Here is a 57,671-nt window from a genome sequence, read left to right on the forward strand (position 1 = left end):
CGGGCCAAACGCAAGTCCGCCAGCTATTGAAATAACAGACACCGGAAATAAAACAAGTGGCCTGACGATGGATATCCCGATAAACATCAGAGGTGCAAAGACTCCGAACGACAATACCCATACCCTGATCTCTTTCGGCGATACATTCAAATATATTTTATTTCCCCAAAAGATTAAACCTGCACCTGCCAGCACTGCCAGCCATTTGACAGCCGTTTTTCGTTTCATACCCTCAGTTCCTTCCCCTTTGAACCACAGCAATTACGGATGGCGGCGGTTTTCTCCGTCAAGGCGGATCGGAGCAGCCAAATATAATATCCGCTCCATTAATCTTGCTGCTTTTACTTCTTCCTTTTCCCCCCTTTGCGAATACGTAAAATGATGCTTCAGCTCGTCAGGTGAGAAATTAGAAGAAAAGAAAGTAGGCAGCTGCTGGGACATTCTGTGCTGAAGCACCGTTCCGATGACTTCATCCCTTACCCAGCTTGTCATTGATTCTGCTCCGATGTCATCAAGCATCAATACGGGTGTGGTCTTTACCATATTGAGCTTCTCTTCCAATGTCTGGTCTTGCAGCGAATTCTTAAGCTCTCTCACAAATTCAGGCACATAGACAATCATGGAGGAATACTCTTTTTCTGCCAGCTCATTGGCAATCGCAGCGAGCATAAACGTTTTTCCTACCCCGAATTTCCCGTATAAATATAATCCTTTCCCTTTTCCCGTCTCATTATAGCTTTTCAGGAAGTCTGTAACATGCTGAAACATCGCGAGCCTGCTTGGGTCACTGATATCAACTTGCTGGAACGTCGCTCCGAGAAGATCCTGCTGGATATACATGCTTTTCATAAGAGACTTTTGTTTCTTCTGCTGGTCAAGCTTCCGTTTGACTGGACATTCATAATACTCGATATCAATAGACCGCCCATTGACAACAAGCTTTGGATGGTATCCCTCCAACAAATTGTTGCAGTTTTCATCTTCCGAACAATAGGAGCAATTCTTGCTTTGTTCGATATATTCATAAAGCTTATTTAAGCTCTTTTCGATCATTTTTTGGTCAATCACTTCTTCGTTTTCCTTCAAAAATGCTTGAACATCTTGATCTTTCATGACTTTTTCCTTCATTTGTTCAAGACGTTTTTGGAAATCCGGCCTGCCGGTTACGCCCTGCAGGGAACGGCCGATTGGTTCCATCTATTCCTTCACCCCGCATCTCTGTCTTTAATAGGCAGAGTATTTTTTCAGTTTTTGCATTTCTTCCATCATCTTTTTCTTCTGTTCTTCCAAATCCTGCGGATGCAGCTTCTGCTGTCCGGATTCTGAGTCAGACGCTGTTTCCTTTTCTGTCATCCAATCAGGAAGCTTTTCTTCACGAATCACTTTTTGGTTTCGTTTCGAAGACTTTGTTTTTCCCTCAGCCCATTCAAGGTACTGGCGGTTTTCTTCTATTGCGAGCTTCATCGCTTCCCTGACCGTTTTCACCTTTTTGCGTGCCCAATGCGAAGCGATTTTTTGGATATAGTTTTTCGACAGCTTCATGTCGGTTTTCAGCATGACATAATAAATTAACACATTTGTGACGCCTGGCTCGAGCTTCTGTTCGAACATAATTTCTTCTATGATCTTCAGATCAGCTTTTGACGGCTCTGTTCCGTCAGCAATGTCCTGCAGAAGCTTCTTCGGGGAAATCGCCTCAAGCAATGCAATCAGCTTCCCATCCAGAGAATCCTCTTCTGCCGGTTTTTCGCCTTCACGCAGATGCACCGGCTGTGTTTTTTCCACCAAATCGGGCAGCTGTCCGTTTCTTTCAATTTGATACCAGTCGCTCGCCGCTTTTCTTAATGCCTCCGTCGTAATGACGTCACGCTCATCAATTGCGCTCATCACAACATTTTGCATTTGCAAAGGGTCAATTCCGTACAGATAAGAAAGCTTTTTGATTGTGTCCCGCACCTGCTGGGTCATCGCTTTTCTCGGTATCATCGTCTCAGAAAGTCCCGCTAAAAACAAATCAAAATCAAACACATCCTCCGTTATGGTGTAGGACGGAGACTGTCCGACAGAAGTATACTCGGACCCCTCGGCAAGCCTTACCGTTTCCTCCATATCGGATGTGAGCTTCCATTCACTCGGCTGCAGCGATTCAAACGCATGATTAAACGGACGCGTAATGTCCTTCGCATCTTCTGAAATGGCCGGGTGCGTAAAAAATTGTTTTAATTGCTGATATTTCGTTTTTCCGACCCTATTATACAGAAAAACATTCAGCATTCCGTCTTCAAAAAATTCATTTGGTCTGAGCGGCGGAAGGAGTTCATATATAAAGAGGCGCTCCTGCCGCTCGGATTCTTTCATATATACTTTCAGCAATCCGATGCCCTCGAGCTTCCCCTGTTCCTGATGGATCGTTTTTAAGTTGGACTGTGTCATCCCCATCAGCTGTCTATGTGTGGACTCTCCGCCCCACAGACGGTTTTGTTCAAGCTCTCCCCACAATGTCATATAAAGAGAGAATGCAACAGGGCCGATTAAGGGCTGGTACAGTTGTGTAATAATTTGTCTGTCAATATCCTGCAGCATCGATCTGCTTTTAACCACATACGGGTCTACAGGCAGTACATCTTTCCAATAGTCAGCCATACATTCTCAAACCTTCCGAATTTGTTTCTACCTTTCATTTTACACCGTTTCTTATATCTATCAAATGCCAATTTTGCACATGAGAAAAGAGCTAGAAGAATCCTCTTAGCTCTTTTAACGCTCTTTCTTTATTAAGTCTTTTAATTCATCGATAAAGACGTTTATATCTTTAAACTGCCGATAGACGGACGCGAACCGCACATATGCGACTTCGTCAATCTTAGCCAGCCGGTCCATGACCATTTCTCCGACGAGCTCACTCTTCACCTCGGAGCAGCCTTGATTGCGAAGCTCTTTTTCAATATCAAAGCACATGTCTTCAAGCGTTTTGAGTGAAACAGGCCTTTTTTCACATGCTTTTATGAGGCCGCGCAGCATTTTTTCTCTGCTGAATTCCTCACGCACACCTTCTTTTTTCACGACGATGAGCGGGGTTTCCTCCACTTTCTCAAAGGTCGTAAACCGGTAGTGGCAGGATTCGCACTCGCGTCTTCGGCGAATCGACTTTCCGTCATCCACAGGCCGTGAATCAAGGACTCGTGTTCCGTTATGCTGGCATGAAGGACATTTCAATAAAATCAGCTCCCAACTATATCGTTCCCTGCAATGTATTTTCGGCAGCCTCCGCCTTTTAAAAATAGATGTGACAGCATCTGTCGGGAGAGCCGGTGTTAAATTTGTTTCTTTAGCATTAGGTGGTTTGTGAAAATCTCCTTCTTATTTTACAAAAAAAATGAAAAAAGAAAAAGCTGACACTCTCGTTTCTTTATAAAAATAAAAGGAGCATAAGCTAAAAAGCGCATAATGGCTTTCTAGCTTCAGCTCCCTTTGTGTTCGCAATTTACTTTATAGTACTTTCGCTTGCGCCTGTTTAATTTGCACAGGCCCCATTCCTCTTGGTATTTCAATGTTTTCTCTTGTATCAGCATGTAATGCCTCTGCAATGTAATCAGCAGCGACATTAGGGTCTAAGTCTCCACAAGTATAAACATCAATGCTCGCATATCCGTGCTCAGGAAAACTGTGAATCGTTAAGTGTGATTCAGAAATAATCACAACTCCGCTTACGCCTTGCGGTGCAAATTTGTGAAATGCAACCTCGCGCACCTCAGCACCTGATTTTAGAGCAGCATTTACAAACGTTTTTTCAATAAAATCCATGTCATTCAGCTTATCAAAATCGCATCCCCATAGCTCGGAGATAACGTGACGCCCCATTGTTTCCATAGTCATGGACCCCCCTTAACAAGAATTAAAAAGTGAAATTCCAACAACTGGGTCGGCCATTTACCACGGGGGAAAGTTAGTCCGGAGAGGTCCTAACCCTTTAAGTAATTCCGAAACAGTCTCAAGCAAGAAGTTCACGAAAAATAGTATACTGTGTTTAAGTCTAATTTGCAAGGTGCGTTTTTTCAGAAATATGCTGTTAAGGGTTTTTTCTTTAAAATGTGTCCATGACCTTATTTTATACAGCAGAAGGATGTTTCATTCGTGCCGCTACATGGCGGATCAGATCAACAACTCTGCAGGAGTAGCCCCATTCGTTGTCATACCACGCCAGCACCTTTACTTTTCTGTCTTCCATTACCATTGTTGTAAGCCCGTCAATGACCGCTGAATGCGGATTCGTATTATAATCAGTCGAAACGAGCGGTTCATCTGAGTAATCAAGTACACCGTACATCGACGTTTTGGCAGCGCGTTTAAATGCCTCGTTTACTTCTTCAGCCGTAACATCCGTTTTCAGATCAACAACGAGATCAACCAATGAGACGTTCGGAACAGGGACACGCAAGGCGAGGCCGTGAAGTTTTCCTTTCAGATGCGGCAGCACAAGTGAAAGCGCCTTCGCCGCTCCTGTTGTCGTCGGAATGATGGATTCACCGCAAGCCCGCGCCCGGCGCAAATCTTTGTGCGGGTTATCAATATTTTTTTGGTCATTCGTATACGCATGAACTGTAGTCATCAGACCGCTCTCAATGCCAAACTCTTCATCCAGCACTTTTACAACAGGCGCAAGGCAATTTGTCGTGCATGACGCATTTGAAATAATGACATGGCGCTCAGCGTCGAATTGGTCCTCATTTACGCCCATCACAATGGTAACGTCTTCATTTTTTCCCGGAGCGGTCAAAATCACTTTTTTTGCCCCTGCTTCTATATGGCCCATCGCTTTATCTTTAGCATTAAACTTCCCTGTTGCTTCGACGACTATGTCAATATCATATTCCCGCCAAGGCAGCTGTTTTGGATCACGGCTGTTTAACAAAAGCACTTTCTTTCCATTTACGATCAGGCTGTCTTCACCAGCCACAACCTCTTTGTCGTATCTGCCGTGAATTGTGTCATACTTTATTAAATGAGCCAGCGTTTCTGCGGAATAGCTGGCGTTAATGGCCACTACTTGAATTTGATCGTCTAACATCGCTTTTCTAAAAACCATTCTTCCGATTCTTCCAAACCCGTTGATCGCTACTTTTACCTTCATGTTGGACACCCCTTATCAATTATGCCATCCTAATTTGTTACTATCTAAAATTAGTATAACACATTAAAACAAATTCGCCAGTACATATTGATAAAAATCAACGTTTATAACGCTAATTTATGATACATCTTATGTTTTCTTGCACAGAATATCAGGCGTAAGAACCAAAAAGCAGCCAGCGCTCCGCACTGACTGCCCTCATGCTTTATGATTCCTGTTTTAACTTATCATTGAGCACACTTTCTTCTAGCACAGAAAATGTATCCCCGTACACTCTGTTAATATGATTCGCTCCCCAAGCACACAGCATATCTAAAATCCCTTCTAAGCTGCGGCCGTATTCGCTGAGCTCGTATTCCACTTTGGGAGGAACTTGATTATATACGATTCGGTTAATGACACCGTCTGCTTCAAGCTCGCGCAGCTGCTGAGTCAGCATTTTTTGCGTGATATTGGGCATTAGGCGTTTTAATTCACTTGTGCGTTTTTTTCCGTGCGTCAGATGGCATAAAATGACGCATTTCCATTTCCCTCCAATCACTTCAAGAGTCGCTTCAACAGAAATGTTATATTTTTTCTTCTCCATACAATCCATTCTCCTCACAGGCACCAAAAAGTGACTATAGCACTTCAAAGTACGTACTTTTATTTCTTAACGATATGTTTCATAATCACATTTGCCGGCTGATTTGAATCTGCTCTTTTTTATTTATATAGCTTACTCGGCAGAATTTCAATCATACAACACATCTTACAAAGGAGGAACATCATGACTTCAGCCAAAAGCAGTATTCCTGCACTACTGGCTTTGGCCGTAAGTGCATTCGCAATAGGGACAACTGAATTTATCAGTGTCGGCCTTTTGCCGCTCATTGCTGATGACCTGCATATTCCAGTCACGACAGCAGGATTAACCGTTTCCCTTTATGCGCTCGGCGTTACATTTGGGGCACCTATATTAACTTCATTGACCTCAAGCATGTCACGTAAGACACTATTGCTTTGGATCATGTTTATTTTTATTGCCGGTAATACGATGGCAGCAACCGCTTCAAGCATCGGGATTTTACTAGCAGCACGTGTGATATCGGCATTTTCGCACGGTGTGTTTATGTCGATCGGTTCGACAATCGCAGCGGATATTGTCCCGGAGGATAAAAGGGCTAGCGCGATTTCAATTATGTTTACCGGCCTCACTGTGGCAACTGTAACCGGAGTTCCTTTTGGGACATTTATCGGCCAGCAGTTCGGCTGGCGTTTCGCCTTTATGGTCATAATCGCCGTCGGAATCATTGCTTTCATTACAAATGGCATTCTTGTACCGTCCAAATTACGTAAAGGGACGAAAACAACGATGCGGGATCAATTGAAGCTTGTGACAAACAGCCGGTTATTGCTTTTATTTGTCATTACAGCGCTTGGATACGGAGGAACATTCGTTGTGTTCACGTATCTGTCTCCCCTGCTTCAGGAAGTAACAGGCTTCAAAGCCGGGACTGTTGCAGTGATTCTGCTCGGATACGGAATAGCTATTGCTATCGGCAATATGATTGGCGGAAAGCTGTCAAACCGAAATCCGATTGCCGCTTTATTCTATATGTTTATCGTACAGGCAATTGTTCTATTCGTACTGACATTTACAGCCCCGTATCAAGCAGCTGGGCTCATTACCATTCTCTGTATGGGATTGCTGGCCTTTATGAATGTGCCCGGCCTTCAGGTGTATGTCGTCATGCTGGCTGAGCGTTTTGTCCCGAGTGCAGTTGACGTCGCATCCGCGATGAATATCGCTGCTTTTAATGCAGGGATCGCGCTTGGATCATACCTTGGCGGTGTGATCACCGATTCAATCGGATTGATTCATACCGCTTGGATAGGCGGATTAATGGTGGTCGGTGCAGTCATTTTAACAGGCTGGAGCCGCTTAATGGAAAAACGAGATCGGCAGGAAGCCTGACAATTTTAAAGGAGGAAATGAACATGACAACACATTTACAAGCAAAAGCAACACTTCATAATGGGGTAGAAATGCCTTGGTTCGGCCTCGGCGTGTTCCAAGTGGAAGAAGGATCTGAACTGGTAAACGCAGTTAAAACTGCCATTGTTCACGGGTACCGCAGTATTGATACTGCAGCAATCTATGGAAATGAAGCTGGAGTCGGAGAAGGGATTCGGGAAGGCATTGAAGAAGCAGGCATTTCAAGAGAGGATCTGTTTATCACATCGAAAGTATGGAATGCGGATTTAGGCTACGAAGAAACACTCGCCGCGTTTGAAACAAGTCTGTCCAAACTCGGTCTGGATTATTTGGATCTATACCTCATCCACTGGCCTGTAGAAGGAAAGTATAAAGAAGCTTGGAGAGCGCTTGAAACGCTGTATAAAGAAGGCCGTATCAAAGCGATTGGCGTAAGCAACTTCCAAATTCACCATCTTGAAGATCTGATGACGGCAGCTGAAATTAAGCCTATGATTAACCAAGTGGAATTTCACCCGCGCCTCACACAAAAAGAGTTGATAAGATACTGCCAAAATCAGGGCATCCAGATGGAGGCTTGGTCACCTTTAATGCAGGGACAGCTTCTGGATCATCCTGTATTGGCTGACATCGCTCAAACATATAACAAATCTGTCGCACAAATTATCTTGCGCTGGGATCTGCAGCATGGCATTATTACGATTCCTAAATCAACGAAGGAACACCGTATTAAAGAAAATGCAAGCGTATTTGACTTTGAATTAACGCAGGATGACATGAACCGAATCGATGCACTGAATGAAAACTTGCGCGTCGGTCCTGATCCGGACAACTTTGATTTTTAATGGCAAAAAAACACCGTTCAATATGAACGGTGTTTTTTGATTATGCCCAGCTGTTCATGATTTCATCAAGCTGCCTTTTGGTCTCTTCAAGCGTGCCGCTGTTATCAATGACTTGATTTGCTCTTGCTGTTTTTTCCTCTAAGGGCATTTGAGAGCGGATACGGCTGACTGCTTCTTCTTCCGTCAGCTGATTGCGCTTCATCAGACGTTCCAGTTGAAGCTCTTTTGTCACACTGACCACAATAATTTTATCAACCAATGATTCCAATTTGCTTTCGAACAATAGCGGGATATCCAATACAACAAATGCCTGCCGATTTGCAACGGCTTCATCACGGCGATTGAGCATTTCCTGCCTGACTGCGGGATGAACAATTGCATTTAAAGCGAGACGCTTTTGTTCACTTGTAAATACCAGCGCTCCAAGCTTTTTTCGGTCTATATCGCCATTTGAGAGCAGTATGTCTTCACCGAATTCGTCAATGATTTGCCGGTAGGCCGGCATCCCTTTTTCTACCGCTTGTTTTGCAATGATATCTGCATCTATAACTGTTATTCCTTTTTCAATCAGCATATTGGCTACCGTGCTTTTGCCGCTAGCTATTCCTCCCGTTAAACCAATGACTAAGGTCAAGAGATCCACTCCTTTTTACAATTTCCAGAGCCCAATCGTGATCAGCAGAAGCCCCGGCAAAAACGCCATTTTATCGATCCATTTCCACTTAGACAGAAAATGGCCGGCATTGATTCCAATTGATACAAACAGCGAGCTCATGATTGCCACGGCGATGCTCATCACAATCGGCGAAAAACCGAGAATGGCTGCGCCTATACCTGCTCCAAAGGCATCAATCGATAAGGCAAATCCCAATAAGACCGCCTCAATTCCATTGATCACACCCGATTTGTCGATATCCGCACTCATGGGTTTTCTCAAAATATGAATCACAATCCCTAATGACCGAACCTCTAAATTAAGCAGTGTTTTTTCATGCAATAGGTATTCTTTATCTTTTGCCGGTTTGAAGAATTGGTACAGAACCCACGCACCGATTCCAACCAATATCAAACCGCCAAGCTTCTCCGTCACATATACAGGAAAAAACTTCGTGAGAAAGCTTCCGATCAGCATGGATATAAACATGACAGCACCGGAACAGCAGGCGATAACCAAAATCGCTTTAAACGGTATTTTCATTTTTCTCAATCCGTACGTAAATCCGACTGAAAAACTGTCCAAGCTGACAGCCAACGCCAGGAGCAGTATAGAAACCATTTGCATATCCGTTTCTTCCTTTCTGTTGGTGCTCTTGTATCAGATGTGAAATGCCCGGGATTCATCACAATCATATATATGGGAAAGTGAAAAATCCGTGTTTCGAAAAAGGCATCCTCCATTACAGAGTTACTGATATATGCACCGACAGCTTGGACGATGAAGCATTATGCTACTTTTTTTTCTGGCACTTTGCGCAAAAATGCGTGCCTCTTCCTCCAACGACAATTTTCGAAATCATCGTTCCGCAATTTTTGCATGGCTCGTCTTTTTTTCCGTACACAAAATGCTGCAGCTGGAACATTCCGATTTCCCCTTGGGAGTTGATATATGAACGGACTGTGCTTCCGCCCGCATCAATCGCCTCCTGCAGAGTGTTTTTGATTTCAGCGTGAAGGGTTTTGATTGTTTTATCTGATAATTGATTTGCTTTTGTCTCGGGATGGACACCCGCTCTGAAAAGAGCCTCATCCACATAAATGTTCCCTAATCCAACTACCGTTTTTTGATCCAGTAGGGCAGTTTTGACAGCGCGGTTTGTTTTCGCAAGCCGTTCTTTTAAATACGCACTTGTAAATTCTTCTGCATCCGGCTCCGGACCTAACTGAGAAAGCGGAAGCTCGCCCGCTTCTTCTCCCGGTTTAAATAAGTGCATGGTTCCAAATTTCCGCACATCCCTGTACCGGAGCTGGGTTCCATCCGTCATCGTGAATATGACATGCACGTGTTTATCGTCAGGCTCCTCGGCTTGATGAAGACCGTATTTTCCTTCCATTCGAAGGTGAGAAACTATAACATAATGATCTAAATGAAACAGTAAAAACTTTCCCCGTCTTCCGATGGACTGTATCGTTTCTCCTGCTAGTTTTCGCGCAAATTCCTCCGGTTCGGCAGGCCGTTTGATGATATTCGGCCATCTGATCTCTACCGATTTGATTGTTTTTCCCTTTACAAGCCCGGTCAGAGTGCGCCGGACCGTCTCAACCTCTGGTAATTCCGGCACATCCATCACTTCCTATCTCTGTTTATTTCGCATCGTACCAAGATGGGCCTGATGCAAAGTCCACCTTTAACGGCACATCTAATGCAAGCGCATGCTCCATCACTTCAGGAACAAGCTTTTCAAGAATTTCAATTTCTTCCTTTGGCGCCTCAAAAATCAATTCATCGTGTACTTGAAGCAGAAGCCTTGCTTTCAACTGTTTTTCTTTCAGCTTGGCAGCCATGTCAATCATGGCTTTTTTGATAATATCAGCGGCGCTTCCTTGAATCGGCGTATTCATGGCCGTCCGCTCCGCAAAACTTCGGATATTAAAGTTCCGGCTCGTCAGCTCAGGGATGTAGCGGCGGCGATGCATAAGCGTTGTTACGTATCCTTTTTGCTTCGCTTCCTGTACTGAATCTTCCATGTACGCTTTTACGCCTTGGAAGCTTTCCAGATAGCGGTCGATAAATGCTCCCGCTTCCTTCCGGGTAATGCCGAGGTTCTGTGACAGACCGTAATCGCTGATCCCGTAAACAATGCCAAAGTTGACCGCTTTCGCCTGGCGTCTCATCGCAGATGTCACTTCATCCTTAGCGACATGGAACACATCCATTGCCGTTTTCGTGTGAATATCCATATCATTTGTAAAAGCTTCGATCAGATTTTCATCCTTTGAAATATGGGCAAGCACCCGCAGCTCGATTTGTGAATAATCGGCTGCAAAAATGAGCCAGTCTTTTTCAGACGGCACAAAAGCTTGGCGAATTTTCCGCCCTTCTTCAAGCCTGATCGGAATGTTTTGCAGATTCGGATCAGTCGAGCTGAGACGGCCAGTTTGCGTTAAGGCCTGGTTAAATCGCGTGTGCACTTTATGCGAATCCGGTCTCGTCACCTTTAAAAGCCCTTCGATATAAGTTGATTGAAGCTTGCCAATTTGTCTGTACTGTAAAATATAGTCGACAATATCATGCTTGTCAGCCAGCTTTTCAAGCACATCGGCAGACGTAGAATAGCCTGTTTTCGTTTTCTTTACGACAGGAAGGCCGATCTTTTCAAATAAGATGACGCCTAGCTGCTTCGGAGAATTGATGTTAAACGGCTCTCCCGCAATCTCATGGATTTTTTCTTCATATTCCTTCAGCTTCGCACCCAGTTCTTCACCCATCCGTTTTAAACGGTCAACATCGACCTTGACGCCAGTTGATTCCATTTCGCCGAGAATAAGCGCAAGAGGCATTTCCAGCTCTTCAAACAGTTCAAGCTGGTCGTTGTTTTCCAGCTCCTGAACGAGCTTTTCCCGAAGGCTTTGAATCGCTAACGCTTTTCGGCCAAGGTGCTCAGACAGTACGTCTTCTGACGGCACTGCTCGTTTTGCTCCTTTTCCATAAACTGATTCATCACTTGAAACGATATGCAGGCCGTAATCCTTAGCCACACTCGCAACGTCGTCATATGAATTGCCCGGGTTGATGATATAAGCCGCAAGGAGCGTATCAAACTCGGCTCCTTTCAGCTCAATGCCCTGCCAGCGCAAAGCGACAACAGCCCGCTTGCTGTCGAAGACCCATTTCTTCTGATCGTCATTTTCCACCCATTCTTTAAACACCTCAGACTCAACGGCAGTGTCTTTCGGAATGAAATAAGCTCCCGTTTCATTTACGATCGAAAATCCGAGGATCGGCTCTTCATGATAATTATCGCCAATCTGTTCAACGACAAATGCGGATGGAGAAACCAATATATCGCTTGTCACGTCTGTGACTGTTTTGACATTAATGTCTTCCAACGATTGATCCTGTTCTGCTTCTGCACTGTCTTCTCCAAGCCGTTCAAGAAGCGTGTTGAAGCCAAGATCTTTAAAGATGGCAATGACCTGTTCACGATTAAAGCCTTGATATTCTAGGGCGGAAACAGATACCTCAATCGGAGCATCCGTCATAATTGTCGCAAGCTCCTTGCTCATTAATGCCTGATCCTTAAACTCCTCAAGCTTTTCCTTCAATTTCTTTCCGCTCACCTCGTCAATGGACTCCAGCAGCTTTTCAACGGAATCAAATTGTTTTAAAAGCTTAATCGCAGTCTTTTCTCCGACGCCGGGCACACCCGGAATATTATCTGAGGAATCGCCCATCAGACCCTTCATGTCAATGATTTGTTCAGGCGTAAGCCCATATTTCTCTTTGACATGCTCCGGTGTGTAAAATTCAACATCGGTAATTCCCTTTCTCGTAATGGCAACTGTCGTTTTGTCCGTTGCCAGCTGTGTTAAATCCTTATCTCCTGAGAAAACCTTAACTTCAAATCCGTCTTTTTCAGCCGATTTGGCCAGTGTGCCGATAATATCATCCGCTTCATATTGTTCCAGTTCATAGCGGCTGATCTGGTAGGCATCCAGCAGTTCGCGAATAAACGGCATTTGTTCGGAAAGCTCAGGCGGGGTTTTCTGTCTGCCGCCTTTATATTCTTTAAATGTGCCGTGACGAAATGTTGTTTTCCCGGCATCAAACGCAACCAGCATGTGCGTCGGTTTTTCATCCTCAAGCATTTTCATCAAAATCATCGCAAAGCCGTATACAGCATTCGTATGAACACCTTTATCATTGCTTAACAGCGGCAATGCAAAAAACGCCCGGTAAGCCAGACTGTTTCCGTCTACAAGCACTAATTTTTTTCGTTCCGTCATTCAATTTCCTCCTAAGAAGCCTCAGGCTTCCATTCATCTCTTACATAGTCATTAGCTCCTCTTATTTTAACAAAGTTCAATTTGAAAGGAAAATACGTGAACTATAAGAGAAGACACAAAAAAGGACGGGAACACAAATAGGTTCCCGCCGTCAAAATTGGCTCCTTGGATGAAGGGGTTCTACTACATCCTACCAGCATAGGTTTAACAGTGCATGAAGATATTGTTAAACCTTTGTAAACATTAGGCGGACTTTTCAGCGGCCCGTTTCAGCGTCACGGTAAAGACAGTTCCCCGTCCAGGCTCGCTTGTGACATCAATTTTCCCTTCATGAGCCTCTATTAAATGCTTGACAATCGCAAGGCCCAGCCCTGTTCCGCCCGAATTCCTGCTTCTGTCTTTATCTACGCGGTAAAAGCGTTCAAAGATGCGCGGAATTTCTTCTTTCTGAATTCCGATTCCAGAATCGGCAACCTCAATTTGAATGTCTTTTTCTCTGGGTTTTACATTGATAGCCACGGAGCCCCTCTCAGGCGTGTAGGTTAACGCATTGTTTACGAGATTAAGAAATACCTGTTTCAGCCTGTACGGGTCACCAGATACATATTGAGGGTCTTTCGGGACATTCAGGTGCAAGGAGATGCCTTTCTCATCCGCCTTATGCTTCAGAAGCGTTTCAATCTCACCAAGCATTTTGGCCGGCTCAAACGTTTCGATACTGAGCGTGAAATTTTGCTGCTCGATTTTTGAGAGATCGAGCAAATCCTGAACCAAAGACTGAAGCCTTTCGCTTTCCTTAAGAATAATAGAGAGAAATTCAGAAAGCGCCTCTTTGTCTTCCATCGCCCCATCCAATAACGTCTCCGTAAACCCTTTTATGGACGTAATCGGCGTTTTCAGCTCATGAGAAACATTGGCCACAAAATCCTTCCTCATCTGCTCTAATTTCTTTGTTTCCGTCATGTCATGGAAAACAAGCACAATTCCTTTCCATTCATCGTCCGGCCCCATAATCGGAACGCCGTCCACTTCAAAATAACGCCGTTCTATTTTGATCGGCAGTCTTAACAGCTTGCATTTCTTTGTCTCCGTCATAAAAATGTCTTCGACAAGCTGGATCACTTCTTCATGTTCAAATGCATCGTGATAAAGACGGCGCAGCATATGATTCGGATTGATATGAAACTGCTTGGCGTAAGACCTGTTTACGAGATTAATAAAGCCTCTTCCGTCGATCATAATCAGCCCGGAGCCAATGTTTTCAATGACTGTCAGCAGCCGATCCCGCTGCATTTCCTGCGTTCGCGTCATTTCCATCAGATCAATGGCAAGGCTGTTCATCGCATGTCCTAGCTTATCAGAACGCCTAATATAGCCGCCGTACGTCCGTGCATCGTAGTTGCCCTTAGAAAGTTCTGTGGCTACATTTGTCGCTGACTCAATTGACCTTTTATAACGTGAGGTCATGCTGGAATAAAAATAAACAATGACGATAAATGCGGTACAAAGACTGGCCGTCAGCATCCCCCACAATTCGCCTTTTAAGCCGTCGCTTTTTTCAGAGGCGGAAAGCAGCACATATCCTGTTTTTTCACCTTCGCTTCTAAGTGAAAGTCCGTAATAAAGCTTGTTATCTGTTGTTGACAGAATCCCCTCATGTCCAGAAACAAGCGCCTGCACCTTTTGGGAATTAGCCGCTCTCCCGTTTGACCTATACAGCACCTTGCCGTCTGTATCGATAACGGATGCGTTCACATCAAGTGCGCCGCCTGCATCTTTAATGATTTTCTCATTTGCTTGATCATTCAGATTGCCGGCATCAAGAAGCGAAGCCAAGTATTTTGCTTCTTTTTCAATGTGTTCCTCTGCTTTCCTTTGATCAGATGTTTCAAAAAGCTGCTGTAAAAACAGCCCGAGGACACAAAACACCAGAATCATACAGACAACGAATACAGAAAAAAGGCGCACACGGTATTTATTCATTCATTTTTGGCTCCTCCAGTTTATACCCCAATCCCCTAATCGTTTTAATGTAGATCGGTTTTTTGGTATTGTTTTCAATTTTGTCGCGAAGATGGCTGATGTGCACATCAACAATTCTCGTATCTCCGGCAAAATCATAATTCCAGACTGCGCTCAGCAGCAGGTCTCTTGTCAGAACTCTGCCTTTATGTCTGCCTAAATAGAGCAGCAGTTCGAATTCTTTCGGTGTCAATTCAAGCTGACTTTCTTTAAAGTACGCTTCATAATGATCAGGCAGGATTTTCAGATCGCCGATTACGATCTGGCCTTCCATTTCATCGTTCTTCATCTCACTAGAGGGCGCAGCCATTTCCGAACGCCTTAAAATCGCTTTGACTCTCGCATTTACTTCCCTTGGACTGAACGGCTTGGTCATATAATCATCAGCACCGAGCTCAAGCCCTAATACTTTGTCGAATTCCTCATCCTTCGCTGTCAGCATTAAAATGGGAAACATCAGTTTTTGCTGTCTCAGCTGCTTGCATACTTCGATTCCGTCCAATTTTGGAAGCATCACATCAAGCACAATCAAATCAGGCTTCTCTGTTTCCGCTTTTTTGAGTGCTTCTTCCCCATCCGCGGCGGTAATAACATCATAGCCTGACCGTTCCAAATTGTACTGTAAAAGAGTAACAATAGATTCTTCATCATCCACAACTAAAATTTTCTTGTTCATGCTGTGCCTCCAGTATTATAATTCCCCGACATCCTATTTCTCTATTTTATGTCATCTTAACATGTTTCATGATTTTATTTTAGCGAAAGCAGGACATTCCGACAATTCGCCTTTTACATCATTTTTAAAAGAAATAAAGATGTGTATGATAGCGCTTTCATTTATAGTAAAAAGAGAAAGGCTGTATTAAGCAAGCCTTTCTCTCTTTTTATTAGGATAATACTTTCATGACATTTTTGACAGATTCAACTGATTTATTCAGCTGCGCTCTTTCATAGTCTGTCAGTTCAAGTTCAATGATTTGCTCAAGACCGTTGCCGCCTACAATTGTAGGAACACCAAGGTAGATGCCTTCATAGCCGTATTCCCCTTCAAGATAAGCAATTGTAGGAAGGACGCGGCGCTGATCTTTCAAGATCGCTTCGACCATTTCTGTCAGAGAAGCCGCAGGCGCATAATACGCGCTTCCGTTTCCAAGAAGATTCACGATTTCGCCTCCGCCTTTTCTAGTGCGCTCCACAATTGCGTCAATCCGTTCTTTCGGAATAAGAGTTTCAAGCGGGATACCGCCAGCATAAGAATAACGCACAAGCGGCACCATATCGTCACCGTGTCCGCCGAGTACGAAACCAGTCACATCTTTCACTGACAGGTTTAATTCCTCTGCCACAAATGTTCTGAATCTTGCCGTATCAAGCACACCGGACTGGCCGATTACACGCTCTTTAGGGAAGCCTGATTCTTTGTACACCGCGTATGTCATTGCATCAACAGGATTTGTCAGCACAACAATAATAGAGTCAGGAGAATATTTCACGATTTCCCGCGTAACGCTTCTCATAATCTTTTCGTTTGTAGAGACCAGATCATCTCTGCTCATACCAGGTTTTCTTGCGATACCGGCTGTAATGACAACAATGTCAGAGCCAGCTGTATCCTCGTAATTGGATGTTCCCGTAATTTTTGCGTCAAAGCCTTGAACCGGGCTTGCTTCAAGCATATCAAGCGCTTTTCCCTTTGTCGGGTTCTCCAATTGCGGAATGTCAACAAGAACAACGTCTGCCAGCTCTTTTTGAGCGATTAAAAATGCAGTTGTAGCTCCGGTAAAACCTGCTCCGATAACAGAAACTTTTTTACGAGTATTTCCCATGTCTCTCTTCTCCTTTATGGCTAGTTTTAGGCTTTTTCCTTGCTTAGTCCATGTTTTTGATCAGTTCTTCTCCGAACTCTGAACATTTCACTTCAGTCGCGCCGTCCATTAATCTAGCAAAATCGTAAGTTACGACTTTAGAAGCGATTGTTTTTTCCATAGATTTGATAACCAAATCAGCCGCTTCGTTCCATCCTAAATGCTCAAGAAGCAGAACGCCTGAAAGAATAACCGAAGATGGGTTTACTTTATCAAGGCCTGCATATTTAGGAGCCGTTCCGTGCGTCGCCTCGAAAATCGCATGTCCTGTTTCGTAGTTGATGTTCGCTCCAGGAGCAATGCCGATTCCGCCGACTTGCGCAGCAAGAGCATCAGAAATGTAATCTCCGTTCAAGTTCATTGTCGCAACGACATCAAACTCGTTTGGACGCGTTAAGATCTGCTGAAGGAAAATGTCAGCAATGCTGTCTTTGATAATGATTTTTCCTGCTGCTTCCGCTTCGCTTTGCGCTTTGTTGGCAGCGTCTTTTCCTTCTTCTTCAGCAATGCGGTCATATTGAGCCCATGTGAAGACTTTATCTCCGTATTCTTTTTCAGCAAGTTCATAGCCCCAGTTTTTGAATGCGCCTTCTGTGAACTTCATGATGTTTCCTTTGTGAACAAGTGTTACAGATTTGCGGCCATGCTCGATCGCATAATCAATGGCAGCTCTGACCAAGCGGCTTGTTCCTTCTTCTGAAACAGGCTTAATGCCGATACCTGATGTCTCAGGGAAACGGATTTTGTTGACGTTTAACTCATTTTGAAGGAAGCTGATAAGCTTTTGCACTTCTTCAGAGCCTTTTGCATACTCGATGCCTGCGTAAATATCTTCTGTATTTTCACGGAAGATGACCATATCAGTATCTTCAGGGCGTTTTACCGGTGACGGCACTCCAGTAAAGTATCTTACAGGTCTTAAGCAGACGAATAGGTCAAGCTCTTGTCTGAGCGCTACGTTCAAAGAACGGATACCGCCGCCGACAGGTGTCGTTAACGGGCCTTTAATCGCGATGAAATATTCGCGGATCACATCTAATGTTTCAGCAGGGAGCCACTCACCTGTTTTATTATAAGCCTTTTCTCCGGCGTAAACTTCTTTCCATGTAATTTTCTTTTCGCCTTTGTATGCTTTTTCTACTGCTGCTTCCAAAACCTTCGAAGCCGCGTTCCAAATATCAGGACCGGTTCCGTCTCCTTCGATAAATGGGATAATCGGGTTGTTTGGTACGTTTAATACTCCGTTAGAGACTGTAATTTTTTCACCTTGTGCCACAATAAAAACCTCCCAGTATGTAATTCATATTTAGAAAACATTTTATTTTTCTTATATAGAAAATAAAATGATTTTTCCTAACATTCAATTTAAAGTGTAACCCAATTTTGATGTTCTGAACAAGAGGCTAACCTCATTGACGCAAGCCAGCCTCCAATGGTTCTTTAGGCTCTTTCTTCAATCGGAACGAATTTTTGTTTGTCAGGGCCTGTGTAATCTGCCCGCGGGCGGATCAGACGGTTGTTGTCATACTGCTCAAGAATATGAGCCAGCCAGCCGGACATTCTGCTTACAGCAAAAATCGGTGTAAACAAATCATGGTCAATACCGAGGCTGTGATATACAGAAGCCGAATAGAAATCAACGTTAGGCGGAAGCTTTTTCTCTGATGTGACGATGTCTTCTATACGAATCGACATCTCATACCATTTGCTTTCGCCTGTCAAGTTGGTCAGGCGCTTGCTCATTTCTTTCAGATGCTTCGCGCGCGGATCACCATGCTTATACACACGGTGGCCGAATCCCATGATTTTTTCTTTCTTTTCAAGTTTAGCGCGGATGTACGGCTCAGCGTTTTCCACTTCACCGATTTCTGTCAGCATTTTCATAACGCCTTCATTCGCTCCGCCGTGAAGAGGCCCTTTCAGCGCGCCGATTGCTGCAGTAATGCCTGAATAGATGTCAGAAAGTGTTGCGACGCAGACCCTCGCTGTGAACGTTGACGCGTTCAGCTCATGATCAGCATGTAAAATCAATGCTTTGTTGAAGGCTTCAACTTCAATTGGTGAAGGCTCTTCACCGTTTAATGTGTAAAGAAAATTCTCCGCAATACCGTAATCTTCTCTCGGTTCAACAGGCTCAAGACCCCTGCGAATTCTGGAAAACGCTGCAACCAGGCCAGGCACCTTTGCCTGAAGGCGGATCGCCTTTCTGTAGTTGGCTTCCGGGTTCATGGTATCAGCCTCGCTGTCTAGCAGGCCTAGTAATGAAATTGCTGTCCGAAGAGCAGCCATGGGATGAACATTTTCGAGGGAATAAGATTTGAAGTGCTCAATAATTTCTTGCGGAACCGCAGCTTCCTTTGCAAGCTGCTGCTTTAACTCTTCAAGCTCTTTTTTGTTTGGCAGCCTTAGATGCCAAAGCAAGTAGATGATTTCTTCAAAACTTGCATTCTCTGTCAAATCATCGATATCATACCCCACATATGTAAGGGTATCATCAATAATAGAACTAACAGATGATGTTGTTGCTACAACCCCTTCAAGACCGCGTGTCGCTGTCATATATAACATCTCCTTTTCAATAAATTTCCCCTTTAAGAGTGTTGTAAAAACATGAGGCTTACTTAAAAAGCACGATGCAAGTATTTCTCTCCCCCAAAAAGAAAATGCTTACATTTTACTGGCTGCTGGAACTAAAACCCTTTGCTTATGAAAGAACATAACAAATTCTTATAAGCTTATTTAAGTTTAAGCCTATTCTCATTATAAACAATAATCAGACATTTGTTAAATGTTTACCTATAATTTTTTTTTTCATTCTGTGATTTTCCCGAAAAAACGCCTTTATTTGCGGGTTTTTGCATAAAAAAAAGCGGCTTTAGGGCCGCTTTTTTTTATGAAGTGAACAGTTTTACGATCTGCATGGCTAAATAAGCAATCCCCGCTCCGATCAGCGGTCCCACCGCAACTCCTCCAAAAAGCGCGACTGCAAGAATGGTCCCGATCACGAGAGCAGTTGTAATATGTGGATCATTTTCAAGCAGGGTCAGGCCGTTTTTTGCAATCAGCGCCACTGCGATCCCCGCTCCAAGGGCGATCCATGCGTAGGAAGACCGCATTGCTTCTCCAAGCTGCTTAAATCCGATTTCTCCCGTGGCAATCGGGACAAGAACGGCGATGGTAATAATGGTCACACCCCAGTTAATGCCTTTTGACTGGATGGTCGGAAATAATTTCTGATCAAGCCCAACGATTTTGATGATCAAAAGGACGGATACAGCAAAGAGCAATGATTGGTTTTTTGCGATAAGTGCGATAGCCAAGAGTAAAATTAAAAATAAATTCGCTTGTGTAAACACATGCCATCCCTCCTTTAAGATGAATGTATTCATATTCAGCAACAGCGTGAATACATATAAAAAATAGGACATGCTGACGAGAGGAGGACCGTTTTCGTGAATCAATCTTATATCACTATTTTTTTCAGAACCCTCTTTGTCATATCAATGACCGCAGGGTCGATAGCTGCGGCCTATTATTCGTTTCCGTTAACTTATCCGTTCCTGATCGCCCTTATTCTTTCATCAGTGATTCATCCTGTTGTCGATTATTTGGACAAAGTGACAGGATTCCCCCGAACGATAAATGTTCTGGGCGTTCTTGCTTTTTTTCTGCTCGCAGCCTTCGGCGCCCTTACCATTCTGGTAGCCGAAATCGTAACGGGAACAGCCTATCTAGCAAAAACGCTGCCTCCGCATATCAGCACGTTTATTTCATATTGCGAAAAATTGTTTACAACACATATTCAGCCGCTCTATAACGAGTTAACTCTTTTGTTTCAAGAATTGGAAACGAACCAGCAGGCTTCCATCGTCACTCATATCCAGACACTCGGTGATTCTGCCGCTAAAAATGCCGGGCTCCTGCTGTCCCACATTCTAGAGATGATCCCGAGATTTTTCGCTCTTCTTCCCAATACGGCGGCGGTTCTGATTTTTTCTCTTCTGGCAACCTTTTTTATGACAAAGGATTGGCATAAGCTGAAAGCCATGCTTGTTTTAATTCTGCCGGATCGTGTGACAGCTAACAGCAAAGCGATCAGCAGCGAATTAAAAAAAGCAATGACTGGTTTTATCAAAGCACAAGCCGTCCTCGTTTTCATCACGATGGTGATTGTATTTATCGGCCTTTCTCTCTTAAAGGTTGAACACGCCGCAACAATCGCCTTTTTAATCGGGCTTGTAGATCTTCTCCCTTACTTAGGTGCCGGCTCCGTATTTGTGCCCTGGATTTTGTATTTATCAATTACGGGCCAGCTGCCCCAAGCGATCGGAATTGGTATCCTGTACCTCGTCGTTCTTATTCAGCGGCAGCTGACAGAGCCCAAGATCCTAAGTAAATCTATCGGGATCGATCCGCTGGCAACGCTCATCGCCCTGTTTGCCGGCTTTAAATTATTCGGGTTTTTAGGACTGATTGCGGGACCGGCTGTACTCGTCATCATCCAAGCTTTCATCACAACAGGCGCATTAAAAGAAATATGGTCCTATATCACCGTTCAGCAAAAATAAAACGGCAGCCGTTTTTTCATGGCTGCCGTTTTTTATTTGATGATGATCCGCTTATTCTTCGACATTCCTCTCAGCCATTTGAACAGAATCGGCTTACACCAGCCGCGGGTAAACGGGATAAGAAGACAGGCGCCGGCCAAATCTGATAAAAAGCCCGGAAGCATCAGCAATAGACCGCCAATGAAAATGCACAGACCGTCAGCAATCGCTTCCCCCGGCATTTTGCCATATTGAAGATCACGCTGAACCTTATAATACACTTCGGTTCCTTGTTTTTTTGCAGCTGCTGCGCCGATAATGCCAGTCAGAATCATGAATAGAACTGTCGGCAAAATGCCAATCAGCTTGCCTAAAAATAGGAATATGCCGATTTCTATTGCCGGAAACACAATAAAAAGCAAAAACAAAAATCTCATATCCAAGCCCCCCACACGTGTAACACGTTCTGTTCAACAAAAGGCATGATAAAGAGAAAAGGAAGGGATTCCCCTTCCATTTTCACCTGTAATTAAAGAACGCTCGCACGGCCTTGATAGACTGCGCCTCTGGAAGCGTCAACTGTAATATCCTGGCCATCTGTCAAAATAGATGTCGCATTTTCCAGACCCACGATAACCGGGATGCCAAGGCTTAATCCGACTACCGCAGCATGGCTAGTCAAGCCGCCTTCTTCTGTAATGAGAGCAGACGCTTTTTCAAGGGATGCAATCATATCACGGTCAGTGCTTTTGGTAACAAGTACCGCACCGTCAGTCATTTTTTGCTCAGCTTCTTTTGCATTTTGTGCAACGACAACCGGACCGTAAGCTGATTTGCGTCCAATGCCTTGGCCTTTAGCGATGATATCGCCGACAGTATGAACCTTCATTAAGTTCGTAGTGCCGGACTCACCGACAGTGCCTGCTGTAATAACAATAAGATCGCCGTGTTTTACAATTCCGCTGTTCAATGATTTTTGGACAGCATCCTCAAGCATCTCATCTGTTGAGCTCGCATTTTGGCCGCTTTCCGCGAATACGCCAGATACGAGGGCAAGCTTTCTGGAAATAGAGTCATTTACAGTAACCGCAACAATCGGAGCCTGCGGACGGTATTTTGCAATCATACGTGCTGTATGGCCGCTTTCTGTCGGCGTTACGATTGCAGCAGCATTCAGGTTAATCGCCGTATGCGCGACAGATTGTCCAATTGCGTCTGTAATTGTCATGCCTACTTGGTCTCTGCGTTTTGAGAGAATTTCTTTATAATTTAAAGCTTCTTCAGAACGGGACGCGATGTTATGCATCGTTTGAACTGCTTCAACCGGATAGCTTCCGGCAGCAGTTTCACCAGAAAGCATGATCGCATCTGTTCCGTCGAAGATCGCGTTTGCAACGTCACTTGCTTCCGCACGAGTCGGACGCGGGTTGCGCTGCATGCTGTCAAGCATTTGTGTCGCTGTAATAACAGGTTTGCCCAGCGCGTTGCATTTTTTGATCAGTTCTTTTTGCACAAGCGGCACTTCTTCAGCTGGAATTTCCACACCTAAGTCTCCGCGTGCAACCATTAAGCCGTCAGACACTTCGAGAATCGCATCGATGTTGTCAACGCCCTCTTGGTTTTCGATTTTAGGAATGATTTGAATATCCTGAGCGTTGTGCTCTTCAAGAAGCTCACGGATTTCGAGCACATCCGTAGAACGTCGAATGAAAGATGGTGCGATGAAATCTACTCCTTGCTCAATACCGAAAACGATGTCTCGCGCATCCTTTTCAGTAATACCCGGAAGATTGACACTTACGCCCGGTACGTTAACACCTTTTTTATTTTTGAGTGTTCCGTTGTTTAATACTTTTGTTTTGATTTCGCGTTTAGCGGCATCTACATCAAGTACCTCAAGACCGATAAGGCCGTCATCTAACAGAATCGTTGAACCTTGTTCAACGTCATGGACTAAACCTTCATATGTCACTGAAATTTTATCTGTTGTTCCTACAACCTCGTCCATTGAAATAATGAGCTCTTTGCCTGTTTCAAGCTCAATACCGCCGTTTTCCATTGTATGTGTGCGGATTTCAGGACCTTTTGTATCAAGCAGAATTCCAACGTTCTTGCCAAGTTTTTTACTTGCTTCGCGGATATTTTTAATTCTTGCACCGTGCTCCTCAAAATCTCCGTGAGAAAAGTTTAATCGAGCCACGTTCATTCCTGACTCCATTAATTTCGTAAGCATTTCAATACTTTCACTTGCCGGACCGATGGTACAAACAATTTTAGTTTTTCTCATTTGGTTCACTTCCTTCTGAAATCTTCAGCCTTCAGCTGTACATTAGATAGACAGTTCTTTTGAAAGCTGATACATGTTTTGCTCAACTGTGTGTTTTGTCTCAAGTATTTCTATAATATCATGGTCTACAAGCTTATTGTTTTGTATACCTACACAGCGTCCGCCTTTTCCTTCAAGCAGCAGTTCAACTGCATATGCGCCGAGACGGCTTGCTAACACACGGTCAGCAGCACTCGGAGAACCTCCGCGCTGGATATGGCCCAATACAGATACCCTAGTTTCAAGATTTGTTTCTTCTTCAATGCGTTTCCCGAATTCAACACCGCTTCCTACACCTTCGGCAACAATAATAATACTGTGCTTCTTGCCGCGTTCGTGGCCGCGTTTTAAGCGGGCAATGATTTCGTGCATGTCATAGTCTGCCTCAGGGATTAAGATCGATTCCGCGCCCCCTGCAAGACCGGCCCACAATGCGATATCGCCGGCATGACGGCCCATTACTTCGATTACATATGTACGTTCATGAGAAGTCGCTGTATCGCGAATCTTATCAATTGCGTCAATTACTGTATTTAAAGCTGTATCGAAACCGATTGTAAAATCAGTGCCCGGAATGTCATTATCAATTGTACCCGGTACACCTACACATGGAAACCCGTGTTCCGTTAATTTTTTCGCACCCATATAGGAACCGTCTCCGCCGATAACAACAAGGCCTTCAATACCAAGCTTCTTCAAGTTTGCTATCCCTTTTTCACGGCCTTCAACTGTTTTGAATTCAGGACATCTTGCCGTATAAAGCTTAGTTCCTCCACGATGTATAATATCGCCTACTGATCCGAGTTCAAGCTTTTCAATCTTTCCGCTGATCAATCCCGCGTATCCGTTGTAAATACCGTAAACTTCAACGTCATGATAGATCGCTTTTCTGACTACTGCGCGAACTGCTGCGTTCATTCCCGGGGAATCCCCGCCGCTCGTTAATACCCCTATACGTTTCATTCTCCATTCACCTCAGCAACATATATGATTAAACATAACATGATCATTGCCCTAAAAACAATGAAAAGGGATCTCCATCCTCCCTATGAAACCTTACCTATTATACAATTAAATAAATTGTTTTTAAATAAAATTTAAGGAATGTCACAAAAAATAAACGTGAGCCAAAGGCTTCACGTTTATTTAGTTTACCCCGATATATTGATCTTCAACCGAGACTTTGCCAATTGCTTTATATTTTTCATAGCGCTGCTGAACTAATTCTTCTTCGCTCAGCTTCAGCAAAGTTTTTAACGATTGTTTAAGGGTTTCGTCCATATAGCTTGCCTGCAGCTTCACATCATGGTGCGCTCCGCCTTTTACTTCTTTAATCATATGATCTATAATACCTAATTCTTTTAAATCCGGCGCAGTGATTTTCATTGTTTCTGCTGCTTTTTTAGCAAGACTGGAGTCCTTCCATAAAAGTGCCGCGGCACCTTCCGGAGAAATAACAGAATAAGTAGAGTTTTCCAGCATATGCAAGTGATTGCCTACACCCAGACCAAGGGCTCCGCCGCTTCCGCCTTCACCGATGACGATGCAGATAACAGGCACTCGAAGGCCGGCCATCTCAAACAGGTTTTTGGCAATAGCTTCACTTTGTCCTCTTTCTTCAGCTGCTCGTCCAGGGTATGCCCCCTTCGTATCAATAAAACAGATAATTGGTCTTTTAAATTTGTCAGCCTGTTTCATCAGACGAAGCGCTTTTCTGTAGCCTTCAGGATGCGGCATCCCAAAATTGCGGACTAGGTTTTCCTTCGTGTCTTTGCCGCGCTGATGCCCGATTACCGTTACAGGGAGGCCGTGGAACTTCGCAATACCGCCGACAATGGCTTCATCGTCCCCGTACGCTCTGTCTCCGTGACATTCAAAAAAGTCGGTAAACAGGTGTTCGATATAATCAAGAGTTGTCGGACGGTCCGCCAGACGCGCAATTTGAACCCGGTCCCATGGCTTCAGATTTTTGTAAATATCATCCTGAAGCTTAGCGAGACGGTCTTCGAGCCGTTCGATTTCCGCACTTAGATCCATATCGGAATCTTGGGTGAATTTTTTTAGTTCGGCGATTTTGGTTTGCAGTTCAATCACCGGTTTTTCAAATTCTAATCTTGGAGCCACTCAATGTCACCTCCTGTTTGATGCATATCCAGCAGATTTTCTAACGTTTTTTTCATATCGTCGCGATGAATAACCGCATCAAGCTGTCCATGTTTTAATAAAAATTCAGCCGTTTGGAAGTCCTCAGGCAGTTTTTCTCCTATTGTCTGTTCAATAATCCGTCTTCCGGCAAAACCGATCAGCGCGCCAGGTTCAGCGAAATTGTAATCTCCAAGGGATGCAAAGCTTGCTGATACGCCCCCGGTAGTCGGATGCGTCATTACTGAAATAATAAGACCCTGCTCTTCACTGAACAGTTTTAACGCAGAGCTTGTCTTAGCCATCTGCATCAAACTTAATACGCCTTCCTGCATTCTAGCGCCGCCTGAAGCCGTAAAAATAATAAACGGAACTTTATCAGCTTTTGCTTTTTCAATCGCAAGCGTGATTTTTTCACCGACGACTGAACCCATGCTGCCCATTCTGAATGAAGAGTCCATGACGGCGACAACAGCCGGGTGTCCGCCGATGGTGCCTTTGCCTGTCACAACAGCCTCGTTTAAGGATGTTTTCTCGCGATCTTTTTCAAGCTTTTCCAGATATCCCGGGAAACCAAGCGGATTTTCCGAGAGCATTCCCTGATTGAATTCCTCAAAGGATTGTTCATCCATCAAGCTTTCGATACGCTGTTTTGCGTTCATTGGGAAATGATAATCGCAGTTCATGCATACCCGCATATTTTTATCCAACTCTTTAGTGAGCATGATTTTTTTACACTTAGGACATTTTGTCATAATGCCTTCCGGAACATCGTGCTTCGCTTGATCAGACGGTACGGAAGCATACTTTTTCTTTTTCGTGAATATATCCTTTAACAAATGATTACCTCCCTTTTGTGAAGGGTTCTCTTCACCGCATGTCATCAAACAGATAGACTTGCTAATAACTTTACCGAAACTATTGTACTTTTTTTGTCAAACGCTGTCATCCTCAATTCGACAACTTTTTATTCGATGACGTGCTCGGAAAGGCTTGTATGAAATCAGATAAGGTGTTGAAACGACAAGGTTGACAGCGCATTCAAAAATAATGTTAAACCCGGCTGAAATTTTTTTAAGGCTAACCCCCTAAAAAAATTTCAGCCGTCAGTTTAACTTGAGAACAGCGCGCCGGTCTCCGCCAACGCGCTGCCATTTTTGGAATGAATTAAAATTATTCACCAATAATCGTAAGTTTTCTTGTTTTTTCTGCGACTTCCTCAGGGTCAACAGTGATTCTTGCAACACCTGTTTCCATCGCAGCTTTTGCCACAGCCTTCGCAACAGCAGGCGCAACACGTTTATCAAACGGTGCAGGGATGACATAGTCTGCGCTAAGCTCATCTTCTGAAACCAGTGAAGCAATGGCTTCAACCGCTGCGATTTTCATTTCCTCGTTAATATGAGTGGCACGCACATCAAGTGCTCCGCGGAAAATACCAGGGAATGCAAGAACATTGTTTACTTGGTTCGGGAAGTCAGAACGGCCAGTTCCGATAACGCTTGCTCCGGCTTCACGCGCATCTTCCGGCATGATTTCCGGATTTGGATTTGCCATTGCAAAGATAATTGGATCTTTTGCCATGCTTTGAACCATTTCTTTTGTTAACGCGCCTGCTACAGAGACACCGATAAATACGTCAGCATCAACGATGACATCTTTCAGAGAACCGTCTTTGCGATCTTGGTTCGTGAACTTCGCCACTTCATTTTTGACATCGTTCATGCCGTTCGGGCGCCCTTCATAAATGGCCCCTTTGGAATCGCACATCACAATGTCGCGAACGCCATAATGATGAAGAAGCTTGATAATCGCAATGCCAGCCGCACCCGCGCCGTTTGCGACAACTTTAATGGATGACATGGATTTTCCAGACAGTTTCAGCGCGTTCACAAGACCTGCTACGGTTACAATGGCAGTACCGTGCTGATCATCATGGAAAACCGGGATGTTTGTTTCTTTTTTGAGGCGCTCTTCAATGATAAAGCAGTTTGGCGCTGCAATATCTTCAAGGTTGACGCCGCCAAATGTCGGTTCCAGCAATTTTACAGTTTCAACGATTTTATCAACATCGTTTGTGTTTAAAGCAATCGGGAACGCATCTACGCCCGCAAAGCTTTTGAAAAGAACTGCTTTCCCTTCCATAACAGGAAGCGCCGCTTCAGGGCCGATGTTTCCAAGGCCAAGCACAGCTGTACCGTCAGTTACAACTGCTACCATGTTCCCCTTCATTGTATAATCATATACTTTGTTAATGTCTTCATGAATATCCTTACACGGTTCTGCAACACCCGGAGAATAAGCGAGGCTTAGATCTTTCGCATTTCTGACCTCTACTTTTGATTTAGACTCCAGTTTCCCCTGGTTGACTTTATGCAGGTGTAATGCTTCTTCTCTTAATGACATTCTCCTAAACACTCCTTATGGATATTTTTTGATTCGTATACTGCTGCGTTGATTGCTGCATTCTGCGGAGTAAATCTATCTGAATATTTAAACAGGATCACATAATTGCTCCAATTGTATAACAAAAAGCGAATCGTTACCACTGTTTTAAAACGACGTTTTTTTGACCCAACAGCTCTTTTAAGCGATATAACACCTGGTGATCTGCATTGATATGGAACGACTCAGGAAGCTTAATCGTCTGTTTTTGCCTTTCATAATAGAGATAAACGCCTGTTTCCCCTTTATGCTCCAGCAAAATGCGCTTAATCTTTGCCAGGATCTCCTGGCTGTGCTGACTGCTTTCTATTTTTATATAAACCGATGGCGCTTTTTCTGCATCCATATTTTCTAATAATTCTGCCCGGGACATGATGAATTGGATCTTATCTTGTCTAACTTCACATTTCCCCGCTGTGAACAAAAGAGCGCCTTCTCTTAAAACGGGAGAAAGCTGTCTGAATTGTTCAGGGAAGACTACGGCTTCCATCTCGCCGGTTTCATCACTGAGCGTTAAAAACGCCATGTTTTGACCTGTTTTCGTCCGAATCGTTTTGATCTTCGACAGCAGAACGCCTAGTGAAAGCTGCCTTTTGACTGCCCGCTGAGCCTGCAGAATGGAGACTGCTCCGTGCGCAGTGAGCTGTTTTCGGAAGGCGGAGAGCGGATGATTTGAAAAATAAATGCCAAGCGTTTCCTTTTCAAACGCAAGTAAATCCACCAGAGGAAGCTCCTCCGTCTCCACATACTTCGGCTTAATTGAAAACGATTCATCTAAAAACAATCCCATTTGGTCATCGTCCGCGGCGAATAGCTCAGCATGTTCCAAAGCAACATCAATGGATGCGAGCAGCGTGGCCCGGTTTTGGCCGAATTCGTCCATCGCACCAGAAAAGATAAGTGCTTCAAGCATTTTGCGATTTACGCTTTTTGACGGCACGCGAAAGCAGAAATCGAAAAGATCTTCAAATGGTTTCTCTTTTCTTGCTTTATATATATCTTTGACTGCTGAGACGCCTACACTTTTTATCGCGCGGAGGCTGTATCTGACAGATCCGTTTTCAACTGTAAACGGAAAACTGCTTTTATTCACTGACGGAGGAAGGATACGAATCCCGCTCCCCTTTGCTTCGTAAAGATATTGAGAGATTTTATCCTCATTGCCAATGACGCTTGTCAGCAATCCGCACATAAAATATAACGGATAATGAGCTTTCAAATACGCAAGCTGGCACCCGATCATGCTGTATGCCACCGCATGGCTTCTGTTAAAGCCATAGTTTGCGAATTTGACGATTAAATCGTAGACCTCATTTGCAGTGTCTACAGAATACTCCTTTTTTAAGCACCCTTCAACAAAATGGCTTCGCTCTCTGTCCAGGATTTCTTTTTTCTTTTTGCTGACCGCCCTTCTCAATAGGTCCGCTTCGCCTAAAGAAAACCCCGCCATACGGGAAGCAATCATCATAATTTGTTCCTGATACACAATGACGCCATATGTATCTTCCAAAATGCTCCTTAAATCTTCATGAGGATAGTGAACAGGCGCCCGGCCGTGTTTACGGTCGATAAATAACGGAATATTTTCCATCGGACCCGGCCGGTACAGTGCATTGACCGCCACAATATCTTCTAGGCCCGAAGGTTTCAGCCGTTTCAAGACGCTTCTCATCCCTGCAGATTCAAGCTGGAAAATGCCTGTCGTATCCCCTTTTGACAGCAAGGAGAACGTTTTGTCATCGCTGTAGGAAATACTTGAAAGATCTATTTTAATATTTTCTTCTTTTTCAATCATTGAAGTGATGGATTCAATAAGTGTCAGATTCCTCAAACCTAAGAAATCCATTTTTAAAAGGCCCAAGTCTTCAAGATGGTCCATCGCGTATTGCGTTAAATAAATCCCTTCATGCCCTTCTTGAAGCGGAACAACATCTGTTAACGGTTCTTCACTCAGGACAACGCCCGCTGCGTGGGTTGATGCATGCCTTGGCAGCCCTTCTATTTTCCGGGCAATTGAATAGACTTGCTGAAGCAGGCTTGACTCCCGAAGCCGCTTATCCAGCTGCGGTGACTGCTGTCTCGCTTCATCCAGCGTCATTCCCGGTCTTGAAGGAATGAGTTTTGCAAGCTGATCTGCCTCCTTCGGGCTGACGCCGAATACTCTGCCGACGTCCCGGAGCGCCGCCTTTGCCGCAAGTGTTCCAAAGGTGATAATCTGTGCGACGTGCATCGCACCGTATTTCTGCTGAACATATTGAATGACTTCATCCCTTCTAGTATCGGGAAAGTCAATATCAATATCCGGCATGCTGACGCGTTCGGGATTTAAAAATCTTTCAAACAGAAGGTGATGCTTAATCGGGTCAACATCTGTGATATACAGCACATATGCCACAAGAGAACCTGCCGCAGAACCTCTTCCCGGTCCTGTAACAATCCCTTTTTCATGGGCGTGCTTCATAAAATCCCACACGATCAGAAAGTAATCGCTGAACTTCATCCGCTTGATGACATCAAGCTCATATTGAAGACGGCGAAGGTATTGTTCATCAGGCTTGCCGAAACGGCTGCGGAGTCCCTCCATACAGATATCCGTTAAATAATCATCAGCGGACGTTCCGTCTGGGGTCGGAAAAGACGGTAGACGGGTCTGCCCGAGACTGACGTCAACCCGGCATTGTTCCGCGATCTCTACAGAAGCTTGCAGTGCCTCGGGATGCTCTCGATAAATGTTTTGCATTTCTTCGAGTGGTTTCAAATCGAGATCAGGCAAATCTTCAGCGGGTGCATCCGTCAGTTTTTCCCCCGCTTTAATCGCTTTCAAACAACGGTAGGCAGCCTTATCTTCCTTCCTTATGTAATGCACATCGCCTGTGGCCGTAACAGGGATATCCGTTTCTTCTGATAGCTTTAGAATCTGCTCAGACAAGACTTGATTCCCTTTAAAAGGCTGATAGGAGAAATAAAAAGCTCCCTTTCCGAATATAGACTGAAATTCCAGCGAGGCTTGAGCAGCCTGTTCGAACAGCCCTCCTTCAAGAAGCGTTTCAATATATCCTTTTTCGCCGGGCGTTATTGCGATAATCCCTTCTCGATAACTGTGAAGCCATTTCGGCTTCAGTCCGCCTTTTGATTTAGATTGCAGAACGCTGCTGATTTTCAGCAGGTTTTGATAGCCTGTATTTGATTTTGCCAGCAGGACGAGCGGGTATGCTTCAAGCTCGCTGTCATCTGTAAAAACAGAAGCCGTCAAACCGATTATTGGGTTGATCCCTCTCGCCTTGCAAGCTTTATAAAATTGAATAGCTCCGTACATGACATGATCATCTGTCAGCGCCAAAGACGCATATCCGAGCCTGTCAGCTTCACTGACGAGTTCTTCCACAGCCGCGGCGCTGTTTAGCAGGCTATACCCGCTATGCACTTGCAGGTGAACAAAAGACATGCTATCACCTCTTTCTCATTACGATCCATTTCTTCCTTCATTATAAGGCCGGTTTCCAAAAGAAACAAATGTTCTTTTTTGACTCATCATCATACTTGTCCTGAAAGCTCAATATGATATAAAAGGTGAGGTGATAAAGATGGATCAGGAAGCAGGATTTATGGTGAATTTTATCAATAGCTACTTCATTGCGTTAGGGGTGCTGATCGGGGGCGCACTCATTGGAGGGCTCGGAGCATATTTGGCAGGCGAACCCCCGCTTACAGCCATTACAAAGCTTGCCAACCGGTTAAAAATATGGGCGCTTGTCGCAGCTATCGGAGGCACCTTTGATGCGGTATACAGCTTTGAACGCGGCATACTCGAAGGCAATACGAGAGATATCTTTAAACAGCTTCTTTTAATTATTTCGGCCATGGGAGGCGCGCAAAGCGGCTGGCTTATTATATCATGGCTGACCCAGGAGCATCTTTCTTCATGAGGGTCCCCCAGCATTACAAAAAACCGGGATGGCAGCGTTTTTTCGCGGGAATGATGTGCGGAGCCGTAATCAGCTGGTTCTTTTTCCTGTTTACCTACGGAACATTCCAAGAGGAGCAGGTCAGCCTCATCGAAAAGCAAAAAGAGCATGTAAAAGACTTGAACAATCAAATTTCGATCTATCAGGAAGATCTCCATAAACTGAATGAAGATAATAAAAGAAAACTGCTAATTCAAAGCGTCAGCGTCAAATTGCTGAATGGGGATAAATATAAAATATCACAGCCGGATAAAACGAAATTCGAGGAGCATGTAAAGGATGATATTTCAGAGGTGATTACAAAAGACATAGAGAGCGTCTATCAAACAAAGGATCTCTTGAAGCGGACAATTGAAAATAAAGTCTATATGATCAATGAAAAAAAATACGAGGCAACCGTCAGAGAATTGATTATTTATACGAGGCTGACAGTGGAACTTGAAATATCTTTCGCCACATAATTATGGATTTTTTTCAAATTCTCCAAACTTCTGTCGCTTTTTCCCATTCTTTTTTATAAACTATATGTGAGGCTTAATGGCGAAAGGAAGGAGGAAGGGAAATGGAGGTTTACAGTGACCGTCAGTTAGCAAAAGATCAAGCAGCCCGTCTCAGACAAGGTTTTTCTGCATATGCCGAAACAAACTCACTCGCTTCCCTCATCAAAAAAGAACTTCAATCACACAATCTCCAAGTCTACGAGGACCTTACTGATTTCGGCTGCTGGTTCATCCCCGTCACAGATGAACACTAAGAGAGAGGGTCTCCCCTCTACTCGTGTTCTTTACATAATGTTTCCAGATCAGCTAAAATCCGATCAGCTTCATCCCAACTGTAAATAGAGGCGCCTGAAGCAAACGGATGCCCTCCGCCGTTATATTTCCGGGCAAGTCCGTTAATGACAGGCCCCTTCGAACGGAATCTGACTCTGATTTGATCGTCTTCTTCTACGAAAAACACCCAGGCGCGAATACCTGAGATATTGCCAAGCGTCCCGACAAGCTGCGACGCTTCAGAAGCCGTTGTGCCGAATTTTTCAAGCGTATCCTTCTTGATGAAAACAGAAGCAGCCCCGTTTTCGGACAAAGACACATTTTGAAAGATAAAGCCGTTAAGCTTCACCACATTCAGTTTTGTTTCATACAATTGATTAAATAACTCTGAGGAAGAGAATGGATACTGAATGAGCTCGCCTGCATATTTTAATGTTTTTTCCGTGGTATTCGGAAATAAAAAGCGTCCGGTATCTCCAACAATGCCGGCGTAGATCAGCTCTGCCGCTTTCGTATTCAGCTTCCAGCCGTGCTCTTTTCCTTCTAAATACAGCTCGTAAATCATTTCACTTACTGAGCTGGCGCTTGTATCGACCCAGAGAAGGTCACCGTATGGATCTTCGTTCGGATGGTGGTCGATTTTCATTAGTTTGGCGCCTGAAGGATAACGCTGATCGTCGATTCTTTCCTGATTTGCCGTATCGCAGACAATGACAAGTGCGCCTTCATATGTTTCATTGTCCACCTCATCGAGGGAATATAAGAAAGAGAGGGACGGTTCAGGCGTGCCGACCGCAAAAATATTTTTTTCAGGATATGTTTCACGCAGGATTTCCGTAAGCCCGCACTGTGATCCGTAGGCATCCGGATCAGGACGCACATGTCTATGTAAGATAATCGTGTCATATAATGATATGGTTCTGATCAATTCTGTTTTCATTTGATACTCCTTTATTGTTTTTATTCATTAAATCACATTCTCTGCCGACGGAAAAGAAAAATAACGTCAAAACCAAGCCCGTTTTTGTATAAAATGGGTTTGTAAACTTTTACGATGGAGGATTTCATTTATGCTGGTTCTTGTTTTTTTGATTGGGCTTTCAGCCTGCTTTTATGTGTACTATAAAGTAAAAGGCGTACGGGCAAAGCCATCTTTGGCAAAAGAAATATGTTCAGCAAAATCAAGCATGGCCTTAGGGTCACTAGTCCTGTTCTACGGGCTCAACCAAATGATATTATTCCATTCAGTATTAACGTTAGTAATCGGCGGTATCTTTATCGTCATAGGAGCAGGAAGCGCTTGGGCAGGTTATAAGGCCTTCAGGCATTACAATCCCCTTCACGCCAAAGAAGCTGAAAGAGATCACGCGTAAGGGGCGCCTGAACGTCCCTTAGCTTCTTTCCATCAGCTGAACCATCAGCATCGCTTTAGACACGATATGACCTTGGCTGTGCACTTCCACTTCCATTTTCCCAAACTTTCTGCCGGCCTCCAAGATGCGAGGTTTGACTTCGATGACTGATTCCATCTGCACAGGCTTCAAAAAGAAGATGGTGATGCTCTCTATGACGAGTTCGCCGCGTTTTTTCGAGCGCAAAAATCGGTTTGCCGCTTGCGTCAAAATAGTCGTAAATACGCCATAAGAAATGGTTCCAAGCTGATTTGTCATTTGCGGCGTGACTTCATACTCGTAAACCGTTTGATTTTCTTTATCATCACCCTCATCTTTAAACCCCCTTGAAACGATATCATCAAGCTTCTCTCCGACCTGCGGCTGCTTTTGAATCATTTGAAGAGCTTTCAATACGTCTTGGCGGCTGATCATGCCGATGAGTTTTTGGTGGCCGTCAGTGACGGGAAGCACTTCGATCCCTTCCCATACCATCGTTTGCGCAGCTGAAGCGACAGATGTTTTCCCAATAACCGTGACGGGATTTTTGGTCATAACTTTTTCTATAGATGCATTTCGGTCATGGCCAGCAATATCTTTTGATGTCAGAATGCCATGGATTTTCATTTGATCGTCGACAACCGGGAAGCGTCCGTGCCCCGTTTCAAAATTTTTCTCATACCATTTTTCAAGTTTATCCTTAGGCGAAAGATATACCGTGCGGTCAGCAGGTGTTAGGATGTCCTCCACCAAAACAATTTCTTTTTTGATCAGCTGGTCATAAATTGCCCGGTTAATCATCGCGGCAACTGTAAAGGTGTCATAGCTCGTGGATAAAATCGGCAGTTCAAGCTCATCTGCCAGCTGCACAATGCTGTCATCCGTGTTAAAGCCCCCGGTCACCAATACGGCCGCGCCCGCTTCAAGCGCCTGCCTGTGTGCATTGATTCTGTTTCCGACAATCAAAAGATTCCCCGCTGCGGTGTAACGCATCATCGCGTCAAGCTCCATCGCGCCGATGACGAATTTATTCAATGTCTTATGGAGCCCTGCCCTGCCTCCGAGCACTTGTCCGTCTATAACATTTACAACCTCTGCATAGGTAAGCTTTTCAATGTTCTCTTTTTTCTTTTGTTCAATTCTGATTGTGCCCACACGTTCAATCGTGCTGACAAACCCTTTATTCTCTGCTTCCTTGATCGCTCTGTACGCGGTTCCTTCGCTTACTTTCATTTCCTTTGCAATTCTTCGGACAGAAATTTTTTCACCGACAGGCAGTGAATCGATATACGTTAAAATTTGTTCATGCTTCGTTGCCAAGCCTTTCACCTCTAAGGACAGTCTTCTTGTTTTTATTATAAGGTTTCAAAGGATTTATACGCAATGAGGCTGGAAAATAAAAAAGAAGCCCGACCGGCTTCTTACAGCGTTGATTTCGTTCCAGTCAAGCGCAAGGACCTCGTGATTCCTTTTACATCGTAAAGCGGAAAAGCCTTTATTTTTCTTTTAAATGGATATCAACCGCTGTCTTAACAATATTTCGATTCCCTATTTTAGATAAAACAAATAAAACTGCGAATAGCCATATCGCCCCTATGACCGTATAGATCAATGGATAAACAGCTGTGTTTGTGATCCATTCACTGATTAATGTTCTGGCATTTACCAGAATAATAAATCCTCCTACAAGTACACCCATCAATTGCGGATGAAACTTCTGCACCAGCCATGCTGCGATAGGGGCAGCGATAATTCCGCCGGCCATTAGTGAAAACACCCATAACCAATTGACGTCCTCCCATCCTAATGAAATAAGAAAACCGGCAGTTGCAGATACGGCGATGGCAAATTCACTTGTGTCTACAGTCCCGACAACTTTCCTCGGGCTCAAGCCTTTGCGGGATAATAAAATCGGAGTGGTCACCGGCCCCCAGCCGCCTCCGCCTGTGGCATCTGCAAAACCAGCGATCACTCCCAATGGGATGGATTGTTTTCGGTTTAACGGCACATGCTTCTTCTCAAGAGCCGGCTTATATTGAAATAAAAACCTGATCAATACATATCCGCCCAGAAGGAGCAAAAACAAAGAAATATAGGGTTTCGCCACATCTCCAGGTAATTGGCTGAGGAATGCCGCGCCTAAAAAAGCGCCTATAGAGCCGGGAATGACAAGCTGATAAACGGTTTGTTTGTCAACATTGCCAAATTTAATATGCGACACTCCCGATGCGGCAGTCGTTACGACTTCCGCTAAATGGACAGAAGCCGAAGCCACAGCAGGTGTGATGCCAAACGCCAATAACAAAGAAGTTGAGGTAACCCCATAAGCCATACCTAACGAACCGTCTATTAACTGCGACAATAAACCAATAAATGCAAAAACGATTAATTTCTTCATCAGAACACCCCATCTATATCAATCAGATATTTTTGACTCTTCATTCGAATCTAACAATCTCTTGGCGCTTTCATATAAAAAATAAGAGGCGTTGATAATGGCAGTTTCATCAATTGTAAATGCAGGGTGGTGCCAATCATGATCACCGTCTGTTCCAAAAAACGCAAAGGATCCCGGAATATGCTCAAGATAATAAGCAAAATCTTCCCCCGCGGTTGATGGGTCGGGATCAATGACTTGAAGTTTCGCTTTATGCGCAGCGTCTCGCACCAGCCCCGTAATTGCCTCATCATTACAAAGCGGCGGCGGTCCGGAATGCCACTTCACATTTGCCTTTAACGAGAAAGCGGCAGAAATCTGCTCTGTGACTGCCCAAAAACGCTGTTTCACTTGATCACGAACCTCTGAATCAAATGTACGAACAGTGCCCTCAATGACAACTGTATCCGAAATGACATTCCAAGTGCTGCCGCCGTTGATTTTCCCTACGGTTAAAATCGCGCTTTGCAGCGGGTTTACATTTCTGCTCACAATCGTTTGCAGGGCGACAATAAGCTGAGAAGCGCCGACAATTGGATCAAAACCATTATGCGGCAATGCTGCATGAGCGCCTTTCCCTTCTATCTCTACTTTAAATCGGTCAACAGCAGCCATAAGCGGGCCTGTTTTTAACCCTACAGTCCCAACCGCGATATCCGGTTTATTGTGAAGTCCAATAACCGCATCAATGCCATCCAGTTGGCCGTCCTCTATCACTTTTGCAGCGCCTGCACCCGCTTCCTCTGCCGGCTGAAATAATAAACGAATCTTTCCTTTCAGTCTGTCTTGATTTTCCTTCAATAAAAAGGCCGCACCAAGAAGCGCTGCCGTATGAAAATCATGACCGCACGCATGCATGATCCCTTTATGTTTAGACGCATAAGGCAATCCTGTTTTTTCTTCAATTGGCAAGGCGTCAATATCAGCCCTCAAAGCAATCGCCGGACCTTCTGACTCCCCTGCTATGTCTGCGAACACACCCGTTTTTAGAGCAGTAGGGCGAATCTGTATCCCCTTTTCTTTAAGGCATTTTTTTATAAAAGCAGTTGTTTCAAATTCTTCTTTTGACAGTTCAGGATATTGGTGCAGGTGCCGGCGAATGCCAATGAGCTGCTTTTCTAGCGTTGAGAGATTTACGGGATTATACTCCTCTTTCAACTTCAGGATGTCATTTCCTGTAGTCTGATATGGATAGGAGCCTTCTATATTTCTCCAATAATCCAAAGACATATGTTCCGCTCCTTTCCCTATCCCAATATATTTTCTTCAGACTCTTCAACATAAGATGAAATAAATCGGTTCAATTTATCAGCAAGACCGCCCGCCCCAAATCTTATATACTTGCTGGAAACTTTCGGATTATCTTCTTTCAAAAAGCTTAAAAAAGATAAAATATAAATGCGCCTGTAAGCTACTTGTGTAATTCCGTACTCAAAAAACCAGTTATCAATGACATTGTATACGCCTCGATTGACGCCATATAGGTTGTTACATTTCTTGTAAAAGCAGAGATCCGGAAGATTTAACTCCTGATGGGAAAGCAGGCTTTCTTTTTTGTTCGGTGCCATAATCCCAATCAGCTCAAAGCGTTTTGCAACGCACGAAATATCCTTTTTAATTTGCTTTGTTAAAGACTCCAAAGAATCAAACCTTCTTTCTTCTCTAATTTTAAAGAGAATGCTGCATTCGATTTTTTCTCCATAGATGTCTCTATGAAAGTCAAACAAAAAAATCTCCAATGTCCTTTTAAGGTTAGAGCCCACCGTCGGTTTCACACCGATATTCATAACCCCTAAATGAAATTGGTGATTGACTGTCGCCAGAACTCCATAAACTCCATTACGCAGCCCATGCATTTTTGCATCTACATTTGCCGTGGGGAATCCAAGCTTTCTGCCTAATTGTTTTCCTTTCACAACCGTACCGGCAATGACCGTCAAAAAAGTCAGCCTCCCCTCTCAGCTTCCGCATTCGATCAGACGAAACCTATTGATGTGATGAATGTAAAACGGATTGATGCTGCGGAATGCCAAGACCGAGATTTTCCCGCAATGTCCCGCCGCGATAATCTTGACGATACAGCCCTCTTTCTTGAAGAATCGGAATCACCTTTTCTACAAAAGCATCAAGTGTTCCCGGTATATCCGACCCAATGATAAACCCATCCGCCGCCTCAGCGTTGAACCAAGTTTCAATTAAGGATGCGACACGCTCTGGTGTGCCGATAAATAGAGGCCGTGGAAAAGCCATTTCCTGTGCTACCTCCCGCAACGTCAGATTTCTGGCTTTTGCTTCTCTCTTAATCCGGTCTGTTGTGCTTTGAAACGCATTCTTTCCCACATCGCCAATATCGGGAAATGGCTCATCCAACGGGTAAACACTCAGATCATAATCATCAAAAAAACGGGCCAAATAAGTAACAGCATTTTCAATCGGTATCAATTCTGCAAATTCACGATACTTCTTTTCCGCCTCTTCTTCCGTATCTGCCACAATCGGGCTGATCCCTGGAAAAATCCGCACACTTGAAGGATCACGCCCTTCATCAACAGCTCGGCTTTTCACATCCGCATAAAACGCTTTTGTCTCTTCTAATGAATTGGAATGGGTAAAAATCGCATCCGTATTTTTAGCAGCAAACTGCCGGCCTGTTTCTGATGAACCCGCTTGAAACACTACAGGCTCTCCCTGCTTAGAGCGCCCGATATTCAAGGGCCCCTCTACTTGAAAATACTTTCCTTTATGATTCAGGCGATGAAGCTTCGCCGGATCGAAAAACTGCCCTGTTTTCTTATTGTGTATAAATGCGTCATGCTCCCAGGAATTCCACAGCCCGCGCACAACATCCAAATGCTCTTGTGCGATCTCGTAACGTTCAGTATGTTCTGGCAAATTAGACTTACTATGGTTGCGCGCCGCTCCTTCCTGCGGAGAAGTAACAAGATTCCAGCCAGCCCTGCCCCCGCTGATATGGTCCAGCGACATCAATTGTCTGGAGATAGTGAATGGCTCAGTAAAAGATGTAGAGAACGTCCCTACTAAACCAATATTTTTGGTAACCGATGCCAGCGCAGATAAAATGGTGATCGGTTCAAAACGGTTTAAAAAATGAGGAATCGATTTTTCAGAAATAAATAAGCCGTCTGCAATGAAAATAAAACTAAACAAGCCTTTTTCGGCTGTTTGCGCCTTTTTCATGTAAAATTCAATATTCGTGCTGGCCGAGGGATCAATATCGGGATGACGCCAGCCGTCAGTTGTTCCCCCGACACCGTGAATTATGGCTCCAAACTGAATAAAATCTGAACGTGTCATCTTTTTGACTCCTTTATCTGTGCATGATTAGCAAGTGCAAGATCAAGGTGTTCAATGCCGATTTCAGTTATCCCTTGATACTGATTGCCGCGCCCGATTTCGACCACAGGCACATGGCGTACCCCATATTTCACCTGTAAAATATCTCGAAGTTCCTCTTTCTCTGAAACATCGATATTTTGGAACGGGAACCCTGTTTCATTCAAATAATTCTTGACTTCCTCAAAATACGAACAGCCTTTTTTACTCCAAACCACAATGTTCAAAACAGCACTCATTCTTCTGTCCCTCCTTAACGTTTTGCAGCTAAAACTGCATCGCTCAGCAGCTGATAAGACAGCTGTTTTTCTACAGCATTTTTGATCGGTGTAAAAATAACAAAATCATTGATTTTGTATGTGCCTGATAAACGTGTTAATTCTTCTGCCACTTCTTCCTTTGTTCCGGCAATAATCCCGGTTTTTTGCACGATGATGTCATAGGGCTCTGTGACGTTTTCCAGATAGGCCTCAGCCTGTTCGCGGGAACCGACGTTGACCTTACGCCCGTCTTTCAAAACCACTTTTATCGATTCACGCGACACAATATGTTTTTCCGCTTCTTCTTTTGTATGTGCCGCAAAAACAGCGGGGGCAAGATGAAATTCAGCCTCAGATCCTGGCGGGAGATGCGCGTCAAATGCTCGGCGGGCTTCCTTCAGCACTTCCTCTTCACCGTTAATAAAGTAAGCAAAGACAAAAGAGATTCCCAGTTTTGCAGCCGAAATGGCACTCTCTGCGCTTCCTCCCAATAGAAAAATACCCGGCTTCCGATCAACCTGCGGCCTAGGACGCAATGCGGCATAGCGGTGGGTATCAGGAAAATCGTCCCGAACGAAATGAGTAAGCTCCTCCAGTTTTTCATCAAACTGACGCACCGGTTTTTCATATTCGGCCTGCAGCGCGTCTGTGGACAGCTGAAACCCGCCGGGCGCTTTGCCCACTCCAAGATCTATACGGCCGGGAGCTAACGCTGATAGAAGATGGAATTGCTCCGCTACTTTATAAGAGCTGTAATGCTGCAGCATCACTCCGCCTGATGCTAAACGAATTTTTCTTGTGCTTGCAGCAAGATAGCCTAAAAGAACCTCGGGGGCAGACCCTGCAATCTCATCATTATTGTGATGTTCGGCCACCCAAAATCGGTGATATCCACACTCTTCAGCCACTTGTGCCAATTTCACTGTATGCTGTAACGTATCAGCTGCTGTCTCCCCTTCACCAATCAAGCTTTGGTCTAAAATACTTAAGCGGATCATATCACCGGCTCCTTTATGTGTTCTTTTGGTTCAAATAAATATTCCGGCGAAACACGGCGGAGAAACTGCCTCGTTCTGTCTTTTTTGGTATGGCGGAAGACTTCCTCCGGGGTTCCTTGTTCAACAATGACTCCTTCATCCATAAAAACAACTTGATCAGAGACCCTTCTTGCAAACTCCATTTCATGTGTAACAACAATCATGGTGGCCCCGGTTTTTACGATTTCCAGCATTACCTCAAGCACTTCACCGACCAGCTCCGGGTCAAGCGCTGCCGTCGGCTCATCGAACAGCAGCACATCAGGATGAATGGCAAGCGCCCTTGCTATCCCAACCCTCTGCTTTTGTCCTCCCGATAACTGACTCGGATAAGCGTTCAATTTATCTTGAAGCCCGACCTTTCTCAGTTCATTTTCCGCTACGGCATACGCGTCTTGTTTTCTCATTTTCCGGGCAATCGTCAAGCCCTCCATGACATTTTCAATCACCGTTTTGTGAGCAAACAGGTGGTATTGCTGAAATACCATTGCCGTCTGTTTTCTGAGCCAGTGAACCTCTTTTTTGGACGGAAAGCGGCAATTAATCACTTTGTCATGTATAGAAATGATCCCTTCGTCTGGACGTTCTAATAAATTCAGGCACCGTAAAAAGGTGGTTTTCCCTGATCCGCTCGGCCCGATAATCGTCACAACTTCTCCCTTGCGTACCGTGAGATTTATCCCTTTTAATACATGGTGGATGCCAAACTGTTTATGGATATTTTTAATCTCAATCATAAAGTGCCTCCTTGAAATCTGGCTGCCTTTCTCTCTAATACTCCATTTACGGATTCTAGGATTAGAGTCAGCACCCAATAGATAATCGCTGCTCCGATAAACGCTTCTAAAAATGCATAATTATCAGAAGCAACGATAGTCGCCGTCCCTGTAATCTCTGGGACAGCCACTATAGCCGCGATAGAGGTGGTATGCAAAAAGCCGATACCCAAATTTGTGAAGTTTGGGATGGAAACCATCAGCGCCTGCGGCAATATTACACGCCGAAAGGTTTGGCTGTGTGTCAAGCCGATTGAATAAGCCGCTTCGACCTGTCCGGTATCCATCGCCAGAATGCCTGACCGGATGATTTCTGTGAGATAAGCTCCGGCAGTTAAAGACAAGGCCATGATGACAAACATGGAGACCGGTATCTCATTGGCGGACCAGCCGAGATGAAAAAAACTGCTGACTTGATCTGCAACAGGAGGTATCCCTAAATAAATCAACATAATGTGAAGAATTGCAGGTGTACTTCGAAAGAAAGACACATAAAACCTTGAGCAAGCCACCAAGCCCTTAATTCTAAAAATTCTAACAATTATATTTCCAAGAGCCACGAGAAATCCAAACACAATCGGCAAAACAGCCATCATCAATGTCAGAGGAATGGTCTTTACCATTTCTTTCATGGCGGAAACGATAAATGGAAAGTCAAATTGCAATCTTCTCCCCCCTCATCCGAAGAAATATATCAATGTATGTTCATGTCAAAAACAGTAACAATCCTTGTTTGATTCTTCTTGATTCGTTTTTCTGCCACTCGAAAGAACCATTCGAATAAAACCGCTACAGCATAATAAACAATCGATAGCGCAATGTAAACTTCAAGAGAATGGTTTGCTTGAGGTAATCAGTGTTTGGCCTCTTCCGGACATATCCATAACACCTATTGAAAAAGCTAGAGATGTATCTTTTAAGGAACTGATCACCATGTTTCCCATATTCGGAAACGCCTGGACAAGTGCCTGGGGCAGAACGATTCGCCTGAAGGCCTGACTACCGCTTAAGCCAATACTGTACGCCGCTTCCGTTTGGCCTTTATCTACACTGCCCACCCCCGCTCGAATGATTTCTGCGGCTGCGGCTGCATTGCTTAACGCGTAGGTTGCGACAGCAGCATAAAACGGGTCCATTTTTGATGTATCAATCCCGATAAGCCCCGTAAGTGCCGGAATTCCGTAAAACACGATGAAAAGCTGCACCATGATAGGCGTTCCCCTAAAAAATGAGATATACACTTTTGCCAATTGATTTACAATTGGAATATTGTAGATGCGGGGCAGTGCCAGAAAGAGTCCTAATACAAAACCGAAAAGCAAGGACAGTGTTAAAATGTATAATGTAACCGGTAAATAAGCGGTTAACGTCGGCACAAAATCTCCAATCATGTTCATATCAAACGCTTTTTCCATCACTGCTCCCTCTCTTTTTACCTAATACTGCTCTTTGGAATAGTCGTCACCAAGCCTTTTCAAACTAAGCCTTTTCAGCGTTCCGTCATCAATGATTTCCTGTAAGGCTTTATCAATATCATCACTTAACGTTTGTTCATTTTTGTTAAACATAAAATACACTTTGGCATTTGAAAGCACATGACCGACGGTTTTTTCTTTAATAGCGCTCGTCTTGTTTTGAAAGTCTACTGCAAAAGGCGTTGAGATCGTAGCGTCCGCACGCCCCGATTTCAGCTGATTCGCAGTCTCATTTGCGCCTTGGCCCTCATAGGCAATCTCAAACGGCCGTCCATTATCCTCATTCCATTTTTTCAGTACAAGCGCTCCGTTGGAGGTTGCACTCGTAATCACCCGTTTTCCTTTTAAGTCTTCAATTCCACGGATCGTATCGTTATTTTGAAGCACAGTAATTTTTAAAGGAAAATGGTTGTAAGCAACCTTGTTAAACAGAAATTTTTTCTCACGCTCTTTGCTTTTCTCCATTTGATGTGCCACGATATCGACTTTATGCTGTCCGAGGCTGACAAGCAGGTTGGAAAATTCCATCGTTTTAAATGTGAATTTATAATGTGGCAGGCGCTTATCAAGCTCTTTGATCAGTTCGACATCATAACCGGTTAAATCGCCTTTTTCATCGATAAAGCAAATATTCGGGAATTGGGTTCCAGTTCCGACCGTGATTGTCTGTACCTTCTTTTGCCCGGCTCCCGTCGTTTGACTGCCTGCACCGCAAGCTGACAGAACTGTTATAAGCGAAAATAATATTGCCATGAATGCTGCTTTCGTTTTCATCTCATCGCCCCATTTATTTTTCAAAACTTGATTTTGAATAATCTGCCCCGAGCCATTTTCGGCTTAGTTTTTTTAGCGTTCCTTTTTTCTCCAGCTTTTTAATCGCTTGATCCGTGTCATCCGCCAAGGTTTGGCTGCCTTTATTAAACATAAAGTACACCTCGGTATCTAATAACACGTCACCGACTGTCTTTTGGCGGAAGGCGTGCGTTTTATTCTGAAAATCGACGGCAAACGGTGTAGCTATCGTTGCATCTGCGCGCCCGGTTTCAATTTGATTGGCGGTGTCATTGCTTCCCTGTCCCGCATATTTCAAATGAATCGGGCTGCCGTGCGTTTTGTTGTACTTTGTAATATAATCTGCCGCATTTGACGTGGCGCCAACTATGACTGTTTTTCCGTGTAAGTCTTTTAATGTATGAATCTTGTGATTATCCTCTTTCACCGTGATGTACATCGGCGAGTAGTTATATGGGACTTTATGATACAAAAAACGCTTTTCTCGTTCTTTATTTTTGGCCATATTGTGCGCAATCACATCAATTTTTTTATTTCCGAGACTCGTCAGCAAATTTGAGAAATCCATTGTTTTAAATTCAAATGTATATTGAGGCAACTCCTTATCGATGGCTTTCATCACTTCAATGTCATACCCGGTCAAATCGCCTTTTTCATTTAAAAACGCAATATTCGGAAAATCCGTTCCAGTGCCGACTATGACCGTTTGAGCCTGACGATCTGTTTTGTTATTTGTTTGCGAACATCCCCCGCCAAGTAATGCAAACACTGACAGCAGCAAAACCAATCCTTTACGCTTATTCATAGGCTGCCTCACATCATGCCCAGCTGGGCGCACCTAAAAGCGTTGGGTTAAATCGTTCCGGAATCAAAACCTTGTGCATCATCACACCTATGTCCCCGTCTTTTTCCTGCTCAAAATACACTTCATACCCTCTCCTTCTGTACATGTCAGCAAGCCAAGGATGCTTGCGCGCCGATGTGCCGAGTGTCAGCGCAGGAGCCTTCAGCATATCTCGAAGCACTTTTTCTTCAACATACGTAAGCAGCTTACTTCCGGCGCCTTGCCCTTTATATTCCGGCAGTGTCGCAAACCACCATACAAACGGATATTTTGAAGGAGGCGTCTCACTCTCCCACGGGAACCTGATTGTAATCGTTGAAATCAGCTTCCCATCCCGCTCCAGCACAATCGCTGAATGATGTTCAATATTTTCTGATACCATTTGGATATCAGCCCTCGTGGATGGCCAATCAATATCCAGCTGCCGAATGGGCTGAAATGCGCTGTTAACCAGTTTCAACAGCTCCGGTGCATCTTCAACAGTTGCCAGTCGAAAAATATCCTCACTCATTTTTGTCACTCCTCTTCACAAAATATATAATTCCTATTTGTTTACTAAGCTTTTATTGTTTATACTATAAAGCATACTCTGATCTTTGACTAATCAAAAAAAGTAAACCTTCACTTCAGTATTTTTAATGATGAAAAACAGGAGGGAGCACATTGGAGTTACGCTCAATCAAAACGTTTCATACGATTGTAAAATTTGGAAGCTTCTATAAAGCTGCAGAAATACTCAACTACTCGCAGCCGACGATATCGATGCGTATGAAGCAATTGGAGCAGGATTTAGGCGTACTGCTGTTTGAAAGAGGAAAAAGCCTGCAGTTGACAAAAGCAGGGAAACTTTTTTATGAACGAACAGGAGATCTTTTGATGCAATACGAGGCGCTTAAACACAACCTCTCCGACTTAAAGGAAGAAGAGGCAGGCATTATCAACATAGGGGTTTCAGAGCCAACCGCCAGTCTGATATTCCCCGAGATTTTAAAGGATTTCTTAAAGGATTACCCAAAGATAACGGTTAATATCAAGGTTGATGACGCCAATACTTGCAGTCAAAAGCTTTTAGACGGGACGATTGATTTTGCAGTCTGCGGCGAGCCGGAGCTGATTCTTGAAAATTACTACCATCCATTTTTTTATGACACATTAAATGTGATTGTATCTGATCAACATCCGCTCGCTGAGAAGAAGGCTGTCCATTTGTCTGATTTAGCAGAAGAGCGCTTCATATTTACGCCCGCCAATTGCCCCATTCGCTTACAAATTGAACAGCACTTACATAGAGAACTCGGGAATCGCTACAAAAAAATGGAGCTCACAAGCAGCATGTCACATGAATATTACGTACGTGAAAACATCGGAATTTCAATCTTTACCAGCACCGCACATTCTAAACCGTTCAACGGCACTAAAGTCATTCCAATTCTGAACCTGGATATCACACCGCCCATAGGGCTGTTGACAAATCAAAAAGAAGATCATTTTGACCGCGCCACGAAGGACTTGATCGCCCGGATAACCAAACGTTTTCAGCAGCACAGCAAAGAATTGGAAGGAACCTCTGATAAGACCATTACAGGATAACTGAAAAAATAAAAACCACCTCCTGATTCATCAGGAGATGGTTTCACGGTTTAAAGCTCGATCGCCTCACCGACCGACATGACTTTGCCGACTCCGCCCGGCAGGCTGTCAGCGAATGCTTCTGGGTCTTGTTCGATGACCGGGAATGTATTGTAATGCACCGGCACGACCTGTTTTGCGCGCAGCCATTCAGCGGCAAGCTTGGCGTCTTCAGGCCCCATCGTAAAGTTATCGCCAATCGGAAGGAAAGCAAGGTCGATATGATTCAATTCGCCAATGAGTTTCATATCAGAGAAAAGAGCCGTATCGCCCGCGTGGAAAATCGTTTTATCTTCTACAGTCAGCAAAATACCGGCAGGCATGCCTGTGTAAGTGATCGTTTTGTTTTCTTCATCTGTGATGGCTGATCCATGAAAGGCCTGTGTGAGCTTCACTTTTCCAAAATCGAACTGGCGGGAGCCGCCAATATGCATTGGATGAACATTCAAGCCTTTCCAGCCTAAGTACACAGCGAGCTCGTTCGGGGCTATAACCAACGCGTTATTTTGCTTGGCGATTTGTTCAGTATCACCGACATGGTCATTGTGCCCGTGCGTTAGTAAGATGACATCCGCTTTTACATCCTCCGGCTTTATATCCGTTAATGAATTCCCTGTTAAAAACGGATCAAAAATAATATGATGGTCCTTCGTTTCCACTGTGATTACAGAATGTCCGTGATATGTCACTTTCATTTCTTTCACCTCGTCACATGATTTTGATTTTTTTATTTTCCCTTTTTAAAAAGCTGAAAAACTTATGTTGTTTGATTCTTGTTAATGACATTGAGGCCACCGGTGGCTTCAATGACAGTCCCTGTCACAAGGTCTGAGTTCTCCTCACACAAGAAAGCGATAATCCGGGCGATATCCTCGCCTGTACCGGATCTTCCTATCGGCGTTTTTTCTTTGCCGATTCGCATTCTGGCTTCCTCTATCGATGCTTCTTTCATGTCGCCGACAATGTCTCCCGGGCAAACCATGTTGGCGGTTATGCCGAATTCGGCTTCTTCAATGGCAATTGTCTTCGTCAAAGAAGCCAAGCCCACTTTCGCAGCGCCAAATGCCGATCGGTGAAGCCAGCCGGGCGCGTGAGCCGCACCTTGGAATCCGTACGTAATGATGCGTCCAAATTGCTGTTTTCTCATAATAGGAATAACCGCTTTGAATAAATGAAAGACGGCGCTTAAATTTCCTTCCAGCATGCCATACCATTCATCATCAGTATAATCGGCTAACTTTTTACGTTCAAATATGTATGGTCCCGCGTTGTTAATCAAAAAGTCGATCCTTCCGAAGCGGTTTAAGGCAGCCTCTGCAATACGCAGCAGATCTTCTTTTTTGGTGACATCACCTTTTACAAATTGCAGCCGGTCAAGACAATCGGGACAGGCTTCCTTCAGGCGGCTGACTGCCTCCTCATCCTGTCTGTAATTGACTGTTACTGAATACCCCTTTGCAAGCAACGTTTCAGTCACTTTGCGGCCTAAACCCTTCGAACCGGCAGTAATTAAAGCATGTCGCACATGAATACCTCCCAAAGCAACGTCGCCGCTTTCAATAAAGTGTTTCTTCTTCTACTTTACTATAAAAGGCTTGCAATATCACTTTTTACACTTTGGCATACAAAAAAAGCTGCCTGTACAGACAGCTTATTCTGCAGGAGATGAAGACTCCTGATCAGGCATATCGACATAACCGCTTTGATATGCTTCTGAAATGAGCCTTGTTGTCTCCTGGCTTTCTTGTTCATCATAAATATAGCGTTCCGGTTCTTTTTTCATCTTTCTGCCTCCCATCATTATAGAGGTAGGTTGGCTATAATGACGGGATTTTATGAAGGAAATTTTAACAAACTCCAGCTTCCACGCAAGCTTTCGCTTTTTCAAGCGCCTGCTTTACCTGTTTGAATCCGGTGCCCCCGGCGCTCATTCTTTTTTCAACTGCGTAGTAAGGGTCTAACACAGTGTAAATATCTTCTTCGAATAGTGTGCTCGCCTGCTGAAACTCGCCAAACGGCATATCGCTTAAATAGATCCCTCTTTCGATGCATGTGTACACAAGTTTCCCGACCACTTCATGCGCTTCTCTGAACGGCATTCCCTTTTTAGCTAAATAATCCGCCAGTTCCGTCGCATTTGAAAAGTCTTGTTTTGTTGCTTGCTTCATGACGTCTTTGTTTACAGTCATTGTTTGGATCATGCCTGTGAAGATTTGCAGGCTGCCTTCCACCGTTTTCACCGTGTCAAACATGCCCTCTTTGTCTTCCTGCAGATCTTTGTTGTAAGCGAGCGGAAGTCCTTTCATAATCGTAAACAGACCCATCATATCGCCGTATACGCGTCCTGTTTTGCCGCGGATCAGCTCCGCCATATCAGGGTTTTTCTTTTGCGGCATCATGCTGCTTCCTGTTGCGTACGTATCGTCAAGCTCGATGAATTTAAACTCCTGCGAGCACCATAAAATGATTTCTTCAGCGAAACGGGAGAGGTGCATCATCAGCATACTGCTGTTGCTTAAAAACTCCAAAATGAAGTCTCTGTCGCTGACGCCGTCCAAGCTGTTTTCATAAATGGCATCAAAGCCAAGCAGTTCCGCTGAATAATCACGGTCGATTGGGAAGGTTGTTCCCGCGAGCGCCCCGCAGCCGAGCGGAGATTTGTTAATCCGCTTCATCGAATCCTGAAAACGCTCCTTGTCGCGCTCAAGCATCCAGAAATACGCAAGCAGATGGTGAGCGAATGAAATCGGCTGGGCGCGCTGCAGATGTGTGTAGCCCGGCAGAATCGTTTCAACGTTCGCTTCCGCCTTTTCAATCAGCGCACTTTGGAATGCCTCAATCAGCTCGATGATGTGGCCGACATGATTCTTCAAGTATAAATGCATGTCAGTCGCCACCTGGTCATTCCGGCTTCTGCCGGTATGCAGCTTGCCGCCAAGAGGACCGATTTCGTCAATGAGCATTTTCTCAATGTTCAAATGAATATCCTCATAATCGACTGAGAATTCCAATGCTCCCTCCTCTGCTTTTTGCAAAAGGGTATTCAGGCCCTCTCGGATTTTCAGCTCTTCTTCAGCTGTCAGAATACCGCATTTTTTCAGCATGGCAGCATGTGCGAGAGACCCTGTAATGTCTTCAGCAACTAAATTTTGGTCAAATGATATAGACGCGCCGAACTCGTCGACCCATTTTTCCGGTGTTTTTTGAAATCGGCCTCCCCAAAGCTTCTTCATGCTTTAATCTGCTCCTTCTTTTTCACGATGCTGTTCACTTTTGTCGGAAGTCCCCAAAGCTCGATAAATCCGATTGCTGCATGGTGATCAAATGCATCGTCTTTTGTATATGTTGCAAGTTTTTCATCATATAGAGAGTATTCCGATTTACGTCCTTCTACAATTGCATGGCCTTTAAACAGCTTCACGCGGACAATGCCTGTGACATGCTTTTGCGTTTCTTTTAAGAAAGCGTGCAGCGCATCTTTTAACGGCGAGAACCATAAGCCGTTGTAAATGATCTCTGACATTTTTTGCTCGATGATCGGTTTAAAGTGGGCTACCTCTTTCACCAGTGTCAAATCTTCTAATTCTTTATGCGCTTTGATCAGTGTCATCGCACCAGGGCATTCGTATACTTCCCGGGATTTAATGCCGACGAGGCGGTTTTCCACGTGGTCGATACGTCCGACACCGTGCGCGCCCGCCATTTCATTCAGCTTCAAGATCAGCTCAGAAAGCGAGTAGGAAACACCATCAATGGAGACAGGCACGCCTTGTTCAAATGCAATTTCAATCACTTCCGGCGTGTCCGGCGTTTTTTCCAGCGGAGCTGTTAAATCGTATGCACCTTCTGGCGGCGCCGCCCATGGATCTTCTAAAATGCCGCACTCATTGGCGCGTCCCCAGAGGTTTTGGTCGATAGAATACGGGCTGTCAAGATTGATCGGAATCGGAATGCCGCGGCTAGCCGCATATTCAATTTCTTCTTCACGTGACCACTGCCATTCGCGAACCGGCGCGATGACTTCAAGGTCAGGGTTTAATGATTTAATGGAGACTTCGAAACGAACCTGGTCATTTCCTTTCCCTGTGCATCCGTGGGCAATCGCCTGTGCATCTTCTTTTTCCGCAATTTCAACCAGTTTTTTCGCGATCAGCGGTCGAGATAATGCCGAAACAAGCGGGTATTTTCCTTCATACATCGTGTGGGCCTGCAAAGAGATAAGCGCGTAATCCTGTGCAAATTCTTCTTTTGCATCGATCACGTAGGAGTTTGTCGCGCCGACTTCAAGCGCTTTCTGCTGAACAAATGCCAAATCTTTGCCCTCACCGACATCCAGGCAGCAGGCGATTACATTATATCCTTGCTCCTGAAGCCATTTTATTGCGACGGAAGTATCAAGACCTCCTGAGTATGCTAATACGACTTTTTTCTGTTCTGACATGATAATAATCCCCTCTCAACCGTGTTTCTATTTTGTATAAAAATAAATTATATTTAATAAAAATACATTTTTGTATGTATACACTTTAACAAGTACGTTTCGTTTTTTCAAGCCTTTTATAAAAAAAACTTCACCTAAATTTCAGGTGAAGTTTCGTAGTATTTATTCATTTACTTGTCTTTTCTGATTTCTCTGACCACATGCGCAAGTTCGGGAATAATCAGCTTATTCATTGCCAGCTTTACCGCGCCGCTTGAGCCTGGCGTTGAGAAAACAGCGGTATGCTGAATGACGCCGGCAGTTGCTCTCGACATGATTGCGGCAGAGCCAATATCCTCTGTATAACTCAGCATCCTGAATATTTCTCCAAAGCCGGGCAGTTCTTTCGAAATCAGCGGCGTAATGGCTTCAATTGTGACATCCCGATCTGCTATGCCTGTCCCTCCGTTTAAGAGTACCGCGTCTGTCTGTTCATCCATGCAGCCCGCAAGCACTGACCGCTGCAAAGCATCCTTTTCGTCTTTTACAATTTCATATGCAGCAATATGATGACCGGCTTCTTCTAAAAATGAGATCATCAGCTTGCCGCTTTTATCGGTTTCCTCTGTCCTCGTGTCACTGACAGTAATCACTTTGCACCGAACGATATCGGGAGCTTCTTGTTTATGCTCTTGAACGCTCATTGGCCCACCTCTTTTATGTTTTCTGTCTGTCACTATCATGCATCAACAAAAAAGCACATTCAAGAGAATGTGCTTTCATGCGATTTATTTTGCTAAACGAACAACGTCGCGCGCAATCATGACTTCTTCATCAGTTGGAATGATCATGACTTTTACCGGAGAATGCGGATAGCTGATGAAAGCTTCCTCGCCGCGCACGTTATTAAGCGCAGGGTCCCAGTATACGCCCATGAATTCTAAACCGCGAAGAACGCGTTCTCTGACTTCCACACTGTTTTCACCGATACCGGCAGTAAAGATGATCGCATCTACACCGCTCATTCTTGCAGCGTAAGAACCGATGTATTTGTGGATTCTGCTTGCGAATACTTCAAGAGCCGTTTCCGCGCGCTCATTTCCTTCTTTCGTTGCTTCAACGATGTCACGAAGATCGCTTGAGAAACCGGAAATGCCGAGCAGTCCGCTTTTTTTGTTTAATGTATTCAGTACTTCGTCAGCCGTTTGGCCTGTTTTCTCCATGATGTATGGAATCAGGGCAGGGTCGATGTTTCCAGAGCGTGTGCCCATTGCTACACCGGCAAGCGGCGTAAAGCCCATGGATGTGTCAATTGATTTTCCGCCTTCAACAGCCGCAATACTTGCTCCGTTTCCAAGGTGGCAGGAAATCAGGCGCAAGTCTTTTAACGGACGGCCGAGAAGCTCTGCCGCACGCTCAGTTACATATTTATGTGAAGTGCCGTGGAAGCCGTATTTACGGATGCCGAATTTTTCATAGTATTCATACGGCAAGCTGTAAAGGTAAGACTGCTCAGGCATTGTTTGGTGGAATGCTGTATCAAATACAGCTACCGCAGGAACATTTGGAAGCACTTCTTTAAACGCTTTAATTCCAACGATATTTGCCGGATTGTGAAGCGGTGCCAATTCAGAAATATCTTCGATTTCCTTAATGGTTTCATCCGTTAATAAAACAGAATCGCTGAATTTTTCTCCGCCGTGAACGACACGATGGCCAATTCCGTCAATTTCATTCAAGTCTTTAATAATGCCGAATTCCGTTAACTTATTCAGCAGCATTTTAACAGCTACCGCATGATCTGGAATATCAGTTACTTCTGTATTTTTTTCGCCGTTCACAGAAATTGTGAATACGCTGTCGGCGATACCGATTCGTTCAACTAAACCCTTCGTTAAAACGGTTTCTGAAGGCATTTCGAAAAGCTGAAATTTCAAAGACGAGCTTCCTGCGTTAATTGCAATAATTTTGGACATGATTGACGCTCCTTTATACTCTGTATCAACAACTTCGTTTTTCGTACTTTTTTCCCGGTGAATATCAACATCTTCTCCGAAAAATATCTGACTTTTCCATTTAAACATTGTCATGTCGGCTTTTCAAGTCAACTTGCGTATTGATAACGCTTACAATAAGAAGTCGTTATTTTCAGACACATTCCCTATAGGTTTTGTATTGATGAACGCTTACAATTTGCGGTTTTTCCCTCTGTATTTTGTGTTTCAAAGCTGGATTCAATTCGTCAAGTCCGGTCTTCAAAAGCATAAATAAAAGCAGCTTAGGCATCGACCTCATACGGCTGCCTAAGCTGCTTTTAAAACATTTACTTTTCTTTTTTAAACCATTCATCAAATTGAGCCATCATATCAAGCATCGCCTTTTGATTGGAGAAAGACGGAAGATTCGCAAGCAGAATTTGCCCCGGCGCTTTCGTATTCTCTCCTTGTTTCTGAAGCACAAGGATGCTTTTGGCATGAGCTTCGTCTTTAAAAATTGATTTTGGCAGCTGCAACAGCGCGTTGATATGAACCTTATCTTTGAAAAACTGTTTCAGCTTGCCGCTTTGGGAGCTCTCAAACAAATGATTCGGAATCATAAAAAATAAGTAGCCGCCCGGTTTGGTATGCTTGACGCTCTGTTCAATAAACAGATGATGAGCGAAGGAATGGCCTTCGTCAGCTTTGAGCTCAAACGCTTCTGCTCCTTCGTCATTCGGATAATAGCCGACTGGCAGATCACAAATGACCGTGTCAACTGGATCGATAAACAACGGCTCAAGGCTGTCCTGGTGGAAAAGCTCAAGCTCTTTTTTCAGAAGGTTCGCTTGGGCATAGGCGATCTTCAAGAGCACATCATCAATTTCAATGCCAAAGCTATTTGCCGTTTTTTCAGACAGCTGGTTCAGCACGGTAAACAGAAGGTTCCCAGTTCCCAAGGCTGGATCAAGAATGGTCAGTTCCTTTTTGTCCGCCATAAACTTATTCACCAAATAGCTGATGAAAAGCCCGATCGTATCCGGCGTCATTTGTCTGTTTGGATGGGAGATATCTTTCATTCCTTTAAGAACGGCAAGCTGAAAAGCCTTGCGTACCCACTCATGCTCATACGTGCCGAATTCCGCTTTTTCAAGCAGAGCCTGAAGTTGTTTGGTTTTCTGATCAGCAGGCAGTTTCAGCTGATCCGTTTTTTCAAGAAAATACATTTCTCCTGCTTCGGCCAGCGCCTCTATATATGAAATCTGCAATTCATTCTTTATCATAATCGCGGCTTCGTTTAACAGCTCATACACCGCACCTACATGGTCTTTTTGCATATTGTGTTCCTCCTTGCCATGAAAAAAGCTCCGGCGGCAGCCTGGAGCTTTTTTCCCTGCTTACTTCACTAATGCCTTAGCAGCCTCAATTGGCTTTTCATAGTTCGGGTGGTTTGTTGCTTCGCTTACATATTCAGCGTAAACGACTTTTCCGTTCTCATCAAGGACAAATACGGAACGCGCAAGCAGACGAAGTTCTTTAATATACACACCGAACGCTTCGCCAAATGACATATCTCTGTGGTCAGACAGTGTTTCCACTTTGTCAATTCCGTTAGCGCCGCACCAGCGCGCTTGCGCAAATGGAAGGTCTGCACTGATTGTGTAGACGTTGACATCTCCAAGCTTTGCAGCTTCTTCGTTAAAACGGCGTGTTTGTGCATCACAAACACCTGTATCAATTGAAGGGATAACAGAAATAATCGTTACCTTTCCTTTCATGTCAGCTAACGATTTTTCTTCAAGGCTGTTAGTCAGCACTGTGAAATCAGGAGCTTGATCTCCTACCTTCACTTCTTGTCCGACAAGTGTAACCGGACCGCCTTTGAATGTAATTTCAGCCACTATAATTCCTCCCTTTTGTATGTATGTCTCTATCATAGTAAAGTTTCCTGCAAACTGCAAAGTTTATGCCAAAAAAAAGTTAACTGCGGCCAGCGCAGTTAACCTTTTTTAATAATTCATATTGTTCATTTGGTTTTGATTTTGGCCCTGGCCTTGGTTTTTGTTATTTTTCTTGAACATTTGCTGGATGCGTTCGAGTGTTTGAGGGGCTGCGTCTAAAATTTTCTCTATTAAATGGGTATTTTCATCTAAATGAAGCATTCTGATGCCTGTCGATCCGACAATTAAAAACGCGATCGGCGTAATGGACACACCGCCACCGCTTCCGCCTCCGAAAGGAAGTTTCTGTTCTCTTGTCTCATCGTCTTCCGATTTCTTTTCGGCCGGCTTTCCGCCAAACTCGCTTCCGCCTGCGGCGAATCCGAATCCAACTTTAGAAACAGTTAAAATCACACTTCCATCAGGCGTTTCTACTGGATCTCCGATGATGGTGTTAACATCAATCATTTCCTTCAAGTTTTCCATTGCGGTTTTCATTAACCCTTGGATGGGATGGTCTGCCATATACGCTTCCTCCTTAAACTGATGAATCATTCTTTGAAGTCATTCTAGCCGACGGATTCTTCTTTAATACGGATAGCTCCCGTCCGTATTTGACGAATTTGAAAGCTGCAAGCATAGCATGTCCAAAGCGAAAAAAGAATATACACTGAAAATGGGTCTTGGAAACAGGGACTTGAAACGACGGGATCACCTCATAGACAGGTTTATTCACAAAGTCCAGGTGGTCGTAGAGCATTGCTGCGATACCGCCCTTCACACCCCATACAGCACCTGTTAACACACCTGTCACTGCCGCGTCCTGAATTCCGATTACTGTAACCCATTCTAGTTTTGTGATATGTAAATGCGCGAGAAAAGACGCGCTGATTTTTCGTAGTCTGGTAACCTGATGCAAAAGCATTTCGATTTTATTAATGCTTTGCTGCACATCGTTTTGTGTAATTTTTTTCTTTCCGCTGCTTTTTTTCATTTTAGATTCAGTTTTTTGTTTGATATCCACTGTTCCGTCTTCTTTGTTCACCTTAATCGCCGGAATTGTTTTTTTGATCCTTATAAGGCCAAACAGCGCCGTAATCTTCAAGGTCAATTTGTCATTATCAGCGGCATGAAGATACTCCAGCGCGACATGGATTTTCATTCTGAGAAGCAGTACGATCCCTATGAGAATAAGAATGGCTATCAGTACATACACCATATTCTTCACTTCCTCTAGGAGCATTATCGCCAATTCCTAAAAAAATAAACCCGGACGGAGGTCCGGGTTATCGGTTATTTGCGGTATAATTTTTCATGCACCACGGTGGTATCCGCGATGTAATCATGAATCCCTTGTTTTGTAGGTGAAAAGGCAACAACGATATATAAAATCCAAATCTTATCAATATACCGTCCAACCACTTCACGAAAAATAACTGTACTCCATGTCAGCTTGCTATCTTGCTTCACAGAAACCACTTTGAGGCCGAACACCATTTTACCAAGCGTCTGCCTGAAGTATTTTGTCATTAGTGCGAAATAGGCAAGATACACAATAAGCGTTGTCACACTGTAGGCCGAGAAGGTAAACATGCCGGATGTTTTCGGCAGATCCAATACGGTAAAGAGGGGAGAAACGAGCAAATGGTTTAATCCCCATATCACGAGCCAATCAAGCAGGAAAGCCCAGAAACGAACCCAAAAGCCAGCATAGGCATGTGTCAGCTGCTCCGCTTCTTGCGGGCCTTTGATGTCATTGCGCTCTAACTCTTCATATGTCGCGTCCATTATTGTTCCCTCCTACTTCGCATAGAGATACATCATTCTCGGCGAACCGGATTGCGATAGAATTTCTCTCATATTCAAAAAATCAATTTCACTTTTAAACATTTTGTTCGCGCCCATAGAAAACAGTGAGCCTAATCCGAAGCTTTCCTCATAAGAAATGACAGAGGCGTTTTTCAAATCCTTGTGATCCTTTTTCATGGCCGTAATGGTATCGTCATAAAAACCAAGCTCATCAACGAGGTTCAGTTTTTTCGCCTGCCGTCCGTCATACACGCGGCCGTCCGCAATTTTCTTTACCTCTGCTTTCGGCATGCTGCGCCCTTTTGAAATGACATCAACAAAGCCTTCATACGAATTATCAACCATCGATTGCATGATGTTTTTTTCTTCTTTCGTCATCTCACGGGAAGGAGACATAATGTCCTTATGGGCCCCGCTCTTAATCGTTTCAAAAGAAATGCCAAGCTTGTCGGCAAGCTTTGAATAATTGACGCTTTCCATAATGACGCCAAGTGACCCGGTCAGGGTTTCCGGTGTCGCAAAAATCTTATCAGCCGCTGTTGAGATGT

At 44.2% G+C, this 57,671-nt stretch carries 58 protein-coding genes and 2 pseudogenes (2 of these 60 only partly in view); 8 read left to right on the forward strand and 52 right to left on the reverse strand.

All coding sequences use genetic code 11. The features are described from left to right. The 7 genes from NYE56_RS14465 to NYE56_RS14495 all read right to left on the reverse strand — a co-directional run. Nucleotides 1-228: the 5' end (the start) of a TVP38/TMEM64 family protein gene (locus NYE56_RS14465; protein WP_341284016.1), read on the reverse strand. 414 nt of this gene lie to the left of the window's left edge; only the first 228 of its 642 coding nucleotides appear in the window; its start codon is at nt 226-228; the stop codon falls past the left edge of the window. Between the two features lie 33 nt (nt 229-261). After that, nucleotides 262-1,197: a primosomal protein DnaI gene (gene dnaI / locus NYE56_RS14470; protein ID WP_014480531.1), complete on the reverse strand. Its 936-nt coding sequence runs from the start codon at nt 1,195-1,197 to the stop codon at nt 262-264. 27 nt (nt 1,198-1,224) lie between these two features. Continuing rightward, on the reverse strand, nt 1,225-2,643 hold the full coding sequence (dnaB, locus tag NYE56_RS14475) for a replication initiation membrane attachment protein DnaB (protein ID WP_015251489.1): 1,419 nt from the start codon (nt 2,641-2,643) through the stop codon (nt 1,225-1,227). Between the two features lie 114 nt (nt 2,644-2,757). Next, nucleotides 2,758-3,216, reverse strand: a complete 459-nt coding sequence (gene nrdR, locus NYE56_RS14480) for a transcriptional regulator NrdR (RefSeq protein WP_003223586.1) — start codon at nt 3,214-3,216, stop codon at nt 2,758-2,760. A gap of 273 nt (nt 3,217-3,489) precedes the next feature. Beyond that, entirely contained in the window at nt 3,490-3,870 is a 381-nt protein-coding gene (speD, locus tag NYE56_RS14485; RefSeq protein ID WP_003223584.1) for an adenosylmethionine decarboxylase, read from the reverse strand. A gap of 238 nt (nt 3,871-4,108) precedes the next feature. Then, nucleotides 4,109-5,131, reverse strand: a complete 1,023-nt coding sequence (locus NYE56_RS14490) for a glyceraldehyde-3-phosphate dehydrogenase (RefSeq protein WP_003229459.1) — start codon at nt 5,129-5,131, stop codon at nt 4,109-4,111. A 205-nt stretch (nt 5,132-5,336) separates the two neighbouring features. Beyond that, complete coding sequence (locus NYE56_RS14495) at nt 5,337-5,717, reverse strand: winged helix-turn-helix transcriptional regulator (RefSeq protein WP_003229458.1); 381 nt, start codon at nt 5,715-5,717, stop codon at nt 5,337-5,339. 183 nt (nt 5,718-5,900) lie between these two features. Between NYE56_RS14495 and NYE56_RS14500 the strand changes: the two genes are divergently transcribed. Next, complete coding sequence (locus NYE56_RS14500; protein WP_072175322.1) at nt 5,901-7,088, forward strand: MFS transporter; 1,188 nt, start codon at nt 5,901-5,903, stop codon at nt 7,086-7,088. A 23-nt stretch (nt 7,089-7,111) separates the two neighbouring features. Further along, on the forward strand, nt 7,112-7,954 hold the full coding sequence (ytbE, locus tag NYE56_RS14505) for an aldo/keto reductase YtbE (protein ID WP_003229455.1): 843 nt from the start codon (nt 7,112-7,114) through the stop codon (nt 7,952-7,954). Nucleotides 7,955-7,994: 40 nt separating this feature from the next. Here ytbE and coaE read toward each other — a convergent pair whose 3' ends face one another. The 10 genes and pseudogenes from coaE to NYE56_RS14555 form a co-directional block, all read right to left on the reverse strand. Next, entirely contained in the window at nt 7,995-8,588 is a 594-nt protein-coding gene (gene coaE, locus NYE56_RS14510; RefSeq protein WP_341284017.1) for a dephospho-CoA kinase, read from the reverse strand. Between the two features lie 15 nt (nt 8,589-8,603). After that, nucleotides 8,604-9,254 (reverse strand): annotated as a pseudogene (ytaF, locus tag NYE56_RS14515) (sporulation membrane protein YtaF); the annotation flags it as partial. A gap of 148 nt (nt 9,255-9,402) precedes the next feature. After that, nucleotides 9,403-10,233, reverse strand: a complete 831-nt coding sequence (gene mutM / locus NYE56_RS14520) for a DNA-formamidopyrimidine glycosylase (RefSeq protein ID WP_128740628.1) — start codon at nt 10,231-10,233, stop codon at nt 9,403-9,405. A 22-nt stretch (nt 10,234-10,255) separates the two neighbouring features. After that, on the reverse strand, nt 10,256-12,898 hold the full coding sequence (polA, locus tag NYE56_RS14525) for a DNA polymerase I (RefSeq protein ID WP_014480537.1): 2,643 nt from the start codon (nt 12,896-12,898) through the stop codon (nt 10,256-10,258). 243 nt (nt 12,899-13,141) lie between these two features. Continuing rightward, nucleotides 13,142-14,881 (reverse strand): sensory box histidine kinase PhoR, encoded by a 1,740-nt coding sequence (gene phoR, locus NYE56_RS14530; RefSeq protein ID WP_341284018.1) that lies wholly within the window; start codon nt 14,879-14,881, stop codon nt 13,142-13,144. After that, nucleotides 14,874-15,596 (reverse strand): two-component system response regulator PhoP, encoded by a 723-nt coding sequence (gene phoP, locus NYE56_RS14535; protein ID WP_268555679.1) that lies wholly within the window; start codon nt 15,594-15,596, stop codon nt 14,874-14,876. Before phoP ends, phoR begins: the two co-directional genes overlap by 8 nt. A 211-nt stretch (nt 15,597-15,807) precedes the next feature. Then, nucleotides 15,808-16,746: a malate dehydrogenase gene (gene mdh / locus NYE56_RS14540; RefSeq protein WP_003237775.1), complete on the reverse strand. Its 939-nt coding sequence runs from the start codon at nt 16,744-16,746 to the stop codon at nt 15,808-15,810. A gap of 43 nt (nt 16,747-16,789) precedes the next feature. Beyond that, entirely contained in the window at nt 16,790-18,061 is a 1,272-nt protein-coding gene (gene icd, locus NYE56_RS14545) for an NADP-dependent isocitrate dehydrogenase (protein ID WP_014477637.1), read from the reverse strand. A 164-nt stretch (nt 18,062-18,225) separates the two neighbouring features. Beyond that, the gene (gene citZ, locus NYE56_RS14550) at nt 18,226-19,344 is read right to left on the reverse strand and encodes a citrate synthase (RefSeq protein ID WP_014477638.1); all 1,119 of its coding nucleotides are present in this window, start codon (nt 19,342-19,344) and stop codon (nt 18,226-18,228) included. Between the two features lie 332 nt (nt 19,345-19,676). Next, entirely contained in the window at nt 19,677-20,141 is a 465-nt protein-coding gene (locus NYE56_RS14555; RefSeq protein WP_004398695.1) for a DUF441 domain-containing protein, read from the reverse strand. Nucleotides 20,142-20,237: 96 nt separating this feature from the next. Here NYE56_RS14555 and ytvI point away from each other — a divergent pair, with 96 nt between their 5' ends. Next, nucleotides 20,238-21,353: a sporulation integral membrane protein YtvI gene (gene ytvI / locus NYE56_RS14560; protein ID WP_123372925.1), complete on the forward strand. Its 1,116-nt coding sequence runs from the start codon at nt 20,238-20,240 to the stop codon at nt 21,351-21,353. Between the two features lie 32 nt (nt 21,354-21,385). On the opposite strand, the gene NYE56_RS14565 is transcribed toward ytvI, so the two are convergent. The 7 genes from NYE56_RS14565 to dnaE all read right to left on the reverse strand — a co-directional run bounded on the left by NYE56_RS14565 (nt 21,386) and on the right by dnaE (nt 31,690). Then, nucleotides 21,386-21,769 (reverse strand): FxsA family protein, encoded by a 384-nt coding sequence (locus tag NYE56_RS14565; protein WP_015251477.1) that lies wholly within the window; start codon nt 21,767-21,769, stop codon nt 21,386-21,388. Between the two features lie 92 nt (nt 21,770-21,861). Then, a complete protein-coding gene (gene pyk, locus NYE56_RS14570; RefSeq protein ID WP_004398560.1) occupies nt 21,862-23,619 on the reverse strand; it encodes a pyruvate kinase in 1,758 nt (585 codons plus the stop codon). A gap of 42 nt (nt 23,620-23,661) precedes the next feature. Next, a complete protein-coding gene (gene pfkA, locus NYE56_RS14575; RefSeq protein ID WP_003229420.1) occupies nt 23,662-24,621 on the reverse strand; it encodes a 6-phosphofructokinase in 960 nt (319 codons plus the stop codon). A 183-nt stretch (nt 24,622-24,804) separates the two neighbouring features. Continuing rightward, nucleotides 24,805-25,782, reverse strand: coding sequence for an acetyl-CoA carboxylase carboxyl transferase subunit alpha (gene accA / locus NYE56_RS14580; protein ID WP_123372924.1), 978 nt, complete (start codon nt 25,780-25,782; stop codon nt 24,805-24,807). After that, nucleotides 25,767-26,639, reverse strand: coding sequence for an acetyl-CoA carboxylase, carboxyltransferase subunit beta (gene accD / locus NYE56_RS14585; RefSeq protein ID WP_003223544.1), 873 nt, complete (start codon nt 26,637-26,639; stop codon nt 25,767-25,769). Before accD ends, accA begins: the two co-directional genes overlap by 16 nt. Before the next feature lie 334 nt (nt 26,640-26,973). After that, nucleotides 26,974-28,206 (reverse strand): NADP-dependent malic enzyme, encoded by a 1,233-nt coding sequence (maeB, locus tag NYE56_RS14590; RefSeq protein ID WP_014664951.1) that lies wholly within the window; start codon nt 28,204-28,206, stop codon nt 26,974-26,976. 136 nt (nt 28,207-28,342) lie between these two features. Continuing rightward, nucleotides 28,343-31,690 carry a DNA polymerase III subunit alpha gene (dnaE, locus tag NYE56_RS14595; protein WP_341284019.1) on the reverse strand — a complete coding sequence of 1,116 codons (3,348 nt, stop codon included), beginning with the start codon at nt 31,688-31,690 and terminating at the stop codon, nt 28,343-28,345. Nucleotides 31,691-31,829: 139 nt separating this feature from the next. On the opposite strand from dnaE, the gene ytrH reads away from it, so the two are divergent. The 3 genes from ytrH to NYE56_RS14610 all read left to right on the forward strand — a co-directional run bounded on the left by ytrH (nt 31,830) and on the right by NYE56_RS14610 (nt 32,964). Next, complete coding sequence (gene ytrH / locus NYE56_RS14600) at nt 31,830-32,171, forward strand: sporulation membrane protein YtrH (protein ID WP_003229410.1); 342 nt, start codon at nt 31,830-31,832, stop codon at nt 32,169-32,171. After that, entirely contained in the window at nt 32,168-32,671 is a 504-nt protein-coding gene (ytrI, locus tag NYE56_RS14605; RefSeq protein ID WP_003229408.1) for a sporulation membrane protein YtrI, read from the forward strand. The genes ytrH and ytrI overlap by 4 nt, the downstream gene beginning before the upstream one ends. A gap of 101 nt (nt 32,672-32,772) precedes the next feature. Then, on the forward strand, nt 32,773-32,964 hold the full coding sequence (locus NYE56_RS14610; RefSeq protein WP_003229407.1) for a hypothetical protein: 192 nt from the start codon (nt 32,773-32,775) through the stop codon (nt 32,962-32,964). Between the two features lie 17 nt (nt 32,965-32,981). On the opposite strand, the gene nrnA is transcribed toward NYE56_RS14610, so the two are convergent. Continuing rightward, nucleotides 32,982-33,923, reverse strand: a complete 942-nt coding sequence (gene nrnA / locus NYE56_RS14615) for a bifunctional oligoribonuclease/PAP phosphatase NrnA (protein ID WP_134156553.1) — start codon at nt 33,921-33,923, stop codon at nt 32,982-32,984. Nucleotides 33,924-34,053: 130 nt separating this feature from the next. Between nrnA and NYE56_RS14620 the strand changes: the two genes are divergently transcribed. Continuing rightward, nucleotides 34,054-34,356: a YtpI family protein gene (locus NYE56_RS14620; protein ID WP_003229401.1), complete on the forward strand. Its 303-nt coding sequence runs from the start codon at nt 34,054-34,056 to the stop codon at nt 34,354-34,356. An 18-nt stretch (nt 34,357-34,374) separates the two neighbouring features. Here the strand turns inward: NYE56_RS14620 and NYE56_RS14625 are convergent, their stop codons facing one another. The 13 genes and pseudogenes from NYE56_RS14625 to snaA form a co-directional block, all read right to left on the reverse strand. After that, the gene (locus NYE56_RS14625) at nt 34,375-35,694 is read right to left on the reverse strand and encodes a CBS domain-containing protein (RefSeq protein WP_217019409.1); all 1,320 of its coding nucleotides are present in this window, start codon (nt 35,692-35,694) and stop codon (nt 34,375-34,377) included. A gap of 175 nt (nt 35,695-35,869) precedes the next feature. After that, complete coding sequence (locus NYE56_RS14630) at nt 35,870-36,772, reverse strand: sulfite exporter TauE/SafE family protein (RefSeq protein ID WP_341284020.1); 903 nt, start codon at nt 36,770-36,772, stop codon at nt 35,870-35,872. Nucleotides 36,773-36,790: 18 nt separating this feature from the next. Continuing rightward, on the reverse strand, nt 36,791-38,041 hold the full coding sequence (gene sndA, locus NYE56_RS14635) for an S-alkyl-N-acetyl-metabolite deacetylase SndA (RefSeq protein WP_341284021.1): 1,251 nt from the start codon (nt 38,039-38,041) through the stop codon (nt 36,791-36,793). A 17-nt stretch (nt 38,042-38,058) separates the two neighbouring features. Further along, complete coding sequence (gene ribR, locus NYE56_RS14640) at nt 38,059-38,751, reverse strand: RNA-binding riboflavin kinase RibR (protein ID WP_160221739.1); 693 nt, start codon at nt 38,749-38,751, stop codon at nt 38,059-38,061. 46 nt (nt 38,752-38,797) lie between these two features. Further along, nucleotides 38,798-40,126, reverse strand: a complete 1,329-nt coding sequence (locus tag NYE56_RS14645; RefSeq protein ID WP_341284022.1) for an LLM class flavin-dependent oxidoreductase — start codon at nt 40,124-40,126, stop codon at nt 38,798-38,800. After that, nucleotides 40,123-40,404 (reverse strand): glutaredoxin family protein, encoded by a 282-nt coding sequence (locus tag NYE56_RS14650; protein ID WP_341284023.1) that lies wholly within the window; start codon nt 40,402-40,404, stop codon nt 40,123-40,125. Before NYE56_RS14650 ends, NYE56_RS14645 begins: the two co-directional genes overlap by 4 nt. A 14-nt stretch (nt 40,405-40,418) precedes the next feature. After that, a complete protein-coding gene (locus NYE56_RS14655; RefSeq protein WP_268555672.1) occupies nt 40,419-41,423 on the reverse strand; it encodes an LLM class flavin-dependent oxidoreductase in 1,005 nt (334 codons plus the stop codon). Next, nucleotides 41,420-42,199 carry a sulfur-containing amino-acid ABC transporter ATP-binding protein TcyN gene (gene tcyN, locus NYE56_RS14660; RefSeq protein ID WP_004398701.1) on the reverse strand — a complete coding sequence of 260 codons (780 nt, stop codon included), beginning with the start codon at nt 42,197-42,199 and terminating at the stop codon, nt 41,420-41,422. The genes NYE56_RS14655 and tcyN overlap by 4 nt, the downstream gene beginning before the upstream one ends. Continuing rightward, nucleotides 42,196-42,903, reverse strand: a complete 708-nt coding sequence (tcyM, locus tag NYE56_RS14665) for a sulfur-containing amino acid ABC transporter permease TcyM (RefSeq protein ID WP_015714510.1) — start codon at nt 42,901-42,903, stop codon at nt 42,196-42,198. Before tcyM ends, tcyN begins: the two co-directional genes overlap by 4 nt. A 29-nt stretch (nt 42,904-42,932) precedes the next feature. Further along, nucleotides 42,933-43,653, reverse strand: a pseudogene (gene tcyL / locus NYE56_RS14670) (sulfur-containing amino acid ABC transporter permease TcyL). Nucleotides 43,654-43,674: 21 nt separating this feature from the next. Beyond that, nucleotides 43,675-44,487 carry a sulfur-containing amino acid ABC transporter substrate-binding protein TcyK gene (gene tcyK / locus NYE56_RS14675; protein ID WP_341284024.1) on the reverse strand — a complete coding sequence of 271 codons (813 nt, stop codon included), beginning with the start codon at nt 44,485-44,487 and terminating at the stop codon, nt 43,675-43,677. A gap of 13 nt (nt 44,488-44,500) precedes the next feature. Continuing rightward, on the reverse strand, nt 44,501-45,310 hold the full coding sequence (tcyJ, locus tag NYE56_RS14680; RefSeq protein ID WP_251187625.1) for a sulfur-containing amino acid ABC transporter substrate-binding protein TcyJ: 810 nt from the start codon (nt 45,308-45,310) through the stop codon (nt 44,501-44,503). Between the two features lie 13 nt (nt 45,311-45,323). Further along, nucleotides 45,324-45,860, reverse strand: coding sequence for an N-acetyltransferase SnaA (snaA, locus tag NYE56_RS14685; protein ID WP_160244741.1), 537 nt, complete (start codon nt 45,858-45,860; stop codon nt 45,324-45,326). A gap of 152 nt (nt 45,861-46,012) precedes the next feature. Here snaA and ytlI point away from each other — a divergent pair, with 152 nt between their 5' ends. Next, a complete protein-coding gene (ytlI, locus tag NYE56_RS14690) occupies nt 46,013-46,939 on the forward strand; it encodes a LysR family transcriptional regulator YtlI (protein ID WP_268555670.1) in 927 nt (308 codons plus the stop codon). Nucleotides 46,940-46,989: 50 nt separating this feature from the next. Here ytlI and NYE56_RS14695 read toward each other — a convergent pair whose 3' ends face one another. From NYE56_RS14695 to sppA, 14 genes are all read right to left on the reverse strand, one after another. Further along, on the reverse strand, nt 46,990-47,673 hold the full coding sequence (locus tag NYE56_RS14695; RefSeq protein ID WP_268555669.1) for a metal-dependent hydrolase: 684 nt from the start codon (nt 47,671-47,673) through the stop codon (nt 46,990-46,992). A gap of 62 nt (nt 47,674-47,735) precedes the next feature. After that, on the reverse strand, nt 47,736-48,503 hold the full coding sequence (locus NYE56_RS14700) for an SDR family oxidoreductase (RefSeq protein WP_004398521.1): 768 nt from the start codon (nt 48,501-48,503) through the stop codon (nt 47,736-47,738). Nucleotides 48,504-48,629: 126 nt separating this feature from the next. After that, complete coding sequence (locus NYE56_RS14705; RefSeq protein ID WP_009967976.1) at nt 48,630-48,761, reverse strand: hypothetical protein; 132 nt, start codon at nt 48,759-48,761, stop codon at nt 48,630-48,632. Nucleotides 48,762-48,825: 64 nt separating this feature from the next. After that, complete coding sequence (gene argH / locus NYE56_RS14710) at nt 48,826-50,211, reverse strand: argininosuccinate lyase (protein ID WP_341284025.1); 1,386 nt, start codon at nt 50,209-50,211, stop codon at nt 48,826-48,828. Beyond that, on the reverse strand, nt 50,208-51,419 hold the full coding sequence (locus NYE56_RS14715) for an argininosuccinate synthase (protein ID WP_003229357.1): 1,212 nt from the start codon (nt 51,417-51,419) through the stop codon (nt 50,208-50,210). The genes argH and NYE56_RS14715 overlap by 4 nt, the downstream gene beginning before the upstream one ends. Nucleotides 51,420-51,589: 170 nt before the next feature. Further along, the gene (locus tag NYE56_RS14720) at nt 51,590-52,102 is read right to left on the reverse strand and encodes a MogA/MoaB family molybdenum cofactor biosynthesis protein (protein WP_268555667.1); all 513 of its coding nucleotides are present in this window, start codon (nt 52,100-52,102) and stop codon (nt 51,590-51,592) included. 84 nt (nt 52,103-52,186) lie between these two features. Continuing rightward, nucleotides 52,187-53,374: an acetate kinase gene (locus NYE56_RS14725; protein ID WP_003223511.1), complete on the reverse strand. Its 1,188-nt coding sequence runs from the start codon at nt 53,372-53,374 to the stop codon at nt 52,187-52,189. 172 nt (nt 53,375-53,546) lie between these two features. Further along, nucleotides 53,547-53,750, reverse strand: a complete 204-nt coding sequence (locus NYE56_RS14730; RefSeq protein WP_123372909.1) for a hypothetical protein — start codon at nt 53,748-53,750, stop codon at nt 53,547-53,549. Then, nucleotides 53,722-54,711 carry a class I SAM-dependent methyltransferase gene (locus tag NYE56_RS14735; protein ID WP_003229346.1) on the reverse strand — a complete coding sequence of 330 codons (990 nt, stop codon included), beginning with the start codon at nt 54,709-54,711 and terminating at the stop codon, nt 53,722-53,724. The genes NYE56_RS14730 and NYE56_RS14735 overlap by 29 nt, the downstream gene beginning before the upstream one ends. A gap of 60 nt (nt 54,712-54,771) precedes the next feature. Next, a complete protein-coding gene (tpx, locus tag NYE56_RS14740; RefSeq protein WP_003223506.1) occupies nt 54,772-55,275 on the reverse strand; it encodes a thiol peroxidase in 504 nt (167 codons plus the stop codon). 108 nt (nt 55,276-55,383) lie between these two features. Next, nucleotides 55,384-55,839: a GerW family sporulation protein gene (ytfJ, locus tag NYE56_RS14745; RefSeq protein WP_003223504.1), complete on the reverse strand. Its 456-nt coding sequence runs from the start codon at nt 55,837-55,839 to the stop codon at nt 55,384-55,386. 13 nt (nt 55,840-55,852) lie between these two features. Beyond that, nucleotides 55,853-56,533 carry a DUF2953 domain-containing protein gene (locus tag NYE56_RS14750; RefSeq protein WP_029726407.1) on the reverse strand — a complete coding sequence of 227 codons (681 nt, stop codon included), beginning with the start codon at nt 56,531-56,533 and terminating at the stop codon, nt 55,853-55,855. Nucleotides 56,534-56,607: 74 nt separating this feature from the next. Continuing rightward, a complete protein-coding gene (locus NYE56_RS14755) occupies nt 56,608-57,102 on the reverse strand; it encodes an RDD family protein (RefSeq protein WP_014477652.1) in 495 nt (164 codons plus the stop codon). 12 nt (nt 57,103-57,114) lie between these two features. Then, nucleotides 57,115-57,671, reverse strand: partial view of a signal peptide peptidase SppA gene (gene sppA, locus NYE56_RS14760; protein ID WP_341284026.1) — the 3' portion only. It continues 451 nt past the right edge of the window; 557 of the gene's 1,008 nt are visible here — the last part of the coding sequence; the start codon falls outside the window, past its right edge; the stop codon is at nt 57,115-57,117.

The sequence above is a fragment of the Bacillus sp. FSL R5-0603 genome, from assembly GCF_038050295.1.
Lineage (GTDB): Bacteria > Bacillota > Bacilli > Bacillales > Bacillaceae > Bacillus > Bacillus subtilis.

What these genes read in the sequence shown, in the direction of transcription:
- mdh (WP_003237775.1), bottom strand. Translation starts at nt 16,746, where the DNA reads ATGGGAAATACTCGTAAAAAAGTTTCTGTTATCGGAGCAGGTTTTACC.
- nrnA (WP_134156553.1), bottom strand. Translation starts at nt 33,923, where the DNA reads ATGAAAACAGAATTGATCAGAACCATATCATTATATGACACGATTATC.
- NYE56_RS14755 (WP_014477652.1), bottom strand. Translation starts at nt 57,102, where the DNA reads ATGGACGCGACATATGAAGAGTTAGAGCGCAATGACATCAAAGGCCCG.
- NYE56_RS14490 (WP_003229459.1), bottom strand. Translation starts at nt 5,131, where the DNA reads ATGAAGGTAAAAGTAGCGATCAACGGGTTTGGAAGAATCGGAAGAATG.
- tcyN (WP_004398701.1), bottom strand. Translation starts at nt 42,199, where the DNA reads ATGATTGAGATTAAAAATATCCATAAACAGTTTGGCATCCACCATGTA.
- ytfJ (WP_003223504.1), bottom strand. Translation starts at nt 55,839, where the DNA reads ATGGCAGACCATCCCATCCAAGGGTTAATGAAAACCGCAATGGAAAAC.
- dnaI (WP_014480531.1), bottom strand. Translation starts at nt 1,197, where the DNA reads ATGGAACCAATCGGCCGTTCCCTGCAGGGCGTAACCGGCAGGCCGGAT.
- NYE56_RS14735 (WP_003229346.1), bottom strand. Translation starts at nt 54,711, where the DNA reads ATGCAAAAAGACCATGTAGGTGCGGTGTATGAGCTGTTAAACGAAGCC.
- NYE56_RS14610 (WP_003229407.1), top strand. Translation starts at nt 32,773, where the DNA reads ATGGAGGTTTACAGTGACCGTCAGTTAGCAAAAGATCAAGCAGCCCGT.
- phoP (WP_268555679.1), bottom strand. Translation starts at nt 15,596, where the DNA reads ATGAACAAGAAAATTTTAGTTGTGGATGATGAAGAATCTATTGTTACT.
- citZ (WP_014477638.1), bottom strand. Translation starts at nt 19,344, where the DNA reads ATGACAGCGACACGCGGTCTTGAAGGGGTTGTAGCAACAACATCATCT.
- NYE56_RS14620 (WP_003229401.1), top strand. Translation starts at nt 34,054, where the DNA reads ATGCTGGTTCTTGTTTTTTTGATTGGGCTTTCAGCCTGCTTTTATGTG.
- ytrI (WP_003229408.1), top strand. Translation starts at nt 32,168, where the DNA reads ATGAGGGTCCCCCAGCATTACAAAAAACCGGGATGGCAGCGTTTTTTC.
- NYE56_RS14495 (WP_003229458.1), bottom strand. Translation starts at nt 5,717, where the DNA reads ATGGAGAAGAAAAAATATAACATTTCTGTTGAAGCGACTCTTGAAGTG.
- dnaB (WP_015251489.1), bottom strand. Translation starts at nt 2,643, where the DNA reads ATGGCTGACTATTGGAAAGATGTACTGCCTGTAGACCCGTATGTGGTT.
- polA (WP_014480537.1), bottom strand. Translation starts at nt 12,898, where the DNA reads ATGACGGAACGAAAAAAATTAGTGCTTGTAGACGGAAACAGTCTGGCT.
- dnaE (WP_341284019.1), bottom strand. Translation starts at nt 31,690, where the DNA reads ATGTCTTTTGTTCACCTGCAAGTGCATAGCGGGTATAGCCTGCTAAAC.
- NYE56_RS14565 (WP_015251477.1), bottom strand. Translation starts at nt 21,769, where the DNA reads ATGAGATTTTTGTTTTTGCTTTTTATTGTGTTTCCGGCAATAGAAATC.
- NYE56_RS14645 (WP_341284022.1), bottom strand. Translation starts at nt 40,126, where the DNA reads ATGACACGTTCAGATTTTATTCAGTTTGGAGCCATAATTCACGGTGTC.
- NYE56_RS14725 (WP_003223511.1), bottom strand. Translation starts at nt 53,374, where the DNA reads ATGTCCAAAATTATTGCAATTAACGCAGGAAGCTCGTCTTTGAAATTT.
- maeB (WP_014664951.1), bottom strand. Translation starts at nt 28,206, where the DNA reads ATGTCATTAAGAGAAGAAGCATTACACCTGCATAAAGTCAACCAGGGG.
- NYE56_RS14695 (WP_268555669.1), bottom strand. Translation starts at nt 47,673, where the DNA reads ATGAAAGTGACATATCACGGACATTCTGTAATCACAGTGGAAACGAAG.
- snaA (WP_160244741.1), bottom strand. Translation starts at nt 45,860, where the DNA reads ATGAGTGAGGATATTTTTCGACTGGCAACTGTTGAAGATGCACCGGAG.
- tcyJ (WP_251187625.1), bottom strand. Translation starts at nt 45,310, where the DNA reads ATGAATAAGCGTAAAGGATTGGTTTTGCTGCTGTCAGTGTTTGCATTA.
- sndA (WP_341284021.1), bottom strand. Translation starts at nt 38,041, where the DNA reads ATGTCTTTGGATTATTGGAGAAATATAGAAGGCTCCTATCCATATCAG.
- tcyK (WP_341284024.1), bottom strand. Translation starts at nt 44,487, where the DNA reads ATGAAAACGAAAGCAGCATTCATGGCAATATTATTTTCGCTTATAACA.
- NYE56_RS14630 (WP_341284020.1), bottom strand. Translation starts at nt 36,772, where the DNA reads ATGAAGAAATTAATCGTTTTTGCATTTATTGGTTTATTGTCGCAGTTA.
- NYE56_RS14655 (WP_268555672.1), bottom strand. Translation starts at nt 41,423, where the DNA reads ATGATCCGCTTAAGTATTTTAGACCAAAGCTTGATTGGTGAAGGGGAG.
- pyk (WP_004398560.1), bottom strand. Translation starts at nt 23,619, where the DNA reads ATGAGAAAAACTAAAATTGTTTGTACCATCGGTCCGGCAAGTGAAAGT.
- NYE56_RS14720 (WP_268555667.1), bottom strand. Translation starts at nt 52,102, where the DNA reads ATGAGCGTTCAAGAGCATAAACAAGAAGCTCCCGATATCGTTCGGTGC.
- ytbE (WP_003229455.1), top strand. Translation starts at nt 7,112, where the DNA reads ATGACAACACATTTACAAGCAAAAGCAACACTTCATAATGGGGTAGAA.
- pfkA (WP_003229420.1), bottom strand. Translation starts at nt 24,621, where the DNA reads ATGAAACGTATAGGGGTATTAACGAGCGGCGGGGATTCCCCGGGAATG.
- NYE56_RS14705 (WP_009967976.1), bottom strand. Translation starts at nt 48,761, where the DNA reads ATGAAAAAAGAACCGGAACGCTATATTTATGATGAACAAGAAAGCCAG.
- NYE56_RS14715 (WP_003229357.1), bottom strand. Translation starts at nt 51,419, where the DNA reads ATGTCAGAACAGAAAAAAGTCGTATTAGCATACTCAGGAGGTCTTGAT.
- NYE56_RS14750 (WP_029726407.1), bottom strand. Translation starts at nt 56,533, where the DNA reads ATGGTGTATGTACTGATAGCCATTCTTATTCTCATAGGGATCGTACTG.
- ytrH (WP_003229410.1), top strand. Translation starts at nt 31,830, where the DNA reads ATGGATCAGGAAGCAGGATTTATGGTGAATTTTATCAATAGCTACTTC.
- NYE56_RS14650 (WP_341284023.1), bottom strand. Translation starts at nt 40,404, where the DNA reads ATGAGTGCTGTTTTGAACATTGTGGTTTGGAGTAAAAAAGGCTGTTCG.
- NYE56_RS14500 (WP_072175322.1), top strand. Translation starts at nt 5,901, where the DNA reads ATGACTTCAGCCAAAAGCAGTATTCCTGCACTACTGGCTTTGGCCGTA.
- phoR (WP_341284018.1), bottom strand. Translation starts at nt 14,881, where the DNA reads ATGAATAAATACCGTGTGCGCCTTTTTTCTGTATTCGTTGTCTGTATG.
- speD (WP_003223584.1), bottom strand. Translation starts at nt 3,870, where the DNA reads ATGGAAACAATGGGGCGTCACGTTATCTCCGAGCTATGGGGATGCGAT.
- argH (WP_341284025.1), bottom strand. Translation starts at nt 50,211, where the DNA reads ATGAAGAAGCTTTGGGGAGGCCGATTTCAAAAAACACCGGAAAAATGG.